Origin of the sequence: Streptomyces sp. H27-C3 (assembly GCF_030063415.1) — a bacterium.
Classification (GTDB): domain Bacteria; phylum Actinomycetota; class Actinomycetes; order Streptomycetales; family Streptomycetaceae; genus Streptomyces.
Genome location: NZ_JASITA010000002.1, coordinates 265,079 through 316,324 on the forward strand (window position 1 = coordinate 265,079; position 51,246 = coordinate 316,324).

At 69.3% G+C, this 51,246-nt stretch carries 73 protein-coding genes and 1 tRNA gene; 13 read left to right on the forward strand and 61 right to left on the reverse strand.

From position 1 onward, the window contains the following. Nucleotides 1–165 precede the first annotated feature (165 nt). A complete protein-coding gene (locus QMK30_RS02545; RefSeq protein WP_283515605.1) occupies nucleotides 166–927 on the reverse strand; it encodes a DODA-type extradiol aromatic ring-opening family dioxygenase in 762 nt (253 codons plus the stop codon). A gap of 120 nt (nucleotides 928–1,047) precedes the next feature. Here QMK30_RS02545 and QMK30_RS02550 point away from each other — a divergent pair, with 120 nt between their 5' ends. Further along, a complete protein-coding gene (locus tag QMK30_RS02550) occupies nucleotides 1,048–1,539 on the forward strand; it encodes a MarR family winged helix-turn-helix transcriptional regulator (RefSeq protein ID WP_283515439.1) in 492 nt (163 codons plus the stop codon). 76 nt (nucleotides 1,540–1,615) lie between these two features. Here the strand turns inward: QMK30_RS02550 and QMK30_RS02555 are convergent, their stop codons facing one another. Beyond that, nucleotides 1,616–3,148: an MFS transporter gene (locus QMK30_RS02555; protein ID WP_283515440.1), complete on the reverse strand. Its 1,533-nt coding sequence runs from the start codon at nucleotides 3,146–3,148 to the stop codon at nucleotides 1,616–1,618. Between the two features lie 66 nt (nucleotides 3,149–3,214). After that, nucleotides 3,215–3,862, reverse strand: coding sequence for a TetR/AcrR family transcriptional regulator (locus tag QMK30_RS02560; RefSeq protein ID WP_283515441.1), 648 nt, complete (start codon nucleotides 3,860–3,862; stop codon nucleotides 3,215–3,217). Between the two features lie 277 nt (nucleotides 3,863–4,139). On the opposite strand from QMK30_RS02560, the gene QMK30_RS02565 reads away from it, so the two are divergent. Next, nucleotides 4,140–5,447: a M6 family metalloprotease domain-containing protein gene (locus QMK30_RS02565; protein ID WP_283515442.1), complete on the forward strand. Its 1,308-nt coding sequence runs from the start codon at nucleotides 4,140–4,142 to the stop codon at nucleotides 5,445–5,447. A gap of 3 nt (nucleotides 5,448–5,450) precedes the next feature. Here the strand turns inward: QMK30_RS02565 and QMK30_RS02570 are convergent, their stop codons facing one another. After that, on the reverse strand, nucleotides 5,451–7,157 hold the full coding sequence (locus QMK30_RS02570) for a class I adenylate-forming enzyme family protein (protein ID WP_283515443.1): 1,707 nt from the start codon (nucleotides 7,155–7,157) through the stop codon (nucleotides 5,451–5,453). A gap of 79 nt (nucleotides 7,158–7,236) precedes the next feature. On the opposite strand from QMK30_RS02570, the gene QMK30_RS02575 reads away from it, so the two are divergent. The 4 genes from QMK30_RS02575 to QMK30_RS02590 all read left to right on the forward strand — a co-directional run bounded on the left by QMK30_RS02575 (nucleotide 7,237) and on the right by QMK30_RS02590 (nucleotide 9,355). Beyond that, nucleotides 7,237–7,638: a catalase family protein gene (locus QMK30_RS02575; protein WP_283515444.1), complete on the forward strand. Its 402-nt coding sequence runs from the start codon at nucleotides 7,237–7,239 to the stop codon at nucleotides 7,636–7,638. A 74-nt stretch (nucleotides 7,639–7,712) separates the two neighbouring features. Beyond that, nucleotides 7,713–8,294, forward strand: a complete 582-nt coding sequence (locus QMK30_RS02580; protein ID WP_283515445.1) for a hypothetical protein — start codon at nucleotides 7,713–7,715, stop codon at nucleotides 8,292–8,294. A 214-nt stretch (nucleotides 8,295–8,508) separates the two neighbouring features. Then, nucleotides 8,509–8,581, forward strand: a tRNA-Arg gene (locus tag QMK30_RS02585). Nucleotides 8,582–9,115: 534 nt separating this feature from the next. Next, nucleotides 9,116–9,355, forward strand: a complete 240-nt coding sequence (locus QMK30_RS02590) for a helix-turn-helix domain-containing protein (RefSeq protein WP_283515446.1) — start codon at nucleotides 9,116–9,118, stop codon at nucleotides 9,353–9,355. Between the two features lie 46 nt (nucleotides 9,356–9,401). Here QMK30_RS02590 and QMK30_RS02595 read toward each other — a convergent pair whose 3' ends face one another. From QMK30_RS02595 to QMK30_RS02750, 32 genes are all read right to left on the reverse strand, one after another. Beyond that, nucleotides 9,402–10,493 carry a methyltransferase domain-containing protein gene (locus QMK30_RS02595; protein WP_283515447.1) on the reverse strand — a complete coding sequence of 364 codons (1,092 nt, stop codon included), beginning with the start codon at nucleotides 10,491–10,493 and terminating at the stop codon, nucleotides 9,402–9,404. A 195-nt stretch (nucleotides 10,494–10,688) separates the two neighbouring features. After that, complete coding sequence (locus QMK30_RS02600) at nucleotides 10,689–10,886, reverse strand: hypothetical protein (RefSeq protein WP_283515448.1); 198 nt, start codon at nucleotides 10,884–10,886, stop codon at nucleotides 10,689–10,691. Continuing rightward, a complete protein-coding gene (locus QMK30_RS02605) occupies nucleotides 10,883–11,407 on the reverse strand; it encodes a hypothetical protein (RefSeq protein ID WP_283515449.1) in 525 nt (174 codons plus the stop codon). Before QMK30_RS02605 ends, QMK30_RS02600 begins: the two co-directional genes overlap by 4 nt. Nucleotides 11,408–11,514: 107 nt before the next feature. Continuing rightward, a complete protein-coding gene (locus QMK30_RS02610; RefSeq protein WP_283515450.1) occupies nucleotides 11,515–12,741 on the reverse strand; it encodes a helix-turn-helix domain-containing protein in 1,227 nt (408 codons plus the stop codon). An 84-nt stretch (nucleotides 12,742–12,825) separates the two neighbouring features. Then, entirely contained in the window at nucleotides 12,826–13,536 is a 711-nt protein-coding gene (locus QMK30_RS02615) for a collagen-like protein (protein WP_283515451.1), read from the reverse strand. Further along, nucleotides 13,533–13,844 carry a hypothetical protein gene (locus QMK30_RS02620; protein WP_283515452.1) on the reverse strand — a complete coding sequence of 104 codons (312 nt, stop codon included), beginning with the start codon at nucleotides 13,842–13,844 and terminating at the stop codon, nucleotides 13,533–13,535. Before QMK30_RS02620 ends, QMK30_RS02615 begins: the two co-directional genes overlap by 4 nt. Nucleotides 13,845–13,861: 17 nt before the next feature. Next, nucleotides 13,862–14,128, reverse strand: a complete 267-nt coding sequence (locus QMK30_RS02625) for a hypothetical protein (RefSeq protein WP_283515453.1) — start codon at nucleotides 14,126–14,128, stop codon at nucleotides 13,862–13,864. Between the two features lie 37 nt (nucleotides 14,129–14,165). After that, nucleotides 14,166–15,005, reverse strand: a complete 840-nt coding sequence (locus QMK30_RS02630) for a peptidoglycan recognition protein family protein (protein ID WP_283515454.1) — start codon at nucleotides 15,003–15,005, stop codon at nucleotides 14,166–14,168. A gap of 135 nt (nucleotides 15,006–15,140) precedes the next feature. Continuing rightward, entirely contained in the window at nucleotides 15,141–15,338 is a 198-nt protein-coding gene (locus QMK30_RS02635; RefSeq protein WP_283515455.1) for a hypothetical protein, read from the reverse strand. A 17-nt stretch (nucleotides 15,339–15,355) separates the two neighbouring features. Then, nucleotides 15,356–15,916, reverse strand: coding sequence for a hypothetical protein (locus QMK30_RS02640; RefSeq protein WP_283515456.1), 561 nt, complete (start codon nucleotides 15,914–15,916; stop codon nucleotides 15,356–15,358). A 10-nt stretch (nucleotides 15,917–15,926) separates the two neighbouring features. Further along, nucleotides 15,927–18,776 (reverse strand): hypothetical protein, encoded by a 2,850-nt coding sequence (locus QMK30_RS02645; protein WP_283515457.1) that lies wholly within the window; start codon nucleotides 18,774–18,776, stop codon nucleotides 15,927–15,929. A gap of 37 nt (nucleotides 18,777–18,813) precedes the next feature. Next, entirely contained in the window at nucleotides 18,814–19,326 is a 513-nt protein-coding gene (locus QMK30_RS02650; RefSeq protein ID WP_283515458.1) for a hypothetical protein, read from the reverse strand. An 8-nt stretch (nucleotides 19,327–19,334) separates the two neighbouring features. Further along, complete coding sequence (locus tag QMK30_RS02655) at nucleotides 19,335–23,786, reverse strand: phage tail protein (protein ID WP_283515459.1); 4,452 nt, start codon at nucleotides 23,784–23,786, stop codon at nucleotides 19,335–19,337. Nucleotides 23,787–23,903: 117 nt separating this feature from the next. After that, on the reverse strand, nucleotides 23,904–24,353 hold the full coding sequence (locus QMK30_RS02660) for a hypothetical protein (RefSeq protein WP_283515460.1): 450 nt from the start codon (nucleotides 24,351–24,353) through the stop codon (nucleotides 23,904–23,906). A 47-nt stretch (nucleotides 24,354–24,400) separates the two neighbouring features. Then, on the reverse strand, nucleotides 24,401–24,808 hold the full coding sequence (locus tag QMK30_RS02665; RefSeq protein WP_283515461.1) for a hypothetical protein: 408 nt from the start codon (nucleotides 24,806–24,808) through the stop codon (nucleotides 24,401–24,403). Nucleotides 24,809–24,813: 5 nt separating this feature from the next. Beyond that, a complete protein-coding gene (locus tag QMK30_RS02670) occupies nucleotides 24,814–25,251 on the reverse strand; it encodes a hypothetical protein (protein WP_283515462.1) in 438 nt (145 codons plus the stop codon). After that, on the reverse strand, nucleotides 25,251–26,000 hold the full coding sequence (locus QMK30_RS02675) for a hypothetical protein (RefSeq protein WP_283515463.1): 750 nt from the start codon (nucleotides 25,998–26,000) through the stop codon (nucleotides 25,251–25,253). Before QMK30_RS02675 ends, QMK30_RS02670 begins: the two co-directional genes overlap by 1 nt. Next, nucleotides 25,997–26,455 (reverse strand): hypothetical protein, encoded by a 459-nt coding sequence (locus QMK30_RS02680; protein WP_283515464.1) that lies wholly within the window; start codon nucleotides 26,453–26,455, stop codon nucleotides 25,997–25,999. Before QMK30_RS02680 ends, QMK30_RS02675 begins: the two co-directional genes overlap by 4 nt. A gap of 3 nt (nucleotides 26,456–26,458) precedes the next feature. Further along, nucleotides 26,459–26,845 carry a hypothetical protein gene (locus tag QMK30_RS02685; protein ID WP_283515465.1) on the reverse strand — a complete coding sequence of 129 codons (387 nt, stop codon included), beginning with the start codon at nucleotides 26,843–26,845 and terminating at the stop codon, nucleotides 26,459–26,461. Further along, nucleotides 26,845–27,912 carry a hypothetical protein gene (locus QMK30_RS02690; protein WP_283515466.1) on the reverse strand — a complete coding sequence of 356 codons (1,068 nt, stop codon included), beginning with the start codon at nucleotides 27,910–27,912 and terminating at the stop codon, nucleotides 26,845–26,847. The genes QMK30_RS02685 and QMK30_RS02690 overlap by 1 nt, the downstream gene beginning before the upstream one ends. Nucleotides 27,913–27,947: 35 nt before the next feature. After that, nucleotides 27,948–28,187 carry a hypothetical protein gene (locus tag QMK30_RS02695; RefSeq protein ID WP_283515467.1) on the reverse strand — a complete coding sequence of 80 codons (240 nt, stop codon included), beginning with the start codon at nucleotides 28,185–28,187 and terminating at the stop codon, nucleotides 27,948–27,950. Further along, nucleotides 28,187–28,597 carry a hypothetical protein gene (locus QMK30_RS02700; RefSeq protein WP_283515468.1) on the reverse strand — a complete coding sequence of 137 codons (411 nt, stop codon included), beginning with the start codon at nucleotides 28,595–28,597 and terminating at the stop codon, nucleotides 28,187–28,189. The genes QMK30_RS02695 and QMK30_RS02700 overlap by 1 nt, the downstream gene beginning before the upstream one ends. After that, nucleotides 28,594–29,043, reverse strand: coding sequence for a hypothetical protein (locus tag QMK30_RS02705; protein ID WP_283515469.1), 450 nt, complete (start codon nucleotides 29,041–29,043; stop codon nucleotides 28,594–28,596). Before QMK30_RS02705 ends, QMK30_RS02700 begins: the two co-directional genes overlap by 4 nt. A 100-nt stretch (nucleotides 29,044–29,143) precedes the next feature. Further along, nucleotides 29,144–29,599: a hypothetical protein gene (locus QMK30_RS02710; protein ID WP_283515470.1), complete on the reverse strand. Its 456-nt coding sequence runs from the start codon at nucleotides 29,597–29,599 to the stop codon at nucleotides 29,144–29,146. Between the two features lie 12 nt (nucleotides 29,600–29,611). Next, on the reverse strand, nucleotides 29,612–30,025 hold the full coding sequence (locus tag QMK30_RS02715) for a hypothetical protein (RefSeq protein WP_283515471.1): 414 nt from the start codon (nucleotides 30,023–30,025) through the stop codon (nucleotides 29,612–29,614). Nucleotides 30,026–30,103: 78 nt separating this feature from the next. After that, nucleotides 30,104–31,453, reverse strand: a complete 1,350-nt coding sequence (locus tag QMK30_RS02720) for a phage major capsid protein (protein WP_283515472.1) — start codon at nucleotides 31,451–31,453, stop codon at nucleotides 30,104–30,106. A gap of 13 nt (nucleotides 31,454–31,466) precedes the next feature. After that, on the reverse strand, nucleotides 31,467–32,471 hold the full coding sequence (locus QMK30_RS02725; protein WP_283515473.1) for a head maturation protease, ClpP-related: 1,005 nt from the start codon (nucleotides 32,469–32,471) through the stop codon (nucleotides 31,467–31,469). Further along, complete coding sequence (locus QMK30_RS02730) at nucleotides 32,468–34,114, reverse strand: phage portal protein (RefSeq protein WP_283515474.1); 1,647 nt, start codon at nucleotides 34,112–34,114, stop codon at nucleotides 32,468–32,470. Before QMK30_RS02730 ends, QMK30_RS02725 begins: the two co-directional genes overlap by 4 nt. Nucleotides 34,115–34,383: 269 nt before the next feature. Beyond that, nucleotides 34,384–35,712: a phage terminase large subunit gene (locus tag QMK30_RS02735; RefSeq protein WP_283515475.1), complete on the reverse strand. Its 1,329-nt coding sequence runs from the start codon at nucleotides 35,710–35,712 to the stop codon at nucleotides 34,384–34,386. A 19-nt stretch (nucleotides 35,713–35,731) separates the two neighbouring features. Beyond that, nucleotides 35,732–36,265: a hypothetical protein gene (locus QMK30_RS02740; RefSeq protein WP_283515476.1), complete on the reverse strand. Its 534-nt coding sequence runs from the start codon at nucleotides 36,263–36,265 to the stop codon at nucleotides 35,732–35,734. An 82-nt stretch (nucleotides 36,266–36,347) separates the two neighbouring features. Beyond that, the gene (locus QMK30_RS02745) at nucleotides 36,348–36,551 is read right to left on the reverse strand and encodes a hypothetical protein (RefSeq protein WP_283515477.1); all 204 of its coding nucleotides are present in this window, start codon (nucleotides 36,549–36,551) and stop codon (nucleotides 36,348–36,350) included. Between the two features lie 10 nt (nucleotides 36,552–36,561). Then, nucleotides 36,562–36,981 carry a WYL domain-containing protein gene (locus QMK30_RS02750; RefSeq protein WP_283515478.1) on the reverse strand — a complete coding sequence of 140 codons (420 nt, stop codon included), beginning with the start codon at nucleotides 36,979–36,981 and terminating at the stop codon, nucleotides 36,562–36,564. Between the two features lie 129 nt (nucleotides 36,982–37,110). Between QMK30_RS02750 and QMK30_RS02755 the strand changes: the two genes are divergently transcribed. From QMK30_RS02755 to QMK30_RS02765, 3 genes are read left to right on the forward strand one after another with little or no spacing between them, the layout of a single operon-like run. Further along, on the forward strand, nucleotides 37,111–37,329 hold the full coding sequence (locus tag QMK30_RS02755; RefSeq protein ID WP_283515479.1) for a hypothetical protein: 219 nt from the start codon (nucleotides 37,111–37,113) through the stop codon (nucleotides 37,327–37,329). Beyond that, nucleotides 37,326–37,742, forward strand: a complete 417-nt coding sequence (locus QMK30_RS02760) for a hypothetical protein (RefSeq protein ID WP_283515480.1) — start codon at nucleotides 37,326–37,328, stop codon at nucleotides 37,740–37,742. Before QMK30_RS02755 ends, QMK30_RS02760 begins: the two co-directional genes overlap by 4 nt. After that, nucleotides 37,739–38,170: a DUF6221 family protein gene (locus QMK30_RS02765; RefSeq protein ID WP_283515481.1), complete on the forward strand. Its 432-nt coding sequence runs from the start codon at nucleotides 37,739–37,741 to the stop codon at nucleotides 38,168–38,170. The genes QMK30_RS02760 and QMK30_RS02765 overlap by 4 nt, the downstream gene beginning before the upstream one ends. 2 nt (nucleotides 38,171–38,172) lie before the next feature. On the opposite strand, the gene QMK30_RS02770 is transcribed toward QMK30_RS02765, so the two are convergent. From QMK30_RS02770 to QMK30_RS02830, 13 genes are all read right to left on the reverse strand, one after another. After that, the gene (locus QMK30_RS02770; protein WP_283515482.1) at nucleotides 38,173–38,586 is read right to left on the reverse strand and encodes a hypothetical protein; all 414 of its coding nucleotides are present in this window, start codon (nucleotides 38,584–38,586) and stop codon (nucleotides 38,173–38,175) included. 120 nt (nucleotides 38,587–38,706) lie between these two features. Next, nucleotides 38,707–38,889, reverse strand: coding sequence for a hypothetical protein (locus QMK30_RS02775; RefSeq protein ID WP_283515483.1), 183 nt, complete (start codon nucleotides 38,887–38,889; stop codon nucleotides 38,707–38,709). 8 nt (nucleotides 38,890–38,897) lie between these two features. After that, nucleotides 38,898–39,041, reverse strand: coding sequence for a hypothetical protein (locus QMK30_RS02780; protein ID WP_283515484.1), 144 nt, complete (start codon nucleotides 39,039–39,041; stop codon nucleotides 38,898–38,900). 92 nt (nucleotides 39,042–39,133) lie between these two features. Further along, on the reverse strand, nucleotides 39,134–39,313 hold the full coding sequence (locus QMK30_RS02785) for a hypothetical protein (RefSeq protein ID WP_283515485.1): 180 nt from the start codon (nucleotides 39,311–39,313) through the stop codon (nucleotides 39,134–39,136). A 4-nt stretch (nucleotides 39,314–39,317) separates the two neighbouring features. Beyond that, nucleotides 39,318–39,461 (reverse strand): hypothetical protein, encoded by a 144-nt coding sequence (locus tag QMK30_RS02790; RefSeq protein WP_283515486.1) that lies wholly within the window; start codon nucleotides 39,459–39,461, stop codon nucleotides 39,318–39,320. A 79-nt stretch (nucleotides 39,462–39,540) separates the two neighbouring features. Further along, on the reverse strand, nucleotides 39,541–40,113 hold the full coding sequence (locus QMK30_RS02795; protein WP_283515487.1) for a hypothetical protein: 573 nt from the start codon (nucleotides 40,111–40,113) through the stop codon (nucleotides 39,541–39,543). Further along, nucleotides 40,110–40,622 carry a hypothetical protein gene (locus QMK30_RS02800; RefSeq protein ID WP_283515488.1) on the reverse strand — a complete coding sequence of 171 codons (513 nt, stop codon included), beginning with the start codon at nucleotides 40,620–40,622 and terminating at the stop codon, nucleotides 40,110–40,112. The genes QMK30_RS02795 and QMK30_RS02800 overlap by 4 nt, the downstream gene beginning before the upstream one ends. Further along, complete coding sequence (locus QMK30_RS02805) at nucleotides 40,619–41,188, reverse strand: hypothetical protein (protein WP_283515489.1); 570 nt, start codon at nucleotides 41,186–41,188, stop codon at nucleotides 40,619–40,621. Before QMK30_RS02805 ends, QMK30_RS02800 begins: the two co-directional genes overlap by 4 nt. A 9-nt stretch (nucleotides 41,189–41,197) precedes the next feature. Then, on the reverse strand, nucleotides 41,198–41,362 hold the full coding sequence (locus tag QMK30_RS02810; RefSeq protein WP_283515490.1) for a hypothetical protein: 165 nt from the start codon (nucleotides 41,360–41,362) through the stop codon (nucleotides 41,198–41,200). Continuing rightward, a complete protein-coding gene (locus tag QMK30_RS02815; RefSeq protein ID WP_283515491.1) occupies nucleotides 41,359–42,348 on the reverse strand; it encodes a protein transporter Sec31 in 990 nt (329 codons plus the stop codon). The genes QMK30_RS02810 and QMK30_RS02815 overlap by 4 nt, the downstream gene beginning before the upstream one ends. Nucleotides 42,349–42,500: 152 nt before the next feature. Then, a complete protein-coding gene (locus QMK30_RS02820) occupies nucleotides 42,501–42,653 on the reverse strand; it encodes a hypothetical protein (protein ID WP_283515492.1) in 153 nt (50 codons plus the stop codon). Continuing rightward, nucleotides 42,650–42,970 (reverse strand): hypothetical protein, encoded by a 321-nt coding sequence (locus QMK30_RS02825; protein WP_283515493.1) that lies wholly within the window; start codon nucleotides 42,968–42,970, stop codon nucleotides 42,650–42,652. The genes QMK30_RS02820 and QMK30_RS02825 overlap by 4 nt, the downstream gene beginning before the upstream one ends. Then, nucleotides 42,970–43,284, reverse strand: a complete 315-nt coding sequence (locus tag QMK30_RS02830; protein WP_283515494.1) for a hypothetical protein — start codon at nucleotides 43,282–43,284, stop codon at nucleotides 42,970–42,972. The genes QMK30_RS02825 and QMK30_RS02830 overlap by 1 nt, the downstream gene beginning before the upstream one ends. Nucleotides 43,285–43,448: 164 nt before the next feature. Here QMK30_RS02830 and QMK30_RS02835 point away from each other — a divergent pair, with 164 nt between their 5' ends. From QMK30_RS02835 to QMK30_RS02850, 4 genes are all read left to right on the forward strand, one after another. After that, nucleotides 43,449–43,739, forward strand: a complete 291-nt coding sequence (locus tag QMK30_RS02835; protein ID WP_283515495.1) for a helix-turn-helix domain-containing protein — start codon at nucleotides 43,449–43,451, stop codon at nucleotides 43,737–43,739. Nucleotides 43,740–43,811: 72 nt separating this feature from the next. Then, nucleotides 43,812–44,387, forward strand: coding sequence for a hypothetical protein (locus QMK30_RS02840; protein WP_283515496.1), 576 nt, complete (start codon nucleotides 43,812–43,814; stop codon nucleotides 44,385–44,387). Nucleotides 44,388–44,478: 91 nt separating this feature from the next. Continuing rightward, nucleotides 44,479–44,640: a hypothetical protein gene (locus tag QMK30_RS02845; protein WP_283515497.1), complete on the forward strand. Its 162-nt coding sequence runs from the start codon at nucleotides 44,479–44,481 to the stop codon at nucleotides 44,638–44,640. A gap of 10 nt (nucleotides 44,641–44,650) precedes the next feature. Further along, nucleotides 44,651–44,944, forward strand: coding sequence for a hypothetical protein (locus tag QMK30_RS02850; protein ID WP_283515498.1), 294 nt, complete (start codon nucleotides 44,651–44,653; stop codon nucleotides 44,942–44,944). A gap of 288 nt (nucleotides 44,945–45,232) precedes the next feature. Here QMK30_RS02850 and QMK30_RS02855 read toward each other — a convergent pair whose 3' ends face one another. The 12 genes from QMK30_RS02855 to QMK30_RS02910 all read right to left on the reverse strand — a co-directional run. After that, entirely contained in the window at nucleotides 45,233–45,559 is a 327-nt protein-coding gene (locus QMK30_RS02855) for a hypothetical protein (RefSeq protein ID WP_283515499.1), read from the reverse strand. Nucleotides 45,560–45,562: 3 nt separating this feature from the next. Further along, on the reverse strand, nucleotides 45,563–46,258 hold the full coding sequence (locus QMK30_RS02860; protein ID WP_283515500.1) for a DUF6221 family protein: 696 nt from the start codon (nucleotides 46,256–46,258) through the stop codon (nucleotides 45,563–45,565). Next, on the reverse strand, nucleotides 46,251–46,472 hold the full coding sequence (locus QMK30_RS02865; protein WP_283515501.1) for a hypothetical protein: 222 nt from the start codon (nucleotides 46,470–46,472) through the stop codon (nucleotides 46,251–46,253). The genes QMK30_RS02860 and QMK30_RS02865 overlap by 8 nt, the downstream gene beginning before the upstream one ends. Continuing rightward, nucleotides 46,469–47,971 carry a hypothetical protein gene (locus QMK30_RS02870; protein WP_283515502.1) on the reverse strand — a complete coding sequence of 501 codons (1,503 nt, stop codon included), beginning with the start codon at nucleotides 47,969–47,971 and terminating at the stop codon, nucleotides 46,469–46,471. The genes QMK30_RS02865 and QMK30_RS02870 overlap by 4 nt, the downstream gene beginning before the upstream one ends. Nucleotides 47,972–48,030: 59 nt before the next feature. Then, nucleotides 48,031–48,264 carry a hypothetical protein gene (locus QMK30_RS02875; protein WP_283515503.1) on the reverse strand — a complete coding sequence of 78 codons (234 nt, stop codon included), beginning with the start codon at nucleotides 48,262–48,264 and terminating at the stop codon, nucleotides 48,031–48,033. Then, nucleotides 48,264–48,551, reverse strand: a complete 288-nt coding sequence (locus QMK30_RS02880) for a hypothetical protein (RefSeq protein ID WP_283515504.1) — start codon at nucleotides 48,549–48,551, stop codon at nucleotides 48,264–48,266. The genes QMK30_RS02875 and QMK30_RS02880 overlap by 1 nt, the downstream gene beginning before the upstream one ends. Continuing rightward, entirely contained in the window at nucleotides 48,551–48,979 is a 429-nt protein-coding gene (locus QMK30_RS02885; protein ID WP_283515505.1) for a hypothetical protein, read from the reverse strand. The genes QMK30_RS02880 and QMK30_RS02885 overlap by 1 nt, the downstream gene beginning before the upstream one ends. Further along, nucleotides 48,976–49,209, reverse strand: coding sequence for a hypothetical protein (locus QMK30_RS02890; RefSeq protein WP_283515506.1), 234 nt, complete (start codon nucleotides 49,207–49,209; stop codon nucleotides 48,976–48,978). The genes QMK30_RS02885 and QMK30_RS02890 overlap by 4 nt, the downstream gene beginning before the upstream one ends. Then, a complete protein-coding gene (locus tag QMK30_RS02895; RefSeq protein ID WP_283515507.1) occupies nucleotides 49,206–49,379 on the reverse strand; it encodes a hypothetical protein in 174 nt (57 codons plus the stop codon). The genes QMK30_RS02890 and QMK30_RS02895 overlap by 4 nt, the downstream gene beginning before the upstream one ends. After that, nucleotides 49,376–49,762: a hypothetical protein gene (locus QMK30_RS02900; RefSeq protein ID WP_283515508.1), complete on the reverse strand. Its 387-nt coding sequence runs from the start codon at nucleotides 49,760–49,762 to the stop codon at nucleotides 49,376–49,378. Before QMK30_RS02900 ends, QMK30_RS02895 begins: the two co-directional genes overlap by 4 nt. Continuing rightward, nucleotides 49,759–50,055 carry a hypothetical protein gene (locus tag QMK30_RS02905; RefSeq protein ID WP_283515509.1) on the reverse strand — a complete coding sequence of 99 codons (297 nt, stop codon included), beginning with the start codon at nucleotides 50,053–50,055 and terminating at the stop codon, nucleotides 49,759–49,761. Before QMK30_RS02905 ends, QMK30_RS02900 begins: the two co-directional genes overlap by 4 nt. Next, on the reverse strand, nucleotides 50,052–51,246 hold a 1,195-nt coding region (locus QMK30_RS02910), incomplete at its 5' end, for a hypothetical protein (RefSeq protein WP_283515510.1). The genes QMK30_RS02905 and QMK30_RS02910, both read right to left, overlap by 4 nt.

Here is a 51,246-nt window from a genome sequence, read left to right on the forward strand (position 1 = left end):
CACCCCCCCCCGCCCCCCGACCCCCCACGCCCGCAGGGCGTCCGGGATCCGGGGCTTGCCCCGGTTTCGGGAAGGGGCGGGCAGGGGAAGGCGCCGCAGGCAACCCCCACCCCACCCCGCCCACGCACCGCACCGCACCCACCACCCGCACCGCAACCCCACCCCTCACCCCACCTGCACCGACCGCTTCGACAGGCCCATCCAGAAGCCGTCGATCACCTCGCGTTGCGTTCCCAGCTCCCCCTCCCCCGCACCCAGCGTCACGAACAGCGGCGCGAAGTGCTCCGTGCGTGGGTGGGCGAGGCGGCCGGACGGGGCCTTGTGCTCGAAGTCGAGGAGCGCGTCCACGTCCGCCGCCGCCAGCGCCTCCCGCCCCCATGCGTCGAACTCCGCCGACCAGCCGGGCACCCCGGGACCCGTGTGCCGCAGCGCCGCCAGGTTGTGGGTGAAGAAGCCGCTGCCGACGATCAGCACACCCTCGTCCCGGAGCGGCGCGAGCTTGCGCCCGATGTCCATCAGCTTCCGCGGGTCCAGCGTGGGCATGGAGATCTGGAGGACGGGGATGTCGGCCGCCGGGAACATCTCCACCAGCGGTACGTACGCCCCGTGGTCGAGCCCCCGGTCCGCGATGTCCTGCACCGGCGTCCCCGCGCCGCGCAGCAGCTTGCGCACGGACTCGGCGAGCTGCGGGGCGCCGGGGGCGGCGTACCCCGTCCGGTAGTAGTGCTCGGGGAAGCCCCAGAAGTCGTACACCAGCGGCACCGCCTCGGTCGCGCCGAGCGCGAGCGGGGCCTCCTCCCAGTGGGCGGAGACCATCAGGATCGCCCGGGGCCTCGGCAGCGTGGCGGACCAGGCGGCCAGCTCCGCCGGCCAGACCGGGTCGTCGGCCAGCGGCGGGGCTCCGTGGCTCAGATAGAGGGTGGGCATGCGCTCCACGGCCTCATCCTTTCCTAGGCACTTATGTACTTTAAAGTTCAAGCTCCAGTCGATGCCCAGCGTAACCCCAGCTAGTTTAAGCTTCAAGGAGAGGGTCATAGAGTGGCCCTCATGACGACGGCACCCCGCTGGCTCAGCGAAGAGGAACAGCGCACATGGCGCGCGTACCGCCAGGCCACCACGCTCCTGGAGGACCATCTCGACCGCCGGTTGCAGCGCGACGCCGGGATGCCGCACGTCTACTACGGCCTGCTCGTCCAGCTCGGCGAGGCACCCGGACGGCAGCTGCGGATGACCGAGCTGGCCCGGATCGCGAAGATCACCCGGTCCCGGCTCTCGCACGCCGTCGCCCGACTGGAGCGCAACGGCTGGGTGCGCCGCGAGGACTGCCCGTCCGACCGGCGCGGGCAGAACGCCGTACTCACCGACGAGGGTTACGCCGAGCTGGAGCGGACCGCGCCGAGCCACGTCCGTACCGTCCGCCAGGCGATGTTCGACCGGCTGACGCCCGAGCAGGTGGACCAGCTCGGCGAGATCATGCGCGTGGTCGCGGAGGGTCTGCAGCCCTCGGACGCGAGCGCGGACCTGCCCTGGCTCCGCTGAAGAAGCGGAACCAGGGCAGGCCCGGTGGGTCATACCTTCGGCGTCAGCGCGCGATACGCCGGTGCGCGATGTGGTGTCAGTGCGCGATGACGGGGATCTTCAGCTCGTCCTCGACACTCTCGCCGTCGCTCGAAGCGACCACGGTCGTGTTCGGACGGCCCGTGGTGATCAGCGTGAACGCGATCGCCGCGGCGACCACCAGGATGCCGACCGCCCACCAGATGGCGCTCGCGTAGCCGTGCACCATGGCCTGCGCCTGGAGCAGCTGCGCGTTGGTGGCGCCGGCCGCGTTGTCCACGAGGTACGCCGTGGTGGCGCTGGCTGCGATCGTGTTCAGCAGCGCCGTACCGATCGCGCCGCCCACCTGCTGCGAGGTGTTGACCATGGCCGAGGCCACGCCCGCGTCCCGCGGCTCAATGCCGTGCGTCGCCATGGACATGGCCGGCATGAACGCCGTACCCATGCCGAGGCCGAGCAGCAGCTGACCCGGCAGGATCAGTCCGGCGTACGAGGAGCCGATCTCCAGCTGCGTCAGCAGCAGCATGCCGACCGCCGCGACCAGGAAGCCGGGACCCATCAGCCAGCGCGGTGCGACCCGAGTCATCAGCCGGGCGCCGATCTGGGTCGAGCCAGTGATCATGCCCGCCATCATCGGCAGGAAGGCGAAGCCGGTCTTGACCGGCGAGAAGCCCTTCACGATCTGGAGGTAGTACGTCAAGAAGAGGAACAGGCCGAACATCGAGATGATGGCGAGACCCAGCGAGAGGTACACCCCGCCACGGTTGCGCTCCAGCAGGACGCGCAGCGGCAGCAGCGGCGACTTGACCTTCGACTCGACGAACACGAACGAGGCCAGCAGCACGGCGGAGGCCACGAAAAGGCCGATCGTCATGCCCGACGCCCAGCCGTCCGACTCGGCGCGCGTGAAGCCGTACACCAGCGAGACCAGACCCAGCGTGGAGAGCACCACACCCGGGATGTCGAGCGGCGAGCGGTTGCGGCCACCGGCCGGCTCACGGATCACGAAGTACGCGCCGATCGCGGCCACGACGGCGAAGGGGATGTTGACGAAGAAGGTCCAGCGCCAGTTCAGGTACTCGGTGAGGAAGCCGCCCAGGATCAGGCCGACCGCGCCACCGCCACCGGCGATCGCACCGTAGATGCCGAACGCCTTGGCGCGCTCACGCACGTCGGTGAACGTCACGGCGAGCAGCGACAGGGCGGCCGGCGCGAGTAGCGCGCCGAAGGCACCCTGCAGGGCGCGCGAGCCCAGCATCATGGCCTCGTTGACCGCGGCGCCACCGAGCGCGGAGGCCGCGGCGAAGCCGATGAGTCCGACGACAAAGGTGCGCTTGCGCCCCCACAGGTCGGCTATGCGGCCACCGAAGAGGAGCAGACCGCCGAAGGCCAGGGCGTAGGCGGTAATGACCCACTGCCGGTTGGCGTCCGAGATTCCCAGGTCCTGCTGGGCCGACGGCAGGGCGATGTTCACGATGGTCGCGTCGAGCACCACCATCAGCTGCGCGAGGGCGATGAAGACCAGGGCTTTCCAGCGCCGGGGATCGGGCAACCGGGTGTCGACTGCTCTTGATTCGGACGTTTTTGGCATGGAGGTACCCACCTAAGGGTGCGAAGAGGCGAAAAAGGTACGTAACTTCAAGTGCAGGGGCGGGAGTTACGACTCCCGGCGCAGGTCCCCCAAGGTCGCGGGAGAGCCAGGGAGGACTGAGCGCGCCGGCGCCTCCAGGCCGTCCAGGAACAGTTGCAGATGCCGGTGCACGAACTGGTCGAAGTTCAGGCAACCGCTGCCCGGCAGCGGTCGGGTGAGCTGGGAGAGGGCGACCATCAGGTCACCGACGGCAACGTCGCCGCGCAGCCGCCCCGCCTCCCGCGCGCGCCCCATGAGGTTGTTCACGACCTCCTCAAGGCGCTCGCGCTGGGCGAGCAGGTCCGAATGGTCCTTGTCGAAGCCGTCGCTGAGCATCGGGCAGAGCGCCCCGATCCGCTCGTCGGCCGCCGCGTGCACGAAGCGGCGCAGGGCGTCGAACGGGTCGGCCACCTCGGCGGCTGCCGTCAGCGCCTGGTCCACCGTGCGGGACATGACCGACAGGACGACCTGGTGGATCAGGTCCGTACGGTCCGGGAAGTGCCGGTAGAGCGTCGCGTTGCCGATGCCCGCGCGGCGGGCGATCTCGTCGAGCGGCACCTCGGGGCCGAACTCGACGAACATCTCGCGCGCCGCCGCGATGATCCGCTCCCGGTTGCGCAGCGCGTCGGCCCGCGGGCGCGGGACTCGTCGCCGCGCGGTCTCGGTGGTGGTCACCACGGCACTCCCTCTCGTACGTAAGCCCTGCGCCGACACTGCGTCGGCCCTGCACTTGCCCCTGCCTAAGCGGGGAGGACTTCCCCACTTAGGCGGACACAGATGCAAACGGGGAGAAGGTCCCCGGTTATTTCCCCAACTCGGTGTGACCTGGATCACTACCCCTTCCCACGATCGGCCCACCCAGCGAGCGCCCGCGCGAGCGCCGACACAGGGTGAGCGGACGAGAGCAGTCAGGCATCCCCGACTGCCGCGGACCGCGAATGCGAGGCGCTCTATGCGGGAGACCCGCCCACGGATACGCACCTCCCGCCGCGTGGTCGGCGTCACCGCCTTCACCTGCCTCTCCCTGGCGGGCGTCACCTCGGCGGGCTCTCCGCTCGCCGACCCGACCCGGGCCTCGGCGGGCCCGGTCGCCACCGCGCAGCGCACGGCGGCCCAGGCCAAGGCCGACGCGTCGGCGATCAGCCCGTGCCGGCTTGCGGGCGCGATGGGCGTGCAGATGTCCGAGGGCATGCCGACCCCGCCCGGCTACTCGCGCTCCACGGGTGACGTCCGCGCACTCACCCTCATGATCGACTTCCCGGACGCACCCGGGGAGGGCCGTGCGCTCGACCGGTTCGGCGAGTTCTTCCCGCTGACCTCGCAGTGGTTCAGCACAAGCTCCTACGGCCGACTGCGCTATCAGCCCGCGACACCCTTCACCGAGTGGCTGCGGATGCCGAAGCCGTTCGCCGCGTACGGGATCGACCGCGGCTCACCGTACGAACCGGGCTACCGGAGTCTCGTCGAGGACATCGCCACCGCCGCCGACTCCCGGGTGGACTTCACGGCGTACGACCTGGTCAACATTCTCGTCACGCCCAACGCGGGTCCTTCGGCCCTGGACACCGTGCTGTCCGTGACCTTCTCAGGGAACGACGACGCCCCGCGCGCCGACGGCGTACCGCTCTCCAACACGTCGTTCGTCTACAGCCGCCAGGACGACGGCTCGGGATCGTACGGCGATACCGGCTACCGGGTCCTGCCGCACGAGAACGGCCATGTCTTCGGGCTGCCGGACCTCTACACCATGGACGGCGGCGGCTCGGTCGGGCACTGGGACATCATGTCCGAGGACTGGGGCGCCAACAACGACCTGCTGGGCTGGCACAAGTGGAAGCTGGGCTGGCTGGACAACGCGCAGATCGGCTGCGCGGCCCAGCCCGGCATCAGTGAGCACGACCTGGCCCCGCTCGCGGCGCCCGGCAGCGGCATCAAGCTGGCGTTCGTGCCGCTCACGGAGAAGACCGGTTACGCCGTGGAGGTACGCACCCGGGCGGGCAACGACGAGGCCGTGTGCAAGCCGGGTGTGCTGATCTACCGGGTCGACGCGGACGTCGACACCGGCCATGGACCCGTGACAGTCGCCGACAGCGAGCGCGACAGCGGCGGCTGCACGCGGCGGCCCAATGTGCACGCGGAGCTGTCGGACGCGCCATTCGGGGTCGGTGAGACGTTCAAGGACCGGCAGTACGGGCTGCGGATCTCGGTGACCGGCGAGGACGCGGGCGGCAACTACCGGGTCCGCGTCACCCGCCCCTGAACACTAGGGCGTGCCTCCGGCGACCTGCTCCCGCACGCTCCCGCGCAGCTCCCGCTTCAGGATCTTCCCGGTCGCGTTGCGGGGCAACGCCCCGTCCCGTACGAGGACATGGGCGGGCACCTTGAAGGAGGCGAGGCTCGCGCGGACGTGGGCGCGCAGCTCGTCGGGGCCGGCCTTGGCGCCGGGCCGCAGCTGGACCACGGCGGCGACCTCCTCGCCGAGAACCGGGTGCGGTACGCCGAGCACGGCCGCGTCCAGCACGTCGGGGTGGTCGTGCAGGACGGCCTCCACCTCGACGCAGTACACGTTCTCGCCGCCGCGGATGACCATGTCCTTGATGCGGTCGACGACGCTGACGTACCCGTCGTGGGCGGTCGCGAGGTCCCCGGTCCTGAACCAGCCGCCCTCCGTGAACGCCTCCGCGGTGGCCGCCGCGTCCTTCCAGTACCCGCGGACGAGCGACTGTCCGCGCAACCACAGCTCGCCGACCTCGCCCTCGTCGAGCCCCTCGCCGCCCGGTCCCACGATCCGTACCTCGGTGGCCGGGGTGGGCCGCCCGACACTGCCCGGGTGGGCACGGTAGGACGCCCCGAAGTTCGCCAGGACGCCGCCGCTGGTCTCGGTCAGCCCGTAGCCGTTGCGCGGCTCGATGCGCTCGCCGTGGTGCGCGGTCAGCCGCGCCACGAGGTCGGGCGGGGCGGCGGCGCCGCCGGTGTTGAGCATGCCGAGCGAGCCGAGCCCGTCCCCGGCGGCCACCGCGGCGTCCAGCAGCTGCAACGCGGTGGAGGGCACACCGGCGTAGTGCGTCACCCCGTGCTGCCGGATCAGCCCGAGCGCATTGTCCGCGTCCCACTTGCGCATCAGCACGAGCGTGCCGCCGGCCGCCATCGCGGCATACACCCCGGTGAAGGCGGCGACATGGAAGAACGGGAACGTCATGAGCGACACGGGCGTGGGCCCCTGCCCGGGGATCTGTCCGCGCCCGAGCGCGGACAGCGAGGCGTGGTACAGCGGGTTCATGGCGGCGCCGGCCTGCGCGAGGTGGGTGGCGACGGCACCCTTGGGCCTCCCGGTCGTCCCGGACGTATAGATGATGGTGGCGTCGTCCTCGGGCTGTACCTCGACGTCCGGCGGCGCGTCCCGGGGATCGGCCTCGGGCAGATCGGCGTACAGCTCGGTCCGCTCCCCCACGACCGGCTCGGTGGCGTCCTCATGGTGGAAGACGACGCACCGTGCCGAGGGATGGGCGCCCATCCACCCCCGCACGCGCGCGAGGCGCTCCCCGTCGACGAGCAGCACGCCCGGCGCGCAATCGTCGAGGGCGTACGTGAACTCCGCCTCGGTCCACCACCCGTTCAGCGGCACGGCGACGAGCCCGGCCAGCTGGGCCGCCCAGAACGCGATCTGCCACTCGGGGTGATTGCGCATCGCGACCACGGCCCGGTCGCCGGGCTTCAGCCCGAACACGTCGACGAACCGCCGGGCGAGCGCGGAGGCGGCGGCGAAGAACTCCCCGTACGTATAGGTCCTGGCGTCCGCCACGAGAAACGCCCGGTCGCCGAAGGCCCAGGTCACCTCGACGAACTCGCGCAGCGTCCGTGGACCTCCCGCGTAGAGCGGGCTCCCGTCCTCCGCGTGTACGACGGCGAACGGCGCCCCGGGGGCGGTCAGCGCGGCTTCGGCGGCGCGCGACGGATCATTGTGCGGCACGGAGGGCCAGCCCTTCCTAAGCGCTTGCTCAGACCCTTGGACGCTATGCCCGCACCTGGACGCCGTCAAGATCGGCGGCGTGCTCATCGACCCCGAGCTGGGGCCCGGCGCGATGCGGACCCTCGTCGCCGACTTCTTCCGGCACAACAGCGCCACGTACGAACTGCGCGCGCGGCTCCGCACGGACCTGGCCGCCATGCCCGTCGAGGACGCCTCGGTGCCCCGGCCCGAGGATCTCTCGCCGCACCAGCCGGTGGCCACGCTCACCTTCCCCGCACAGGAGATGCTCAGCGAGGCCCGCCGGATCTACGCCGATGACGTCCTGTCCTTCAACCCCTGGCACGCGCTGGCCGCGCACCGCCCGCTGGGCTCGGCGAACCGCTCGCGGCGCAAGGCGTACGAGGCTTCGTCGGCGTACCGGCACACGAAGAACATCGCGCCCAAGGTCGAGCCGCGCACTCTTTCCGACTTGCCGGACTGATTTCCGGGCAACGTTCACGGCTCGCCCTTCGTCTTCAAGACCAAGATCAAGACGACCGGGGAGAGCGGCACGCGATGGACGACGTATCCACGAACGACGCACCGGCGCAGGGTGTGCCGATGGATGACCCACATGCGGTGATCACGTGCGAGGACGAGGAGTTCGGTCCGGTGACGATCACCACGCCGGCGGCGGTCCCGGACGAGGCCCTGGTCGAGGGCCCCGGCCTGCCGCTCGCGGTCCTCACCCGCGCGGGTGAGGCGCGGGACCACCGACAGGCCCCCATCGGGACCCGGGACGCCGACCGGCTGACGCTGACGATCGGCGACGACCCGGCCACGCTCGCGCTGGGGGCGGGACGGCTGAAGCGGTCCTCGTTCCGGGCCGTCGTGGACCTCGCCGGCCTGGCCTACACCTTCGAGCCGACCGGCAGGCACCGCAGCGTGCTGCGGCGCGACGGCCGGCAGGTGGCCCTGTTCATCTGGACCGGCAACAGCGAGTCGGCCGCGATCTGGCGCCCGGCCGACGGCGTGAGCCCACGCCCCGAGGACGCGGCGGTCGGCTACCTCCTCGCCACGGCCTTCGGCACCGGCGCCGCGAGCACCCGCTCACTGCTGCTCGACGCGGTGATGGACGCGATCGACGCCATCCCCTGACCCCACGACCACCACGACCACGACGGCCACGACGGGCCGGTCGACAGTGGCCGGTCGACAGCGGTGGGACGACAAGCGGTCGGACGACAAGCGTCGGACGGCAGCGGCAGGTCGACAGCGGCAACCGAGGCACCTCCGGAACCTGTTCCACAACCCGCCACCCAACCCGGTAGGCTTACCCCCGGCCGTGACACCAGCGGTCGATCACTTCCCCGCCTCCGTAGCTCAGGGGATAGAGCACCGCTCTCCTAAAGCGGGTGTCGCAGGTTCGAATCCTGCCGGGGGCACACGTTAGTTAGCAGGTCAGCGCCACGAAGGGCCCTCTCGTTTATTCGAACGAGGGGGCCCTTTCTTGATCAAGTGCCACATAAATGCCACTTCCCCAGATGATCAAGGTGTCTGCGTCACCCGTTCGAGGGGTTGTCCAGCAGCATGGGATGCGTAGAGTGCTGTCCCATGGGAGGGGCAGGCCGTCTCCCCACGCGCGCCTGACACGCGCCTCCCGCATCCTGTGGTCCTCGGCGGGGAGGCTGAGACCGCAGGGAAGGCCCCCACCGCTTATGCCGGTGGGGGCCTTCTGCGTCACAACGTAGACCGCCCCGCACCCAATCGGGTACGGGGCGGGACGCCTTGACCAAGTCGTGGCGTCTAACGGCGCAATCAGGCGGACACGCGTACGCCTGGCGCCGCTTCCTTGCCGCGGTTGCCCTGCGCGGCGCTCTGGGTTGGCGAAGTGTGTGGCCTCTCCAGCCAAGACGATCATTCAGGAATGTACGGTTCCGTGTACAGACAATTGATCTTGGCGGCAGCAGCGTAGGCAAGTGCTCTCCGAACCGCCGTCGCCCGCCTGGGTACTCACCCGCCGCCGCGCCGTCGGAGACCACATCCGCGAGGCACGGCTGTACGCGAAGCTCACTCAGGAGCAGCTCGGCGGAGCCTCCGGTGTAGACCGGCAGGCAATCAATCGCATCGAGCAGGGCCACGCATCGCCGCGGCTCGACTCCCTCATCCGCATCGCCGCAGCGCTCAACATTTCGCTCGCGGACCTGGTGCGGACCTAAGGGGCAGCCGCGCTCGACGTCGAGCGCGGCCCCGACCGGCAGCGCGCTACGCCGAGACGATCACCCGTCCTGGGTGAGTCAGCCACACCTCCTGACTGCGGGGTGTCACCGTCAGGCCGAACGCATCGGACGTCGGGCTGCCGAGAGCGGCGTACTCCTGATAGGTCGTTTCGATGTCGGACCACAGGTCGCGGTCGCCGTACTGCCACGCCTGCTCGCCCGGCTCACAGAACGCGCCCGACCCGGCGCCATCCATGAGCCACACCTCGACCGTGGCGCCCACCTCGCGGTGAATCATCGAGACGCCGGGCATCCGGGCGCCGGCGTAGATGGCGAACCCGAGGGTGAGCAGCTGCCGGGGATCGAGTGCGGTATCGGTCGCCCTTGCTCTGCCTTCAACCGGCGGCCCGTCCGGTGTGCGGTGCGACCGCATCGCCATGTACGACGCACCGCCCCGAAACGGCCCGGATGCGCTGCCGTCGTCCTGAACAGTGAGCTGGACTAGGGCGCCGCTCCAGAAGTCGCGGGCCAACGGAGCAACGATGATGCCGCCGGGTCGGACCTGCTCGACGAGGCCGTGCGAGATGGTCCGCAGCGCGCAGGTTGCGATGAGGCGGTCGAACGGAGCCGCTTCCGGCCAACCTTGTTCGCCGTCTCCGCGTCGCAGCTGTGGCATATAGCCGGCGGCGTGCAGGTTCCCGGCCGCCAGCTCGGCGAGCGCCTGGTCGAGCTCAATGCTGTAGACATTCTCCTCGCCGAGTCGCGCGGACAGCAGGGCCGCGACGTACCCGGAGGCGGTACCGATCTCCAGGACCCGGGCGCCTCGCTCGACCTCCAGGAGACCGAGCATCTTGGCGACCATGGACGGCATCGAGTTGGACGACGTGGCGACACCCGGGCCCTCCTCGGCGCCGTCGTCGACCTGGATCACTACGGGCTCGTCGCTGTGGACCAGGGCCAGCCAGTTGGCGTGCGAGGTGACCGGCTCGCATCGGTCGGGGCCCTGGCGCCAGATGCGCTCAGGGACGAACCAGTCGCGACGCACGGTGTCGAAAATCCGGCGCCATTCCTCGTCCAAGAAGCCGCGGGCATCCAGATGCTGCACGAGCGATGCGTACCCCTGAATCTCAGTGACCATGTTGCCCTCCCGCGTACTTACCGCCGCTGCCGTCGGGGTTCGGAGGAGTCGGAGGCGGAGTCCATGGCTTGTCCGACGGCGGTCCTGCGTGCTTACCGTTGTCGCTCATCGTTTCTCCCAGTTCGTTGTCGCGGATGGTGCATGGACCCGCCTCGGCCGTCGTCCTGTGCAGGGCGTGGCGGCCGGGGCGGGGGCTTAGTAGGGGTGCTGGCCCAGGGCGCGAGGCTCGGGCGGCAGTGGTGCACGCCGGGCGGGGGTCTCGGGCGCTGTGTCCTCGGGGGTGATGGGCGGTCCGTGCCAGAGCAGGGTCACGCCGTGCTCGGCGCAGTAGGCGCCCTCGTCGTCCTCGATCGGGAAGTCGTGGCTGTACGGGCCCTTCACGCAGCGGGTCATCGGCGCGCCTCGCGCTCGGCCTGCCGCAGGCGGTCGCCGGTCGCGCACCCGTCGAGGCATCGCGGTGCTGTGTCGGTCGGGTCGCGGCGGCTCCCGTGGCAGTCGCAGTCGCAGCGCAGCTTGAGCAGGGCTGCCAGCGCCGCCGGGTCGACGAGGGTGCCGCTACCGTCGGGCGGCTGGACCCAGTGAGGGCCGGGCGGGTACATGACGGCCGGCGCCGGGACGGTGAGATAGCTGGTGTCTCCCAGGCGCTCGGTTCCCGGCGTCGACCAGCCCGCGGCGGAACCTGGTGGGATGAGGAAGTAGCGGACGCGGCCGCCAGGGTCGCGGATCACTGGGCCGTCGATGCCGGTCGCCATCGCCTCGCGCGCCGGGTGCTCAGGGACCTTGATCGCGTCGAAGGTCCGGCCGAGGGGAAGGAGCACGATGCTGGTCTGCGAGATCCAGAGGCGCGCGCGGGTGGGGTCGGGGTCTGCGGAGGCGAGCCACGCGCTGGCGGCGGCAGGTGTTTCGGTGGACACGACACGATCCCCTCGCTGTGGTCAGTGAGGGGATCGTGTCGCAGAAATGGGGGTCGGTTACCCACAGTTTGTGGGGATGATTTTCTGTCACGACCCTTGACAGTTCGTCAGATGCCTGACCACCGGGCCAGCCCAGCAATCGAATCGGTCTGCCCCCGGTCCAGGCGTACCAGCGAGGCCGCAGTCGCCCGGAGCGTAGGGTGCCACCTGCTGTGATTCGGGGAGATCTGCCGAGCGCGGAGCAAGTCCGTGTGCGCGCCGTGCCGGTCTCCCTCGGCCAACCTGGCCGCTGCCACGTCGATGTGATGGTGTGACGCGCGCTCAGCGACGATGCCCGTGGGCAGCTCCCACTCGTCCCGGTCCTGCTCTGCGCCCCACTCGCGCAGCCTGGCGAGTGCCTGCTCGGTGTCGCCCTGGTCAATGAGCGCGGCGACCTCGTGGATCCTGACGTTGGTCGGGCCGAAGCTCATCTCGTAGTGGGTGGTGTCGCTCCGGAGGGAGCCAGCGGCGGCGCGCGCCTCGTCCAGCCTCGCCTCAGCCTGCTCCGGCCGTCCGTCGCGAGCCTCCAGAATCGCCAACTTCAGCAGCACCGCTCCCTGTACGGCGATCTGCTCAGGCGACATCGACGCCTCCGGGGCCAGCCGCTCCACCTCGTCGACGAGCGCCTCCAGGACACGGCGAGCCGATCCGTACGCACCCATCCGCACCATCGCCCCCGCTTTCAGGTAGGCCCCGGTCACTTGCATGAGGGGATCACCGGAGTGGTCCGCCGCCCACCGCACGCGCTCGATCGCGGTGAGGCTGAGGTCGTGGTAACCCAGTTTGTGCGCGAGGGAGTTGGTCGCGCGGTAGCCGCGTGCCAGCCACCAGTACGCGCGCTGCTGCTCAGGGCCGCGGGCGGTGAGGGCCACGTGGGTCAGTTCGGCAAGGACGCCGGGCAGCAGCGGGCCCATGGGGACGTACTGGCCGTCCTGTCGCATCTCGGAGATGTGGTCCATCTCGGCGGCAAGGACAGGCAGCGGCCGGGGCGCGGTCAGCAAGTCGTCCGGGTTGTCGTAGGTGAGGAGTATCCGCCGCAGCTCGGGGATGACGGCCTGTACCTGTGCCTCGATCTCGGCCCCGTTCCAATACGGCTGGCCGGTCAGCCGGTCAGGCCCCACGTGGAGGGCGCGGGCGAGCTGCGCAAGGATGCCGGGCGGAGGGTTGCGGTCGCCGTGCTCGTATTTTTCGAGGGTGGAAACGCTGATCTTTACCTGTGCAGCCAGCTGCCGCACGGTCATCTGGCGGACCTTGCGCGCCTCGCGGATGCGCCGGCCGATGTGCTCAGTGCTCATGGTGCCCCCAGCGTCGGGTGTGCTGGCCGCCAGCGTAAGACGAACCCCGGACGCAGGAAAGCGGGTGGGAGGGGGAGCGCTGCGTTACGGGTACTGGCGGCGGGACGGGTCCAAGCCCAGGGCCTGGGGGCCGGGGTCCTCGGGCGGGGCCGGTGCACCGTCCTTGCGGCATACGAGAGCATCAGGATCGTCGGGTGGGGGCTGGAGGCTGTACCCGTCGGGGCAGGTCTGCCCGTCGCGCCCGTCGGCGCCGTCCGCCCCCGCTGCGCCGTCCGTGCCGTCGACTCCGTTGCGCCCGTCGGAGCCGGGAGGCCCCGCCGGGCCCGCCGGACCTTGAGGACCGGTCGCGCCGGTGACCGCCGCCCCCGACTGCCCAGGGATCCCAGCTTGCCCAGGTGCACCAGTGGGGCCGGGGACAGGGGCAGGTGTACCGCCGGGCTCGCCCTTCGCTCCCCGCTCGCCGGGACGCCCCGGTGGTCCGGGGATCGGCACGGGCACCTCGGCGCGGCCTGGAAGGTTATCGACCGCGCGCGATGGATCCGGCACGGCTGGTGTGCCGCCCTTGGCTTGGATCTGTGCCCGCAGTACCCGCACGTCTCCGACAAGGGTGTTCACCACGTCGCCACGCCGGTCAGCCTCGGCGGCGACCTGCGCGGTCCGCTGCGACTCGGCATCAATCCTCAGCCAGACCAGCACGACGGCGCCGGAGAGGACCGCGAGGATCGCAGCGACGGCGAGGGAGCGCCAGCGGCGGGACAGGATGCCCTCCGGGCGGTGGTGCCGGGTGCGGGTCACAGGGTGGGTCCTCCTAGCTCGGCGATCCGTCGGTCACGTGCTGCGATCTCCGCTTGCAGGGCGGTGATCTGCGCTTGCAGTGCTGCTTTGTCGGCGCGCTCCCCGGCCAAGTCGGCGTAGGCGGCCGTCAGTTTGGCTTGCAGACGGTCGCGTTCTTCTTGCAGCTGGTCGACGAGCCCGCCGTACCCGGTGAGGACCACACCCTGATGGGTGGCGCGGGCCGAGCTCCGTTGCCCAATCCATGCGGCTGTGGCCGCTGCGAGCCCGACGACGATGGTGCCGACGGCGGCGAGCGTCGCAGCGTCCACGCGGTGTACCTCCTTGATCAGACTCCGACTACGGTGCTGGCGCTGTTCTTGTCGCCGAACGCGCGGGCCAGCATCCCCTTCAGCAGGGACCCGCTCGCGGCGATACCCGCGACACCGACGGTCTCCCAAAAGGTGGCGGAGAACATCGAGGCGGGGCCGGCCGCGAGGGCGACGCCAGCGGCAGCGGTGAGGCCGGTCCAGATCACACGCTCGGCGAGATCCTTCGCGTAGGTCGTGGCGGTCTTCACGACAGTGTCGGCGGCGGGGAGGGTGAAGTCGCTCATGGTGAACTCCTCGGTCAGCGGATCAGGCAGATGCGGGTCAGTTGGCGAGACGGGCGGCGAGCTTGACTGCGACGCGCTCCGCGATCTGCTCAGCCAGGGCAGGGTGGGCGGCGATCTTCTCGGCGAGCGCGAGCAACTGTGCGTTGGTCAGGTCGAGGGGCTTGATCGCGTCGACCTTCTTGCCGAGGGCGGTCACGTCGCGGGCGGTGGTGCGCAGGTAGTCGTAGGCGTCGCGCGGCTCGTTGGTGCCCTTGTACCGCCAGGCCGCGCCCTGCTGGTTGTCGTACAGGGCCTTGAGCTGCTTGGCCTGTTCGGGGGTCATGTCGTCCTCCTGAGGTGGAATGGTCTGGCCGTTGGCGCGGGCGACGATCCCGGGGAACACCACCGCGTTGAACTGCTTCACTCGCGCGTCACCGGGGCAGGCCGTGCCGGACACAGCCCAAGCGGAGTGCAGCCGGTGATAGCCGAACCCGGGGTCGGACGTGGTGCGGCAGATGCGCAGCGGAATGCCGTGCGTGCGGTGCAGCCACACGCCGAGGGCGATAAGCCTCTCCAACTGCTGCGCGGTCCACGGGTCTGAGCCCTGCAGGTTGGACGCGGTCTCGATGGACACCGCGCCCGTACCGTCCGGGCGCCGGTTGGCCGCGGCGTTCGCGTCGGCGCGCGTCTCGGTCCCGACGAACTGGCCGAGGTCGCCCGCGTAACCGAGGCCGAAGTGCGATTCCAGGTTGGTGCTGTCGCGCCAGTACTCGTACACGCGGCGCGCGGTCCACGGAGCGATGATCGAGTGGACGATGAACTGCGTGGGCCTGATGGCCGCCTGCTGGTCTGACTCCGGTTGCAGCTCCCACTTCGTGGCGCCCGGGTACCAGGCCATCAGACGCCCCCGGCTCTCAGGGCGGCCAAGAGCCGGTCGGCGGTCAGGGGTGCGGCCATGATGCGCGTTCCTTTCAGATGAGATGTGCGTAGCGAGGGGCGATACCGACGGCCTGGTGTAGCCATCCCGGCCTCCTCAGACCGTCGTGACGACTTGCTCGTAGCGCTGCGCCCCGACACTCGCCACCCCAGGCCTGCCGGCCAGCAACTCCCGGACCGCGTTGACGACCTCGATCTCTGGGACGACAGCGATCTCCTGATCGATGGATGTGATCGACACCGACACGATGGGGCCTCCACCCGAGTTCCTGCCGGTGACCTGGTAATGAGCCATCCTGTGTTCCTCTCTCGTCAGGCAATGCGCACAAAGCGCAGCCAGCTATCGGTGTAGAGCGTCGTGGCGCCCGCGTCAGAGACGAGCTGAGCCCAGTCCAGCGAGTACGTGCCTGCGGTAGAGCCGACGCGGATCGTGCCGTGGATCACTGCGGTGAGGGGGGCGAGTCCCGTGCCTAGGCAGCCGAACGAGCGGGCTGCGGTGATGTCCGTGCTCTCCGTGCGGACCAGATAGCCGCGCGACGACTGGGTATCCGCGATCAGCGCCGGGGTGGTGTTCGCAGACACCACCTGGCCGTTACCGGCGCCCATTGCGGCCCACTCGCCGAGCGTCCCCGACGGCGCCGTCCAGTCGATGTTGAGGTCGGCGGCGGCCGGGCCGTCGAATTTGATCCAGCCGTCCATGATGTAGACCGCGTTCGCCACGAGATCGAACGTCAAGTGCGGGTCCGCGACTGCCGTTGTCGTCGCCGTCCGGGAAGTGTCCGAGGTTTTGCGCGCGGTCATGGGCAGCATGTCCCGCAGGGTGCTGGCACGAAGGCGCTGGCCGGCCAACAGATTTGGGTAGTACTCGACCACGACTGGCCTCCTACAGGCTGAGGATGGTGGGCTGGGCGAGGCGGACGTCGGTGCCCGCCGTCTGGGCTTTGTTCACGCCATTGACTGAACGTGTGACCGTGAATACCTGCGGGTCGAGGATGTGGAAGTCGTCGTGGCGCAGCTGTGGGCTCACGTTCGTGTTCCCGGCGAACGCCGAGCCGGTGATACCGACCGCACCCGACGCGATCGTGTTCGCACTGATGGTCTCCGTGAGCTGCCAGTCCTTCGGCTCCGTCTCGGCCACCGGCCAGGCCTTCAACTGGATTTGCTGGCCAACGAGTTTGGCGCGAACGTAGAACGCATCCCCCGCGGCGTACGTGTAGTCCAGGGTCACCGTCGACCCGATCTGTGTCGTGTCGCGGGTGACGCTCAGGAACATCGAGCCGCTCGTTCCGAAGTGCAGTCGGGCCCGGTAGTAGTTCGACGTGTCCGTGTAGCGGAGCAGGATCGCAGGCAGGAAGCTGGCCCCGGTCGCTACCTGGTCCGGGCTCACCGTCATCCGGGCTTCGGCGTCGCCGAGCCCGGACACGAGGGTCTGGAACCGGAGTGTCGTCGGCGAGGAGGCCCAGGTGATCACGCCCTGTGCGCCGTTCACGTTCCGCTCCGTGGCCGTGCCGCCGGCCTGCGTCCACGTGTTGCCGCCTGAGCTGGTGCCCCAGTCGTTCGACACCGCGCGGGTGAAGTCGTCTGCCCCGGTGGAGGCAATGGCCGTGACCGCCCAGGTTTCGCCGCCCGCCCGCACGTCGAAGGGGAAATCACTGCTGTCGGTGGTCCAGAGCCCGCCGTCTCCGGTCGGGGTGACGTAGAGGCTGGTCGCACTGGAGGTGGCGCCAACGTAGATGGCGCTGCCATCGGTGTCGATCCGCCCCAGAACGGGATCGTCGAGGACACCGACGCGCCATGAAGACTCAGGGGCACAGACGTAGGTGATGCGGTGCTCAAAGTGGTCGATCGTTTCCGACGACAGGCCGAGCACCAACTGACTGATGTCGTCCGGCGGAATCCACGCTGGCAGATCGGTGAGCAGCAGCCTGTCACCCGGCCTCATCGACAGGGCCTGCGCTTTCAAGGCCGGGTTGAAGCTGAACTGCTGCCTGGCCAGGTTGACGCTGATCTGTGGGAATCGGGCCTCATCCACGGTCGCGAGATGGAGCCGCCAGTTCGCCTGGTCCGCGAGCGTCGAGGAATCCTCAAGGTTCAAGGTCACGTCTTCGCCGTACACGCCGATACCAACCGGAGGATCCGCTGTCGACATCGAGCCTTCGTCAAGCTCGGCCGTGGCGCTCGTACCACTGGGCAGAGACGCGGTCACCTTGTTGCGTACCAGCTGGTCGTCGTCGACTGGCACCGGCACCGACGACAGTTCGTTGTTCGGGTAGGACATGGTCAGCGCCGGCGCCTGGTTGAGCAGCGAGGCCCTGGTGCGGTACCCGAGGCCAAGCACGCTGAGGTTCTCGAAGAGCATGCCGCCGTCGGCGAGCTCGGCTTGCCGCATCACGTCGATCGGCTTGAGCCGGTCCTGCCCGCCCATGAGCGGGGTGTCGTCCAGGTCCCCAATGGCGTCGAACGGGATGCCGGCCTCGGCACACAGCCGCTCGATCCTCCTCCCCGCGGCCTCCCCGGACGGGGACAAGCGCAGGCCGAGGTCTGTAGCCGCCGTGATCACGGACTGCACGGTGACGTGCCCGACTGCGACACCGGGCAGGCCCAGGGTGCCGATCGGACCGACGACACTGCGGGACGCGGGGCCGAACCGCACGCGTGTCACGCGCTGCACCGACGAAAGCGCCGCAGTGTCGGTGACGCTGTCCGTCGACATCGTGAACAGGTCGGTGATCCGGATCGCCCGACCCATCGACGTCCCGTCCTCCTCAAGCTCCACACTGATCCGCATGCGCCGCCCGCGGACGTCCAGCGTGTGCGTCAGCTCGGCGCCAAGGACTGATCCGTCGGCGTCGTGCGCGCGGAGCACCAGCGTGTTGCCGGTCGTCGCGTAGTACAGCTCCCAGAAGGCGACTGCCCCCGCAGTGGCTTCAATGTGGTCGATCGCGCAGATGACTTTGCCGTCGGACAGGCCTTCAGCAGGGATGTGGCACAGCAACCTGATCTGACTGGCCGTGGCGTCGTCGTACCGTGCGACGCCACCCGAGAGGGCTGACGACGCGGACAGTACGGGCAGCGGGTCGGAGGCGCCGAACCCGGCGTAGGTGGCGAGTGCTGGGATGCCGGTGAACGTCATTGCCGAACCGTTGATCAGCGCGGACGCGATGGTGGTGGAGCCGTCCACGTCCTCGCACGGCCAATACGCCTGCAAAGAGGAGATCTCAGGGTCGGTGATCCCGTCGTGGATCACCGATTGCGCGGGCACGGCGCCCTGGTTGAGGCGGCGCAAGATGCCGGCCCCTTCGACCTCGACCCACACATCGGTGCCGGTGGTGTCCCAGTGCTGCGGCCACGAGCTGATTTCACCCCAGAAGCGGTAGCCCTTGTAGTCGCCGTTCGCGACAGAGACGCGCAGTTGCTGGTTGCGGCCCAGCTGCCCGTAGTAGGGGGAGGTCGGGTTGCGGGGGCTGTAGCGCCCGTCGCGGTTGTTGAGTTGGAAAGAGCAGGACGCGTGTTCGGTGGTGGCCGCGCCCTCGTCGCGGCGCCCGCGGGTGATGGCGATGTTCTGGCCGCCGTCGCGGGTGAGGACGAAGGGCGTGATGTCCACCCAGGTGCCGCCGATGAGCAGTTCGACCATCACTGGGCCGGTCGGGGCCGCTTCTCCAGAGGCACCGAGGGGCCCTGCGACGGCGCCCATGCGGCGCTGCCAGCCCATCAAACGTGCTGCTACGCCCATGTTTTCTCACCTCCTCTGTGGTTGATCAGAGCGTTGGTCACTCGTCGAAAACGACCCAGCACAGCAGGTTCGTCGCGGCCGAGAACGTGGCACGGACCCGGAGGAACTTGCTGACGGCGACGATCGGCCGCTCGTCCGGCATCCACTGGTAGCTGTAGCTCGTCGGCCACGCCCCGTTGGAGACACCAGAGACCTTCACGGTGTCGAAGGACCGCGACGCAGTGGTCGTGCCCTCCACAGACGCGGTGTAGCCCGTCGCCGATGTCCCCAGCGTCAGCAGCGAAGCAGGAGCGTTCGGGTCCAGCGGCTGCACGCCGGCCGCCACGTGCGCCGTGACGGTCGCGGCGACGTCAGACTGCATCAGCTCGATAACGCCCTCGCCCGTAGTAGCCGGGGCCGCATCGAGGGTGTAGCCCCAGCTGATGAGCTGGACCTGGCGCGTGCTGGGAGTGGCCAGCTGGAGCATCGTCTTGATGGCTGTGCCGGTCGTGACCTCGACGGGTGCGGCCGTGGTGGCCATCGCCCAGTTGCCGATCCTGTACCTGTGCATCTCTCTCCCTACGTTCCAGCCCGGCCAAGGACGACCTGGGCATTTCCGCCGCGGACCCGGATGGCCTTGCGCAGCATCTTGAGAAGGAATTCGTCGACGTCGCTCCCGCTGGAGCGCAGCTCGATAACCACCAGCTCAGGGGGGCCGCCACCCGCACCCTGCGGCGGCCGCACACCAGGGCGCTTCGGTGGCTCGGTGAGCATCGACTCCCACGCCATGCGCTTCGACTGCCCGGTCGGGTACACCCGGGAGCCGACCGGCAGGCGCACGATCTCGGGGCCTTCCTCACCGGTGAGGGTCAGGCCACCACGGACGCCGCCCGAGGCCGCAGCACCGACGATGCCGCCGGACGCCTTCTTGGAGAACGCCCGCTCGATGGCCTTCTCCATAGCCTTCGTCAGCTTGTCCATGCTCTTGGTGAGCTTCTCCTGCACGCTCTTCAGCGCGCCGACGACTTTCTCCTGCGCCTTGATCTGCGCCCCGTACACGGCGTCGGCTGTTGTCTTGCCTGCCGCTGTGGCTGCCTTCGCGATCTCGGCCTGGAGCTGGTTCATGCTCTGGATCTCGCTGTTCGAAGCGCCGAGGAGCCCCGTGGCGGTCTCCAGTCCGCCGCCGTCGATGCCAGCCTCGGCAACTTGGCTGAGGAGCCCCTTGTCCAGGCCCTTCGCCTTCAGTTCCTCCAGCGCCTGCGTGAACGCGGTCGCTTTGTCCCTGGAGCTGATGAGGCCGCCCATGATGCTGGCGGTGGTGACACGACCCTCGCCTGAGGCGCCCTTGGTGATGTTCGCACTGCCGAGAATGCTGCTCTTGACCGAGGATGCGAGACCCGCCGCCGCGCTCTTCAGATCACTGAGCTTGCTCCTGGCCTTGTCGAGCTGGTCAGTGACCTTGCTGAGGGACCTCTCCTGCTTCAGCAGGGCCCGGCCGGTCGAGTCGAGTTGCCGCAGGAGCGACCGTTCCCGCCCGCCGTGCGTGGCCTTCATGATCACGCCACGCCACTGGTTCAACGAGTTGACCAACGAGCCGATGGAATCCGGGTTCGACAGCGCGGACCCGAACTCGGAGCGCTGGTAGCCCGCCGTCTTCCCGAAGTGGGAGACGGTCAGCTCGCCGCGGGCGCGGCCTCGCGCGTCTCGTTCGCCCTTCGCCTGCGCAGCCGCGCGCGCCTTCGCAGCCTTTTGCCCCTTCGTGAGGCCGCCCTTGGCGAAGCCGGGCACCTTCAGCCGTCCGGCGTTGATCGCGTCCATGAACCCGACGCCGTATCGGGCGACGGCCGCCGACCGCATCACGTACTCCGTGTTGCTGATGCGGCCCATCGCGCCCGAGGGAAACGCGGCCACGATGGAATCGCTGGTGCCCGTGCCGGGCCCATTCACGTACCCACCGTTGGGGAACGCCTGGACGTCGCCGCCGCTCGCGTAGCTGGGCACACGCCCGCCGCTGGCCTTCATCCAGAACGGCTTCTGCTGCGCTTGCACCGTCTGCACGTGGTTCGTGCGGATGGTGATGGTCCTGTCGCTCAGCGAGTTCACCGCGCCCTGCACGCTACGGATGCCGGACACCGCGGCGCCGGTCTTCGCGGTGACTCTGACGCTGCCGTTCGGGAGGCGCTTTACCTTGTAGCCGAAGCCCGTCAGGATCCCCTCGGCCGCCTTGCTGAGCGTTTTGAGGGTGACGGATTTGCTACCCGGGCTCCTCTTCACCGCACCGTTGAAGGCTTTCAGGTCCCGCTCGGCGTCCTCCTTCTGCATTTTGATCCGGGCGGTTTTGCTCGGCGTCTTGAGGATCTGCGCAGCGAGCCTTCTCGCAGCCGCCTCGTTACCTGTGACTCCCTCGGTGAGAGAAAGGAGCTTCTTGCGGCCCCTGTCGTAGATTCCGTTGACCGTTTCCCACGACGCACCGTTCGCGCGAGCGGACTCAGCCGCTTTCATCGTCGACGAGGCGATGTCGTCCAGGGCCTGGTTGTTGCCACGCCCCTTCGCCGTGTTCTCGTCGAGCGTCTGGCCGTTCTTCTTGAATGCGGCGTCGGCAGCATCGATCGCCGCCTCCATGCCCCGGACACCGCCGCGCGCCATCAGGTACGCGTTGCTGAGTGCGTTGATGGACTGAGCCAGCCCATCCGCGCTGGACTGCTGCGCGGTCAACCTCTCCTGTACGCCGAGCGCCTGCTGACCGAACAGGCCCATGCCCTCAGCCGCCAAGCGCTGCTCTTCCGCCAGGTTCGCGAGGCCCGCCTTGTACCCGTCGAAGGTCTTATCGATTTCAGCATCTGATTTGCCGTCGCCACGCAGCGCCTCACGGACAAGGGCGAAATCCTTCGCTGCCTGCTCCGTGTTCCCCGAGGCCACCAGGCCGGCCAGCGACTCATCCATCGCGTCGAAGTCCGCCGTCAGGGCCTTACGGGAGTCCTCGCCCTTGGTGAGGTCCTGCCACAAATCGTTGGCGCTGCGCCGCAGATCATCGAGCGGGCCGATACCCGAACTCCCGAAGCTCTTGACGTACTCTTCCTGGTCCTTCGCGGCGCTGCCAAGTTGCTTGTACTTCTTCACCAGCCCATCGACGTCGCCGAACGTCGCCTTGAGCTCGCCGGTGAACTTTCCCGTCGTCGCGAGGTTCTTGAGGCTGGTCGTCAGCCGGTCGACGTTCGGCGGGGCGCCGCGCGCATTCTCGGCGATCTTGCTGATGCCGATTGCAGCGACAGCGAGGACGCCCAGGCCTACGGCGGCCTTCTGCACGCCGCTCATGCTGGCCGCCGTGGCGCGCATCGTGGTCGATACGCCAGCCGCGCGCATGACCGCGAAGTACGCGGCGAGGCGACCGACGGCGCTGCCTCCAGCGGCGGCCCCGACCAATCCGATACCGACGGATACGAGCTTCAGTGCGGCGTACATCTGGATGAACGTGCTCAGCGCACCGGTGGGGATCGCGTTGACCAGCTGCGCGAGCGCGTTGACAGCCGTCAGAATGCCGACGCCGAGGTCGCTGGCGGCTGCCACCAGGTGGATCATCGACTTGGCGAGGTTGCCGAGCGTCTCGCCGACCGCGGGGCCCACGTCGCGGGCGTAGGCCATGAACTCGGAGAAATTTCCGCCTACCTTCCCCGTGTCCATGGACTGGGAAAACTTCACGAGCCCCGTCGTAGCGCGGGCCAGCGCACCCGACGCGAACTCGCTGAATGACGCCATGAACCGGGAGAACCCGTCCGACTGGATACCGCCAGCCATCACGGTCATGAGCCGGTCCAGCTCACCGGAGGCACCGCGCACCAATGGTGACATTTTAGGGAACAAGGCACCAAAGGCGGCGAATGCTTTCGTCGCGACAGGCATCGTCGAGTCGGCGAGACTGTCAGACCATCGGGTGTACTGCGTCTTCATCAGCGTCAGCCCGACCGCCGCCTCCTGCGTGGCCCTGGGCATGTCCTTCAGCGCCAGCTGGATCTGATGCGCTGCCTTCGCTGCTTCCGCCGAGCCCGTGCCGTGTTCCTTGACCGCGTCCCTGTACTTCTTCTCAGCCTGGGCGGCCTCCATCACCGTGGCGATCTGCCCGCCGATCGCCACACCGAATGCCATGACCGCTACCCCGGCCGCGCCGAGCCCTGCGGCCATTGGCACTGCGACAGCGGCGATGGGGATGAGCGCCGGCGACAGGGCGATGGCAGCCGCGCGAAGGCCCCGCATGCTGTTGCCGGAAGCGGACGTGACGTTCGGGAGGGAGCCGAGACCGGTACGCAGCCCGCCGAGGCTGCCCGTGAGACGGCCGACGCTGCCGTCGAGCTCGTCCATGTCGCCGCGCACCGTACGGGTCCGGGTGGACAGAGCGTTAAGACGGCCGTCGGCGGTCTGCGCCCGCGTATTGAAGGTGCGCAGCGCTGTGGCTACCGCAGTCACACGGTCGCGGAACTCGCCCATCGCAGCCGAAGCGGCTGCGGCCCGCCCACGCAAGGTTCGCAGAGCGCGGGAAGCGTCCTCGGCCTGCTGCTCCAAGGAGTTGAGCGCGGCGGCGGACGCGGCCGCCCGGGTCGTGAGCGAGGTGAGCGCGGCCCCAGCCCCGTTGGCGTCTCCGCGCAGATCACGCATTGCGGTGGCCGCCGCGGTGATCTGTCCGGCGTTTCCGTCGAACTGTGCGGTAAGCCGGACGGGGCTCTCGCGCTTCAAGTCGCGTAGGGCGGCCTTGATGGATGCGACGTTGGTGGAGGTCTGGTCGTCGATGCTCGCGGTGACACGAATGTCGCCTGCGGCGGTGCGGAGCCCTCGCAGAGTGCTGGTGGCGCTCTGAGCGCGGGTGTCGAGGAGGCGCAGGGACTGGCTGGCTGCGGCGGACCGGCTCGTGAGGGTGTTCAGGCCCTGCCCGGCCTGTTGTGCGTTGCTCTTCAGTCCCTGGAGAGAGGTGTTGGCGGCGGCAAGCCCGGCGCCGGTCTGGTTGGAGACGCGGACTGAGATTTGGATGTCGTTACCCACCGCCGTCACCTCCCTCTGATGTGCCGAGTTGTTCGATCTCCAGCAGTTGCAGCAGCTCTACGTCCTCCGCGAGCACCTCGCTGGGTAGCTTGTGGAAGCGGTCGCAGAGCTGAAGGATCAGGCGGGCACGGCTGTAGGCGGCTGGGGGGCCGACAGGGGTTCCATCGGAATCGACACCACCGGGGACTGCTCGCCATCGGGCGAGCTCTGCGGCAAAGGGCCGTACACCTTGCCCCCGATGCGTGCGAGCCACTCGCTAGTGAGTGCCAGGGCGAGATCCTCGTCGAGCCGGAAGAACTCTTCGCTGGTCGCCGGTGTCGGGCTCCCGTCCTCCTCCTCGATGTTCCAGCTGATCAGCGACTCACCGAACCGCTTGATCTGCTGCACCATGCGGTTGTCGCCGCCCTCCTCGGTCTCGGCCTCCTCGACGAGGCCGGTGAGGAGGAGGTACTCGTCGAGGGTGGTGCGACGGGCGATTACCTCGGGTGGCTCCGATTCGGCCCCGTAGACCTCGTGGTCCTTGAGAGACACGGTGATGCCCTGGCTGGTCTTCTTGCGGTATGCCATGGGGTCATTCCTTCTGGTGCGGACAGATGTGTGGCATGGCTTGGGGCCTAGCTCCAGGTCGGAACGACGCCGTCCGAAAGCACGCCAGGCACGGCGAAGGTGAGTTCACCGCTGTCCGAGCGGGACAGCGGATAGTCGGTGAAGAGGCACTCGTTGTTGAGGCTCTGGCCGCTGACCGTGAGCGAGACGGTGCGCGCCACCGAGGTGGACGGGACCGTCTTGAACACGGCGTGGCTCTGGTTCGCCGCGTCGTTGAACACGCCGTTCAAGGTCACCGAGAAGTCAGCGAGGAGCAGGATTCGCTCCATCGCGGACTTATCAACGCCGGTGACGTCCTGCACCGCGCGCGGCGTGGAGAACTGCAAGTTCGTGATGTCGTTCTTGATCGCCTGGGGGGTGCCGGTGCTGTCATCGACAGAGCACGTGGTCCACCCGATTCCGCTTTCCTTGGCCATGGCCGTTATCCCTTCGTCTGCTGGTCGACGAGTCGGAGCTGGTGCTCGCCGAAGTCCTCAACCCAGTCCGCCGGGCTGCTGTGCTGGCGGACTCGGCCCGTGGGGTTACCGCGGGCACAGTCCCCGTCCCTCACCGCGTACAGCTCCGGCCGCGTCCGGTGCTCCGCGAAACACCTCTGCCCCGACTCGAACCGGAACGCGGTCAGGCCGGTGGCCGTCTTCTGTTCGCGGAACGTCCGCCGCGACTCGCCCCGGATGTACCGGGCCTGCTGCTGGCCGAGGTCGGTGGTCTCGTCGATGACCGACTCCCACCCGTTCTGGTGGGCCGGGCAACCGACCTGCTCGCACGCGGCGACGACTGTGGTGTCCCGTGGCTGGGTGATGCTGAAGGTCTGGTAGGACTCTGCGGGGAGCAGCATCCGGTCCAGGCGGGTCATGGTCATCAGAAGGCCGTTTCGGTGTCGTTGCGGTTCACCACGACGGCGAACTGCGCGTTGGTGAAAGTCCCGGTCGACGTGACCCGCAGGTAGCGCTCGACAGTGAGGTTGCGGGCGGTCTGGATCCGCTGTGACGTGATGCCGGCCGCTGCGGTGAAACCGCCGCCGACGACGTCAGCCCACGCGTCCCCGACTCCGTTGTCTGAGCTCTCCTGCAACTTCACGGTGACGCTGGTGCCGGTGAACGCGAAGACGTGCAGGTACGCCTGGATGCCGAAGAGGGTGGGCCCGGTCCCGAAGTCCACACCGGTGCCGCTCGCAGCGGTGACGTCGGTGCGCTTGCCGGGGGTGACCAACTGCCCCCACTCCAGGCCGTAGCCGTTGGCCAGCGCGGAGACAGCGAAGGTGAAGCTGCCGTCGTCCCCCCGTGTGCCGGCGTAGTCGATTTGTTTGCCGACCAGGCCCGTCGCCGCGCTCCCCAGGGCGGTGCCCCGGCAGTACGTGACGATCTGATCAGCCGTAGGCAGACCGGAGAATCGGGCGTGCGCCCCGGTCAGCAGCGTCGGGTTGAAGAACGACGTGAACTCGGTGCGCCCGTCGCGGATCCCGCCCTTGCGTTCCATCGCCGATTTGTCGATGGCGGTGAACGGCAGCACCGCAGGGCCGCCGCCGACGTTGCCGAGGGCGTTGATGTCGCCGGAGACGTCATATCCCGCGACGTACAAGGCATCGCCGAGACCGGATTGCTTGCTCACAGGGTCTCCTCCCAGAGGTCGTTGACGATCACCGGGAGGCTGACCGTCATCACGCGGTACGGGGCGCCGTCCTGGCTCAGGTATCCGGCGCGTACGTCGAGCGGACTGCCGTGGGCGCCGAAGATGTCGACCTGCCGGACGAGACCGCCGAGGGTGAAGTCACCGACGTAGGCCGTGCACAGCGCATCGACCGCCTTGACCATGTCGGGGTCGATCGCGTCGAGCGGCAGGGACTGCCCCGTCTTGTACAGCCGCACGTTCAGCACCAGGAGCACCGACACCGAGCTGAGCCCGGAGGAGCGGAGAGGTGTGACGCGGTCGACCCACACGGCAGCCGTGAGGCCGCCCGTGGCCGGCGGGTTGAGGGGCTCGTGGCCGTTGACCTGCTCGAAGTACCCGGACGCGGACGCGTGGGATGTGGCCGCGTCGAGGATGCTGTCGATGTCGAGGGCCATGGGTCATCCCCTCATCTCGGGTATGTGGCGCTGGACGGCGCGGTCAGCGATGGCCGGGCCGCGCAGCTGCGCGAGCTGCTTGCTCTGGCGCCAGTGCCTGTAGCCGGGGAACCCGGGGCGGGCCCGGTTGCGGGTTCCGACGCCTTCCAGCCACGGGCCGTAGACGACGCCCTGGTCGTGGACGAGGGACGTGTCCGCTGCGACCCGCGTGGTGATGACGCGGCTCTCGTAGTAGCCCGTGGGGTGCCGGAAGCTGCCGCCCATGAGGGTGAGGGCGTGCTCCTCGGCGAACTCGGCGATGTCCTCGCGCGCGTCATCGGCGGCGCTCTGCATGGCGCGTGCGGCCCGGCCGTCGAACAGGGGCCCCGTCATCGTGATCTCGATGCTCATCAGATCGCCCTCGTCCGGGCTTTGCGGCCGTGCGCGGCGTACACCTGCTGGCGTAGCCCTGCGAGGGCCGTCCCGTCCATGGCCTTCTCGCTGGTGCCGCCATCCCCTGTCTTGCGGGTCTTCGCGTATCCGGCCTGCTCGTTGGTGAGCCGGCCGATGGCTTCCGCGATCGTCAGGTCCCGGACCAGGCCGGGCGGGTCCCAGCGGTAGACGAGGGCATCGGAAGCGTGTGTCGCGGGCGTGGTGCCCAGGGCGCCGCGGGTGACGGTCAGGGTGCGGGGCGCGTAGATGTCGGCGCCGGCCGAGTGAGCGGCGAGGACGGAGCCATCCCACGCGCGCTTGACGGTGAGCTGGTTGCCCGCGATGTCGACGATGAGCATCCGCTCGGAGTCGATGAGCAGAGTCTCGTCGACGGCGTACGCGGTGCCGTCCGTGACGGTGAGGCTGACGCTGTTGTTCTGCACGGTGAGTCCGGCGCCGCCGAGGTTCTGCCCGGTGTCCCCCATCGACCGGCCGGTGACGAGGAGCCGCTCTATGCCGAGGCGCAGCACGGAGCCGACACCGACGAGCGCGGACGCTGCCCCGGTGACGGACACGGCGGTCGCGGTGAGGGTGCTGACTGGGGCGGTGAGGGTCCCTGCGGTGGTCTCGTCGTTGCTATAGCCGAACAGGCCGGTGATGACGGTGGCCTGCTGGTGGGTGTCGCCGGAGGAGAACGCCGCGCTGCTGTCGAGGTCGATTTCGATGTGCGTGTACGGGGGTGCGCTGCCTTGGTCGGACCGGCGCAGGAAGTAGTCGTCGGGGCCGATGGTGACGCCGCCGCTGACGAGGGAGGTGACGGAGATCAGGGTGTTGGAGTCGAGCCACAGGCGCCACGGGCGGGCGAACTGGGAGCCCGGGTAGTCGAAACGGCGGGTGTCGGTCTGTGGGGCGAAAGCAAGGTGACACAGGCTGTCCACGCCTCTGCTTGCGGACGTCAGGGCGCGGTCGATCTGCCCGGCGTTGCGGGCGGTCCCCTTGCTGTCGGGGGCGCGCATCACGTCCTCGCGGGTCGCGTAGACGACCATCTGTGCCACCTCCTCTCGGAACTCATGCGGTCAGGTCAGGTACGGGGCGGCCAGGTCCACCGGTACAGCCCACCGGGGGCCTCGGCCTCGGGCAGCTCAGCGACGTAGACGACGGACGGCCGCCACTCGCTGACCCACCCATCAGGCAGCACATGGACGTTGACCGTGGTCTCGTCCCACACCCGGGTGATGAGCGCCGGCGCGACGCTGGCACCGTTGTTCTTCGCCGGGTCCATCGGCACCAGGACGATGCGGCCCACGCCCGGCTGCTGCATCACGGCCTCCCGTACAGGGAGAGCGACACCCCGGTGAAGGACGGGCCACCGGTGCCACCGATAGCCCAGCGGATACGGGCCCGGTCGGTCAGCTGATAGCCGGTCGAGATGTTGCCGTACGTGTAGCCGGTCGACCCGATCGCCGACCCGGAGATCCCCAGCGCGTTGGACGTGAGGACCCAGTTTCCGAAGGCGTCCTCAACGTCGATAAGGGCGGTGAGGGTGGGGTTCGTGCCGGTGGGGGCATCGGCCACGTTGACGACCAGCAGGCCGTTGGAGATCCGGGAGATGTCGATCGCCCCGGTCCTGCCGGTGGTGCCGTTCGTGATCGCGGCGGTGACGTGGTCGGTGTTGCTGTTCAAAATCAGGCCGGTGGCCTTGAACAGCTGGGTCGACCGGTGGACGCTCACTCCGCGCCGCCCCCGTCCGAGGCGCTGTCACCCTCCGACGTACCGGTCCCCTGGTCGCCATCCGTCGAACGGGCAGAAGGGCTCCCCGTCCGGGCCTTCCCGGAGCGGCTCCCCGTCGTGCGGACAGGCAACGGGGGCTTGGGCTTGCTCGTCTCGGGCGATGTCTGCGGCTTGTCGGATGATGTCTCGGAGCTGCTCCCAGCCGATGACTGATCACTCCCCTCGGCCGTCGGGTGGACCGTGTCACCGTCGGGCAGGTCGACCACCTCGGGGCCGTGTTCGCCCACGTAGCGGTTCGTCGGCTCACGGTTGGCGGGGGGCTCCGGCGCCTCGTTCTCGCTGCTCTGCGCGGGCCACGGATCCGCTCCGTCGCCGTCCGTCCAGGTGCCGCCGACGACGCTTGCCCCGGCGATGGTGGGCCCGCCGTGGCGGGTGATCTTCGGCATTGCGCCTTCCTCCGTGTGATCGGTAGCCCCGCACTGCGGGCAGCGCGGAGCGCCCACCGAGTAGGTGGTGGAGCACTCCGTGCAGACCCAGGCCGCCATATCAGGCCGCCGTCACAGATGCGCCGTCGTCCAGCGGCACATAGGTCAGCACCCACGTGATCGCACCGTCCGAGCCAGCACTGACCTGTTCCACGCTGCCCGCGGTCAGGACGAGCGGCTGCTTGATCGTCGGCACCGCACCAGGGCCGGTGAGGATGCTGTCGCCGGTCAGGCCCTGGAAGCCCAGGAGGTTGCCCGCCGGGGTGTCCGTGGTGCCGATGTCCGTCGCGGCGCACAGATCCTTCGTGACGCCGGTGGTCGGGTTGTGCTGGAGCTTGTAGCTGTTCGCGACGGTGATCGCGGTGGTGACCTCGCCGACGATCGACGTGATCAGCACCTTGCCGCCGGCGACGGTGAACAGGCCCGTCGTGGCCGCGGCGAGAGTGCCGGTGGCCTTCTCGACGCGCGAGCCGAGGACGAGCGAGCGGACCTGAGTTCCCTTGACTTGAGTGCTCATGTGTCAGCCCCCTCAGACCACGTTGCGGGGCAGGTTGGCGGGCTTCCGCTGCTGCGCGAGGTCGTGGGTGATCGCGATGCAGATTCCGCCGGAGACGGTGACCTCGACGCAGTTGAAGCCGTCGGACAGCTGGGTGGCACCGACGGTGAAGACCATGCAGTCGTTGACCGCGTCGGTGCTGAGGTCGAGGGTGTCGTCCTGCTCCGCCATCGCCGTCCAAGTGCCGCCGACACCAGGGGCCTTGTGCGGGTAGACGTTGCAGTCCAGTGCCTGCTCGGAGGCCCCGTCGACGGACTCCTTGATGGTGGCGATCTGCGTTCCAGCGTCGAGGAACGTCACGAACGAGACGGCAGTCGCGTTGGTGAGCGGGATGTGGACGCCGCTTGCTGCCGCGACCACGTTGTAGACCCTTCCGAGTCCCTTCACAGTGCCCTCCTTGAGGGGGTTGATTGCCTCTGCGGGTAGCCCTGGCAGGGGGTTGAGTGCCTGCCAGGGATGGGCTGGTCAGGCTCGGGTTGCGACCTTCACGAACGGGCTCAGGGTGTTGGAGCCCTTCCGGGGGGTGATCGCCGACTTGATCCACGGCTGGCCGTCGACGCGCTCGATGACGCGCATCGCGGTCTTGTCGTTGCCGAACTTGAACTCGGTGCTGGTGGCCGACTGCATGGCCTGCCGGTCACCGATGAGGTAGTAGCCGAAGTCGACGAAGTTGATGTCGCCCGCGGTGCCCACGCTGGAGCACTTCTCCGTCCACACGACCGGGCGGCCGAGGATGGTGACCGGGGGGGCGCCGGCGCCGTCGCCGTTGCCGATCCAGACGGCGGAGCCGCCGGTCCCGACGGACAGGGCCATGGTGGCGAGCTCGGGGAACGTGTCGATGTGCGCCACCCACACGGCGCGGCCGATGCTGGCCGGGAGCATGCGGGAGTACGCCTTGACGATGTTCTCCCACAGGATCGTTCCGGCGGTCTGGCCGGACTCCTTGGCCACGCTGACGGCGGCGGGGGCGTTCATGAAGCCGAGAGGCTGGCCGACACCGTTGCCCTCGATGAAAGCGACGTCCTCGAACCAGGCCAGGGCCTCGGGGTAGGACTCGTTCATGAACTGTTCGAGGCTGAGCATCGAGTCGGTGAACAGCTCGTTGGGGATCTCGCTGTACAGGGTGAGCTTCTTCGCGGTCAGCTCGATGCGCCCGAACGTCGGCGAGCTGTCGGTGAGGGTGCCGCCCTCTTCCGTCCAGTAGCCGACGATGCCGCCGTACACCGACGAGGCGTTCGACGCGGAGTCGATCATCGGGTAGGGGACGGTGAGGGTTTCCATCGGCACGACGCGAGCGCGCGAGCGGACGACGGACATCTCCAGGGAGACGCGCAGCAGTTCGGCGCGGAGCGCCTCGGGGATGAGGAACCCGCCGTCGCTGGGGACGGAGGACCCGAACGCGTTCTGAAATTTCTTGATGTCGGAGCGGGCCGCCAGCGACTCCTGCGTGTTGTCGCCCGCCCACGTCGCACCGAGGAAGTCAGTCCAGTTCGCGAACTGCTTGTCCAGCCCGGCGCCGGGCGCCTTCGCGTTGTAGTGCTTCGACCGGGCTACCGGCCGGGCGGACGGGTCCAGGTTCAGACGGTTGATCCCGTCGATCTGGTCCTTGCGGAGCGCGTTCGCGAACTCCTGCTGTGCCAGCTCGCGGACCTGCTGCTCGATGCCGGGGTCCTGCGCCGACTGGCCCTTGGCGTAGTCGACGATGAAGCTCGTGAGGGCCTCCGGCGTCTTGACGATCTCCGTGGCCGTGGCGGTGTCGCCGAGCATCTCTTCCAGCTCGGTGGCATTGCGCGGGACGGTCAGAGTGGGTGCCACTGTGGTGCCTCCTTCAGGCGTCCGTCGCCGCGCTGGACGACGTGGGGGTCTTGGTCAGGTGGGCGGTCAGCGCGGCCCATGGGCTGGGCGCGGACCGCATGAGGTGGGCGACGGCTGCCGCCCACTCGTCCGGGGCTGCCTCGGCGGGCTGGTGCTCCGCGACAACGGGGGTGGGCTCTGCCGGAACCGTGCCTTCGGCAGGCGCAGGGACGGGCTCGGCGACCTGTGCACGCAGAGCCGCCGCTACCTCGTCGCCGACCAGGGACCGAATGTCCTCCGTCAGAGCGGCTGCGGCCTGCTGGGGCCCGGCGTAGCCATACGCGGCCAGGTCGTACGGGCGGTGCATGTCCGGCTCGGGGTCGTCCTCGGCGGGTGCGGCGGCCGGTGTCCCTGTCTTGGGCGCCTGCGTGGCCTCGTCCGCGAGTCCGGCATCGACGGCGTCCTTGGGGAGGTACCAGGTCTCCGCGCGCATCCGCTCGCGCCAGTCCTCGCGGGTGCCGCCCGCGCGCGCCGAGTAGGCGTCGGCGATGTTGTCGGAGATGAGGTCGAGGAGCTCGGCCATCTCCTCCATGTCGGAGGCGTTGCCCATGCAGAGCCCGGACGCGTCGTGGATCATCATCATCGTGTTCGGGGCCATCTCGATCCGGTCGCCGGCCATAGCGATCAAAGAGGCGATGGAGGCGGCGATCCCGTCGACCTGGATGGTGACGTTCGCGGGGTGGGAGCGCAGCGCGTTGGCGATGGCGATGCCCTCGAAGACGCTCCCGCCGGGGCTGTTGATGCGGACGCGGAGGTTCGGAGCGGTGATGCCCCGCAGGTCGGCGATGAACTGATCCGCGGTCGCCCCGTACCAGCCGCCGATGTCGTCGTAGAGCATCACCTCGGCCTCGTCCGGGTCAGCCTGGTTGGTGATGCGGTACCAGGGCTGCGGGTCGATGCCGTGCTGCGCGCGGAGCTTGTCGGCCTGTGCGCGCTGGCGGGCGACGATGCGGGGGAGGGTGCTGGGAAGGGTGATCATTCGTCGTCCCTCGTCTTCTTCCGCTTGACGACCTTGCAGCGGCACTTGTTGCCGAACTCGGCGCCGACACAGTCCTTGTAGCCGGTCCCGCCGGGGTAGTCCTCGTAGGCGTCGGCCCGGTTGCGGTAGACCGTGCCGTCGTTATCCGCACACGGCTGGCACTCCTCGCCGTCCATCACGCAGACGGCTTCCCACCGCATCGCGGCCTCGATGTCGTCGCCGACCGAGCCGCCGGTGAGACCAGCGACCGCGGCCTCCCACGAATCCACAGGCTCGGCCGGCGCGGGCTCCACCGGAGCAGGCGCATTCGGCGGGTCATCACCGGGAGGCACAGGCGCGGCAGGGGCCGTCGGCATCTCGAAGCCGAGCATCGGCAAAATGATGTCGGCGAGCGCCGCAGGTGCGGCTTTCACCAGGTCGATGAGGAGCTCCCGGTCCGCGTCCGCACCGGGCTGGCCGAACGCCATCGCGGGCAAGTCGAGGGCCTCCAGGGCCTCGGGGCCGTACACCCCGGCATTGACGAACTCGGCGAGCGCGGCCGCTTTCGCTTGCAGCTCCTTCGCTGCGAGTTCGCGGTCCTCGGGCACCGGGTTGTCGTAGTCGAACTCCAGGCCCTGACCAGCCGCCCCGAACAGCGGCAGCAGCTGGTAGTTGAGGGCGTCCTTGACCGCTTCGAGGTCGGGGACGACGAGCCAGCGAGCGAACATCAGCTCCCCGGCCTCGGCGTTCGCCCTGTTCACGGAGTCGGACGAGCCGAGCATCGGCTTCGGGAATCCGAACGCTTCGCGGATGATCTCGCGGCCGACGTCACGGAGCTCGACGAACTGCATGTCGCGCTGCGTGAACTTGCGGTCCTTCCACGTGCCGTGCTCAAGGATCGCCACCCGGTGCGCGTTGGCGACGCCCTTGTGCTGCTCATTCCACCGGTCGCGGAGCTCGTTGAACTCGTCGTCGCCGAGCCCGTTGGGGACCTCGATGATCCCGCCGGGCTCCGCCGAGTTCAGGAAGAAGTTGCGGTTCCACTCGGCGCTGTACCGCATGGCGTCGAGGTCGGTGAGGAGCGCCTGGACCGGCCCGATGCCGCGGTACGGGTCCGTCGGGTGCGGAGTCCGGATGAAGATCACGTCTTCTTTGCGGAGCGCCACCTGCTGCCCGTCCGGGCCCGTGTACATGTACCCGGACAGGAATCGGTCCGGGTCAGGGACGGGCTCCATGCGGTCAGGGCGGACCGGCCACATCTCCAACGGAATCTTGAACCGCTCATCGCCCGCGATGACCCACCACTGCTCGCCCGTCAGTTGCTTGTGCTGCGCCCCGGCCTCGACGAACACGGACTGCGTGTAGAACTCGTTCGGCTTGTTCCACAGGTCCAGTGCGGCGTGGGCGGTGACCTCGACTCGGTCCTCGGGCTTGCCGCTCTTGGCCTTGCGGTACAGGTGCCAGCCGACGCCGGCCTCGGCCTTCGCGGTGCGGTTGACGATGGCAAAGAGCGTGGACACGGAGCCCATGGAGTTGAGCTGTGCGGTGGCGCCGCGCTGGGATCCGAAGAGGCCCCGGCCGTATGAGGCGGTGCGGCTGGCGAAGGGGACGGGGGTGGCGGTGGCGGCGCGTTCGCGGAGTGCGCCGAGGAGGGTTCTGGCCACCCGGCCCCTCCCCTCCGCGCGCTAGTCGCCGTAGATGCGCCAGTTCAGGACGAACGCGGCGATTCCGGCAGTGATCCATCCGGCGGGCGCGTAGATCATGTTGGCACCTACTGACAAGAGAATAGCGCCTGTCGCGTCGAACGTAACCGGCATAGCTCTATTCAAGTGCCTGGCAGCGCTGATGCGGAGCGTCTTTACGGCTCTCACGGCTCCCTCTTCCTGGTCGACACACTTTGTCAGATACCTACAATCGCAGGCCGCGCAAGGCCCTAAAGCCAGCGGACGCGTGTCCGGCCCTTCAGGTCCCGGGCCGCAGCCATGTACCGCATGCAGTCCATCCCGTGGTCGTTCTCCTTCACCGGGGCCTCTTTCAGGCCGCCAGCCGCGCCGGGCTTGATCGCCCACACGTAGCCGGTGATCTCCTCAGCGGTGCACGTCGGCAACGACGCTGTCTCCAGGGATGCGTCGCGCTCGACGAGCGCGTCGCGCACGATGAACAACCGCGGTTTGCCGTCGGGCTGGACCTTCAGGCGGGACTGCACGGCCTGGATGCCGTCGCTGACGGTCTTCGTTGCAGGCTGTGTGCTCATGCCCAAGTGCCGTTCCAGCGTCGCGCGGTCCTCGGCGTCGTGGTCGGCGAAGATGGCGCGTGGCCGCGGTCCCCGGTCCTGCCCGGACGGGTACGTCAGCAGGTGCTCTTTGATGTGCTTCGCATGGTCCTCCACTAGACGCTTCGTGGAGTACAGCTCGTTGACCAGGTAGAGGCGGCCGTCGGGGTCTTCCCTCCAGTCCTGCCAGACGAAGGGATTCCTGTAGCCGAAGTCCACCGTCGCCCACCTGGTCCACGAGTTGGGGACCGTGAAGGTATCGATCAGGTGGACACTCTCATCCCATTCCGCGTAGACGAGTCCCTCCGCGGCGACCCACTTGCCCCAGCGCATCCGCTCGTACCGGGCGCCGGTGAGGCTGTCGAGCCGGGCAAGGTACGCCTGTCCGTACTCGGTCCACTCTCCGCCCTGGTACAGGCGGGGGTTGTCCTCGTGGCGGCTGTAGAGCATGACGCAGCGGCCGGCGTCGGCCCGCCGCTTGAGGTGGTGCGTGGGCGGGCCGGGGTTGGTGGCCATGATGAGCTGCTGGTACGAGAGGCGCCCGTTGCGGAGGCGGGTGACGAGGGTGTCCAAATCCTCGGGCGTCGCCTCGATCGCTTCGTCAACGAAGCAGAGGTCGTACTCGGTGGAGAGCAGACGCGATGCGCGGTCGAGGCCGCCGACGACGATGACACTGCCGTTGGAGTAGCGGAAGCTCGCAGGCTCCTGCGCCGACCCACCGTAGAAGGACACGGCCCCGGCCGCGATTGCTTCGGCGGCGACCTTCTCCCGGAACGTGACGAGGGTGGAGGCGGTGAGCGAGGAGTGGGTCTTGCGGACGATCAGCGCCCGAACCTTGGGCGTACTCATGCACGCCAGGTGGACCTTCATGAGGGCGCCGACACTCTTGCCCGTTCCCGCTGCGCCACTGAGCAGGATCTCAGGATCCTTGCACCGGAAAGCTTCGAGGGCGGCGCCTCTCGGCTCGTACCGGACGACGGTCTCACTCATGCTGCGTCTCGTGGTTCGGTCACTTGAGGTCCTCGGCCGCAATGCCCACGACTTCGTAGCGGATGCCGCCGGTGATGTTGACCTTCTTCTCGGCGTCGAGGCCGTGGAGCTTGCGGTAGCTCTCTCTGAGCGCCCTCAGCTCCCGAATCGCCGCGAGCTTTGGCCCGTCGTCGAGGAGCGGCTCGCCGTCGGCGCCGGTGACGATCCGGCCGTGGGAGACGGTGACGTGGTCGCGCTCCAGGACTTCGAGGGCGGAGACGTACAGCTCGTCCAATTGCGCGGCCTCGGAGGCGACGAGGTCGGCGCCGGCCTGCTGGAGGACAGCCTTACGGCAGCGATCGACGGCGCGCCATGCCTCGCCTTTGTTGCTGTAGCCGACGGCGTCCGCGATCTGCTTGTACGTCATGGCGGGGTGCTCGGCTTTCAACCGGGCTGCTTCGGCGGCGCGTTCTTCGTGATCGAGGGTGGTGACGAACTTGCCCTTGGCGTTGCGGACCTGGCCGATGGGCTCGCGGGGCTCGGCCGGTACGGGTGGAACGTTACCGGTGTTCATAGTGAATGATGGTAATGGTGGCGCAGCGGTAAGGGCCCGCTCCTGGTGGTAGCCAGGGGCGGGCCCTCAGTCGTGCGGTGGGTTAGTCGTTGTCCGGGCCTCGCAGTGAGGACTCCCGGACCAGACGGAGTGTGCCGCCCCAGATTTCGTCGTGTAGGGAGTACCGGGGCTGCCCGTGGACGAACTCCAGGCCGGAGACGCGCTTGAGGCCGTGGCGCCGCCGGAGGGAGCCGACGTAGTCGACGAGGTCACCGCGCTGGAAGCGGGGGGTGGGGGTGTCGGGCATGGCGGGCTCCTTATGCGGCGAGGGTGTCGGCGAGCAGCTGGACGCGGCCGGTGAGGTCGAGGTCGACGGGGTAGAGGACGGTGACCGTGGCGAGGCCGGTGGTGGTGCGGGTCTTGGGCTCGTCGCTGGTGGGCCGGTCGATGACGTAGGCGGTGCGGTGGACCGTGTAGGAGACGAGGCGGTCGATCCGGAAGTCGCGGCGCTCCCCGGTCTCGCGGTCCATGGCCTTGGCGAGGATGTCGCCGGCGTTGCTGACGTAGAAGTCGTAGATCTCGACGGTGCGGACGGTCTCGGTGAGGTGGCCGGTCTTGCGGCCGTTCTCGTCCTTCTCTTCCTTGAGGTAGGTGATGGTGGTGGGCTGCTGCTTGTCGAGGGCGTTGATGAGGCGGGTGAGCGTCTGGTGGGTGGTCTCGTTCTTGGTGTGCCTCATCAGGTCCCCTTCGTTCGTGGTGTCTATTTTCTAGACGCTTGAAGCATGACAGGGACCAGGCGCATCTGTCTAGTCTTTAGACGACTTGGTGTCTACGAATAAGACGCCAAGCGTGAGACGATGGGCCGCATGACCGACTGGGAGAAGCAACTCGGCCGCCGCGCCACAGCCGTCGACCGTGCCAAGCAGGCCCTCGACGAGGGCATCGCCGCCGCACGCCTCGACGGGCACTCGTTCCGCGAGATCGGCCGGTGGGCCGGCGTTAACCACGAGCGGGCACGCACCATCGCGACGCGCATCAACGGAGACTCCCGGACTGCGGCAGAACGACAGGAGCAGACCGCATGACCGAACGCCGGGAAGAGACCTGCCCCGACTGCCAGGCCACCGAAGCGAACAAGGACGCCCGCATCACCATCATCGGCAAGGACCCCATCACAGGGGCCATGTACGCCACCGTCACCTGGCACACCAAGGACTGCCCAACGCACACGGTCAACCAGATCCTCATGGCAGACGGCGTGCGCCGCGCGAAGGAGCGGGACGAGTGGATGAAGACGGCGTTCCCCGCCGCGCAGGAACGGTTGAAGGCAGCGGCCGCAGCGCTCCCGGATGACACCGCCGCAGCCCCGTTCGTGGCCGCGCTCTCCGAGCTCGTCGCGGAGCAGGCTGGCGACCTGGGCAGGTTCGTGCCGCCGGATCGGTGGGCTGAGATCCTGGACAGGCACTTCCCGCCGCAGGGTGAGGAGCCCACCGCATGAGCGACGACCTGGTGCAGTTCCTACGCGACCGGTACGACGAGGACGAGCGCGTGGCGCGGGCCGCGACTCCTGGCCCATGGGTGTGGACGCCTGAACAGGACGTCTGGGGTCAGTGCGGTCCCACGCTGATCCGTGTGGGCACCGACGCGCCGGGCAGCGAGCTGATGGAAGTGCTGGCCGGCCAGGGGCATGACGCCTGGGGTCTGCACGTCAGTGAGGGCGACCAGGCGCACATCGCCCGCCACGACCCGGCCCGCGTCCTCGCCGAGATCGAGGCGAAGCGCGAGGTGGTGCGCCTCACTGTCCGAGCCCGCGACTACGCACCGACCTTCACGAGTGGTTTCGGCGCCGCGATGGAGCAGGCGCTCCGGCTGTTCGCGGTCGTCTACGCCGATCACCCCGGCTACCTGGCCGACTGGCGGCCCTGACCTCAGAACTCGCCGCTGTCCCGAAGTTCGTCCGTGACCTGGACCCGGAGCTTCGGGCAGTGAGTCTTTACTCCCATCACCAGCAGCTCGTTCGCCTCAACCTTCTTCGTCCCCCAGCCCTCGCCGATCGGGTACAGGTTCGCTTCGCTCATGCCGAAGAGGTACTCGACGCTGTGGCCGGCCTCCAGCTCCGTGCACCACTGCGGCGGGTACTCCAGCAGCTCCTCGTCCGTCGGCCCCTCGGTGGCCCAGCTGTCGAAGGTCGCGGCGTGCACGGCTTCGAGGAACTGGTCGTCCTTGCTCACGGTGGGGGTGGGGGGTGCCTTCGTGGCGGCCTTGTCGTTGGTGCTGCTCCCGCACCCGGTGAGGCTGGCGGCGAGCAGGACGGTGATGATCGCGGCAGCGGTGCGGCGCATGGTTCCCCCTGAGCAGTGGTGTGGGGGGAGGGTACAGCGATGCCCCCGGCCCGGGTGGGCGTTCGGGGGCATCGTCCGAGTACCAGCGCGCAGCCATGAGCGCGGGTAGATCTCGGCAGGCTACTGCAGGGGTGTGACAGTGCGGGTGGCTGCGCGGCGGAGTTCCTCGTCGAACCGCGCGGCCCACGCCAGGGCCGGGACGACGGCGCGCAGCTGGCTGAGCAGACCAGCGAACGCCTCAGTGATGCGGGCTTCCGTGGCTGCCTGCTGCTCGGGCGTATATGTGACCTTGAGAGGGATCATGCCGCCCATCATCCCTTCTTCGGCGTGCCGGGGACGGGCTTCGGTCCAGCCGGTACGTGCCCGCCGTCGCGCCCTGAGTAGGCGTGGCTGTGCGGGTTGTCGGGGGTGGCGGACTTCGGGTCGCGGGTGCTCATGTCCTTGCGCAGTGCCATGATGCTGGTCCTGTCTCGCGTGTTCGGGATGGGTGACCCGGGGCGGTCCGTGAGGCCTGGCAGCTGTCGGCCGCCCCGGGGGTTCAGTGGGGTCAGGTGCGCCGGTGTGCGTTGACCTCGGTGGGATGAACGCCGGCGTCCAGCGCGGCGCGGAGGCTGGCGCGCATGATCGCGACGTCGACCGCTGCCGGTTGCTGACCGGTCTCCAGCTGCTCGATGACGTCGTCGACGGATCCAGCGGCCTGCGCAATGACGTGCTGTCGCTCATTCATGAGGTCAGTGCTCCTCGGCGTCGGCAGTAGCTGCGTGGCGGGCGTCGTCCGCAGCGTCCTGCGCGAACTCGGCGGCCTGGTCGTACTCGTGCATCTCGCTCGCGCTCATCACGTCCGCGTTGGTCATGTCGTCGTAGCCGTCGCTCATTTCGGCGTCCTCTCGATGGGGTAGATCCGCCGGTAGATCCGCCGGTAGATCGGGGTAGATGGAGTGGTAGACCCGCAGGTCAGGCAGCGGTAGACGGGGCGGGAGACGCCACCGGGCCGCCGTGCGGGGAAGGGGGCGTGAGATCGTCGCGGCGGACCCCCCGGGTCGGCACCCCGCCCACCTTCACTTTCGGCTGCACGGGGATGCCGAGGGCCTCCAGACGGACGCGCAGATCGGACACTGTCCAGCCCCTCCCGTGGCCCCTCTTTTGGAGGTGCTTGAGGACGGTGGAGAGGTGCACTGCGGGTCGGTCGCCGAGGCACTCGAAGAGCAGCGCGAGGACGGCGTCACGGCTGTCCGTCGCGGCGGTCTTGCCGGCCTCGACGGGGGGCTGCTCCTCGTCCTCGACAGGGGGTGCGTGGCGTACGGCGGCGACGCACCAGGCGGGGACGAGCAGCCACAGCACCCCGGGCGCGGCCCGGATGATGCGGGCGGCGAAGTACAGCCCGCCGAGCAGCAGCAGCCCCCGCACAATGCGGTGTGACCGGGTGGGCCCCTTGGCGACCCATGCGGCGGCCCGGTCGCCGATCCTGCGGGCGAGCTCGGCGGAACCGTGCCATACGCGGTGGGCGGCGCGCTGTCGGCGGGTCACAGCAGACCCGCGCCCTCGGCGGTGGTCCGCAGCTGCGCGCCCGCCTCGTTGAGGAGTTGGGGGAGGAACGCGAGCAGGCCGGCCACGCCTGCGGTCAGGCACATGGTCGAGCCGCAGAACGCGCCGCCCGCAATGCGCTTCTTGTCGGCCTTGCCTGCGGCCTTCCACGCGATGACGGTGCCGATGGTCACCAGGAAGACGATCACTGCTCCCTCGGGGGTGAGCGAGCCGAGGCTGCCGCGGGTCAAGGCGCCGCTACTCGCGGATCCGGTGACGGCACTCACGCTCTTGTCTCCGGCCCCGTTGGCGACCCCGGCGGAGCATCCGGCGAGCCATCCGAGCAGCCCGCCCGTGCAGATCGTTGATACGGCGCCGAGGGCGAATCCGTTGCCGAACGGGATGAGCGCCTTGCCTTCGTGTCCGCCTTTCCACCAGGGGCGCAGGTTGGCGTACATGACGGCGAGGGAGATCGCGAGGCCGGTGAGGGTCAAGGTCGTTGCGGTGTTCACAGGCGTACTCCGGTCAGTGCGGTGATGGGGTCGAACCAATCGAGCGCGCCGGTGCCGCCGACCATTGCGGTGATCAGCAGCACGCGGGCGAGCAGGTGACCGCGGTACTTGTCGGCAAGGAACGCGAGGCCGAGGGCCGTACCGCCGAGGACGTACGCCGCAGGCACACCGGCCTCGGCGCGGGCGGTGTCGAGGGTGACGGACCACGCGCTGATCAGGCTGTCGCCGCCGAAGAACGGGGCGACAGCGAGTCCGGCGGCGACGAGGGACTGCCACGGGCGGAGCCAGGCCCACAGCCACCCGAAGTCCCAGCGGGAGCGCTCGGGTTCGGGGGCGGGCGCCAGGTCGACGGTCACTCGGACCTGGATGGGGCCCGGGGGTGGTGGATCGGGCCACGGGGTTCGGGGTGGTGCGGCGACCGGCGGTGGGGGTGGTGGTGGGAAGGGTGCGGGGGTGTGAGGCGTCGGGGTGCGCCACGGCGGGATGTCGTCGGGGCCGGGTGGCCGGGCGGGCAGTGAGGCGCCGGCCGGGATGATCCGGGTCGGGGTGATGGGCTTGTCGGTCATGGCGGGTCCCTACGTCAGGAGGGCAACGGCGGTGACGATGTACGCCGCGGCCGTGAGGGCGAGGGCGGTTACCCGGACCGCGCGCAGCATCCACGGGCGTTCCAGGCGCGGCCATGTGGTGACGATGGCGAGGACGGTGAGCATGGCGAGGAGCACGAACGCGAAGGTGATCATGCGGTGCTCCGCGCTTTCTTCTCGCGGTTCGAGATGCGCCGGACAGTCGCCGGGTCCACGCCTGTCCCGTGTGTGTCCTGGACAGCGGACAAGATCCCGGGATGGTCCAGGACACCGCGAGACAGGGCGTCGGTGATCGTGTCCGTCATGGTGGGACTGACGGGGCTCACGGATCGCAGCGGCTGCTTTGACCTGCTGTCTCGGCTGTCCCGGGCCTTGTCTACCTCGGCGCGGGCGGTGTCCTCGTCGTGGTCGATGCCGAGGTTGGTGAGGTAGTCGAGCACCTCGTCGGCGGACAGTCCCGGGACTTGGGACAGGACTGTCTGGACAGCCCGGACAGTCCCGGGATCCTGTCCCGCCCTGTCCTGTCCTGCTGTCTCGGCATCGCTGTACGCCGCATGCTGCTCGGTCCGGCTGAGCTGACGTTGACGTGCGGCCAGCGCGAGCCGCGCGGTGATCTGCTCCTCGCGCTTGAGGAACCACTGCTGCGTGAGCTTCGACATCGGCCGCGACTGGTACTTGAGCGTCACGGTCCACATGCCCTTGGCGACGGCGGAGATCACGGCGCCCGCGATGCCGACAGGCAGAGAGTCCTCGACCTTGCCGTGCGCGCAGACGGCGCCCATCTCGATCAGGAGGGCCACGTTCCCGGCGCGGCGCGGCAGTACGGCGCGCGCAGGGTCGTAGCGGGCGTGCCACTCCAACGCCATGCAGGAGATCCAGGCGAGGCCGAACGCCACGGCGCCGAGGTAGGCGATGGGCGGGTACACGGCGCGGGCGAGGAAGTCGCCGATGGAGGCGGTGGACCACACGACGCTGATCGCGACCATGACGCCGGCCGCGGTGAGGACACCGCGGATGACGATGTGGTCCCAGTCGCGGGGTGCCACGGGGACGATCACGTCGTACTCGTCGTCGACCATCTCGGGAATGCCGTCGACGGTGTGCACGACCTGCCGTTTGCGGGTCTCGGTGCGGGTCTTCACGTGTGCTCCTGGTCGAGGGGGCCGGGCCTGCGCGGGGTCTGGGCGCGGGCCCGGCCGGTGTGGTGGTGGTCAGCCGACGATGTGAGCGGTGATGATCACGGCGAGCAGTACGATCGGCGCGATGATCCCGAAGACGAGGTAGAACGCCCGCATCACCGGGTGCTCGCGGCTTCGTTGCCGTGGGCGCGGGCCTCGGCCAACTGGGTGCGGGCCTCGCCCTCCTTGCCCTTCGCACCGCAGTAGTCGGCGTCGGCCTGGCGATGCAGCTCGGCCACCCGCTCGGCTGCGCTCTGGTCGGTGCTCACAGGCACACCGCCCCGAGGGCGAGGCGCAGGCGGTCGGCGTAGTCGGCGCGGGTCCCGTCGAGCGGCAGGTCGCGGAGCGCGGTGAGGGTGGCGACGATGTCGCGGCCGACGGCCGGGCTGCTGTTGTAGTCGCCGTGGTGGTCCCAGACGGCGAGCTGCGCCTCGATGAACCTGGTGTTCTCCCGCATGGCCGTGTGCCGGTTCATGGACTCCAGCCGGTCACAGACGCTGCGCAGGATCTCGCGGACCCGGGCCGTGTCGGGGCCCGTGAGCCGGGTGAGCACGAGCAGGGGCGCGGTGCGCGCGCTGGTCGCCATCACAGGCCCCGGGCGGCTGACCTGAGACGCATGGCGTACTCGCCGTTGGTCTCGCGCAGGTAGCCGCGGATCTCGGGCATCGCGGCAGTGGCCTGTGTGGCGGCTCCGCTTGCCACGGCGAACGGGAGACCGGCCAAGACGAGGTTGCCGGCGCTTCCGGCGGCTTCGCGGTACTGGTGCTCGGTGAGGACGAGGAAAGGGTTCTCGTCGAGGAGTGCGGCGGCCTCGGTGAGGAGCCGGGCGGCGTGCGTCGGCTCGGTGAGGATGCGTCGCAACGCTTCGTCGAGCTCGGTGTGATCGGTACGCTCGTGCATGGTCATCGCTCCTGGTGGTTCAGGTGGGATGGCTGGCCCCGGCGGGAGGTGCGAACTCCTGCCGGGGCACTTCTCATTGGCGAGCAGAACTGGGCTGCCCAGTGTCCAGCGTACGGGATATCCCGTACACTGGCAACGCAGCCCGCCCACGGAAGGGACCGGGCATGGAAGAGGAGGTGCAGCGCGTGTTCGACGCTCTCGCGGGTCTCGCGGACATCGAAGATCCAAAAGCGCGCGCGCTCGCTGTCGTCAAGGTGCTGAAGGGCTGGCCGCAACAGAGCAGCCAGCTTCGAGAACTGCGGCGACAGGCAATCCTCGAACTTCTGGCACCGGAGGAAGCATCGGTGCGGAAGGTCGCGAAGGAGCTCGGTGTCTCGCCGACGACGATTCAGGACGTCGCGGCGGGCTACTCGCGGTCTGGGAAGGACCGCGCCAAGAAGGCCGAGTCCGAATGAGAGACGGCCGAGCGGTGTGAAAGACCGCCCGGCCGCGAAGCAACCCGACCCAAGCAAGAGAGAGGCGCTCCCTTGAGCGTACAGAACGAAGCCACCGACCAGCGCCGAGCTGCCGTCTACCGACTGTGGGACACGGACGGGAACCTGCTCTACATCGGATCCGCCTACAGCCCCGGCATGCGGGCGAAGGCGCACCGGGCCAAGCCGTGGTGGCCTCTGGCTGTCCGTCGCACTGACGAGTGGCACCCGAGCCGCGAGGCCGCCTATGTCGCGGAAACCGTGGCGATCGAGCAGGCGCGTCCGCCGGGCAACAAGATCAGTGGGCCCGGAGCGGTAGCAGTTCCCGCGCAAGGGCCCAAGGCGACGCGTTCGGTGGAGGGGGACCCTCTCCTCATCTTCGCCGAGCTTGACGACCTCTTCCGCGAGTTGGAGGCCGAGCCGCCTGCCGTCCGCTTCCGCAAGCTGACCGAGATCATGGAGTCCCTTGAAGCGGCTTCTCGGTCGGCGCGAAGGCTCCTCATCCGGCAGATGCGCGGCAGCAGCATGACGTACCGCGGGATCGCGAAGGAGATGGGCATCAGTTTCGGCCGCGTCCGGCAGATCCTCGCCGAGGAGCCAGACCAGCCGTCGCCCGGCGCGGCCGAGTAGCTGCGCCCACGTCGAAGCCCCCGCCGTAGTCGTGGCGGGGGCTTCGTGCGTTCCGGCGCGCCACGGGGCAGGCGTGCGCCATCCTGGACGGATGAGCGATGAACCACGCCCTTGCCAGTCCTGCAACGGGGCCCGCGTCACCGAGCACACGGAGCACACCGTCGAGACCGACGAGAAGGGCCAGCAGAAGCCCGTCACCAGGACCTGGACCGGCCCCTGCTCGTCCTGCAACGGGTCCGGAATCTCAGCCTGAGGAGACTGCTATGCGCACGATCTACGTCTGTCTGGGCTGTGCCGGCCTGTACCTGCCGCCCGAGTCGATGACCTATCCGAGCCTCGGCATGGTGGCGAGTCGGGTGCACTGCGGGATGCCGGACTGCAAGGCGACCGCCGAGGAAGCCGTGAAGCTGGTCGGCGTGCCTGAGGAGACAGTGGCTCGGTGGATGCGGCGTGCGGCGGGCCTGGACGGGGTGGTGCGCGAGCCGCGGCCGGGGCGGCGTGCGCGTGGGCGTCGGCCTGGTGCTGCTCCTGCGTCGGCGCGCAGCAAGCTGCTGTAGGCCCTAGGTACGACAGCGCCCCCGCCTCGTTGAGGTCGGGGGCGCGCTGCTGTCCGGATGTGTCCGGGGGCGGGGCGCGTGCGCGGGGCAGCGAATCTCATGCCTGCTTGAACGTCAGGTCCCCAAGTTCAAGGTTCGGGCGCGAAGCTTGAACTTGCCTCGAGTCGACCCCGGACATAGCAGTACCCCGCCTGGATCAGGAGGCGGGGCGGTGCAGCAGCAGCAACACCCTGGGGTAGAAGGAGTTGTTGGGGTCAGCCTACGCGCGGGTGCTGACAATGAGACCGGTCAGGCCGGGCCTGGTTGTGCGTACACCGGCCAGTCGTCCGGCGGCTCTACGGCGAGCGGCACCGTGCGGTCCTCCGTCAACGCTTCGCCGTACCGGGTGGGATCGCCCTGCTTCAGCCCGTTGTCGCCGCGCACGAAGACGCGGCATCGGATCAAACGCCCGTCCGGTGTGTCCTCGATGGTGATCGGGTGGTCAGCGGACACGTCGTCCGGGGTAAGGCCGTTGGCGCCCGCCCATTCGTAGAGTGCGCCGGTGCGGCCTTGGGCTCGGTGGAGTTGCCAGAGGGTGGCGTTGGAGATGAGGCGTACGGGCGGCGGTGTGTTCATGGGTCAGGCCTTCCAGGTGGGGATGCTGAGTCCAGGGCCGGGCTGGTAGAGGGAGCAGCGTCGGAGGTGCGGGTCGAGGATGCCGAGGGCCAGCTCGACGGGGGTGGGTTCCCGGGTGGCGGGGCCGAGGAGGCCGAGCGGTGCGCCCGTACCTACGCATTCCCCGAAGGCTGCGAGGGCTGCGCTGGCGCTGGCACTGGCGAACGCCTGCTCCTCGAAGTGCCGCAGTAGTGCGGCGATCACCGACCCGCCCTCTGCCAGCGTCTTGAAGTGCGGGCGCTCGGGTGCCTGTGGCCGGTCGAGGCCGGCCAGTTGGTCGTCGGTGATCCCGTGTGCGTGGGCGAGGTCGAGGAGTTCCGGGCACTCGTTGAGGTTGTCGGTGACGGAAAGGGCTATGTCACCGGTGGTGCCGCATCCGAGGCAGGCAGGTTCCCAGGTGACGTCCGGGTCGAGGGTGTGGCGGTCGAGGATGCGGCGGTCGGCGGCGCAGCGGCGGAGCACGGCGGACGGGTCGTGCAGGGCGATGTGCTCGCCGTCGCCTTGGTGTGGGGCGAACGCTACGGTGCCGCTGTTGACCTGGTCGCGGACTTCGCGGGCGAGGTCGTCGTACGCCCATGTCGGCGACGCCTGTTGGTGGCCTCGCGCGGTGGTCTCGGTCCGGTCGACTTGCTGGGTGATCCAGGCGTGGAGGTCAGGCACCGGGCTGCTCCTCTCCGTCGAGGGCGCGGATCGTGGGGCACGGCCAGTCCGCGTACCGGTCGTTCGTCGAGCACCAGTCACAGGTGTTGTACTCCTGCTTGTGCAGGGCCCGCACCCGCTTAATCCGGGCGCTCGCGGACGCGATCATCTCGGCGAGCTGCACCTCGTCGAAGCTGACGAGGAGGGCCTGCGCGGCAGGGGTGGGGTCGGTCACGACTGCTGCTCCTTGGCGTTGTACGGCTCGTGGTTCGCGGCCTGCGGGTTGCCGTGCGCCTGGAGCCACCGGGCCTTGATGCCTTCGTACCGCTCCGCGCTAAGCGGCTCAGGGAGGCGCAGCGTCTTCGCCGACACGTGAGACTCGGCCAGGTGTCGTGCTGCGCCCTGGCGTGCGTGCTCCTCGCTGCCCATGTCGGTGGCGAGCCAGCCCTTGCAGTCTCCTTGGCCCCAGCAGCGCCATGCCCAGGCTTGGTGCCCGCGGTCGTGGCGGTACTCGGTGACGTTCATGAACGCGGGGAGGTCGACGGGCTCAGCCTGTGTCGGGTTCGGGCGCCAGTCCTCGGCCAGCTCCAACAGCAGCGTGCAGGCTGCCGCGTCGTACCCGGTGACCCGGTAGACCACCTGGTTCGCGATCTCGATCAGGTCAGGGGTGGGCATGCGCAGGTACGCCTTGTGCTCGGTGATCATGTTCAGCGCCATGGAGGAACGGTGCGGAGCCTGGACGACGGTGAGGGCGCGTCCGCGTTCGGTAGTGAGGACGATGTCGTCGGGCTCCAGGTCGGGCGCAGCAGCCGCGGCGGGCGCTGCTGCCCGAACAGGTTGCCGCTCCAGGGCGGTGCTGGCGGCGTCGGGTTCGGGGCATTCGAGGCGGGAGCAGGTGATGTAGCCGCCGTCACCGAGGAACAAGCTGGTCTTGCCGCACGCGGGGCACCGGCCTTGCACGTCGCGGTACGGAAACCGCCCCTCCTGGGGGGTGGCACGGTCGTAGCGGTGCTGCTCACCGGCCGGCCGTGTGGGTCGCTCCGCGTGGCCTTCCATGAAGCACCGGGATGCGGTGGCTTGGGCCCATTGGATCTGCTTGGCCACCTCCAGGCGCTTCGCGGGGGTGGTCCGGTTCCAGCGCCAGATCAACTGAGCCGGGGTGGCGATGGAGTGCTCGTCGAGGTGCTCCTCCTCGCCCTCGTGGAACGCGGCGAGCTTCCTGCGGAGCGCTGTGCTCTCGACGCGGTAGTCCGAGGTGACGGCTTCCTGCCACGCCAGTTCGGTGCGCAGCACGCTGACGAGGGCCTGGTGGCGTTCGTCAGAGCAGATGAGCGGGGTGGCCAGGGTCGCGCGGGCCTCGGTCTCCTCCGGCTCCGCCCCGTCCGCCAACGCCTCGCCGAGCAGTTCAGCGGCCCGTTTCAGTTGGTCGGTGCGCGTGGCCCACAGCGCGGTGAGACCACGTACGCGCGCCATGGCAGTCTCAGCCGTGTCGGCGCGCCGACGGTGGGTCGCCAGCGCTGTGCATGCCTGCTCGTGCGCCCAGGTGGTGGGGTACGGCTGCCGGTCGTGCGCGATGGCGAGGTCACGCTCGGTCTCGGCGGCCTTGAGGTTGGCAGCCATGGCCCGGATGCCTGCGTCGAGCTGGTCGGACTCGGCCGGGAGGATCGTGCCGCGGCGGAGGCGGTCGACGAGGTGGATCAGGCCAGCCTCGCTGAGGGCGCGGACGTCGGTCATGTGCTGCTCCTTGGAGGGTACGGGCGGCCCGGCCGGACGGTGCGGCCGGGCCGTGGTGGTCAGTGGTCGTCGCCGAGCGCGGGCGCCTCATACATCTCGTCGAGGCGGCGGCACTCCCTCCCCCGGCGGGCCTTGGCCCACACCAGGCTGGCGAGGATGAGGGCCCCGCCGCCGAGCATGGGCACCCACCAGGCGGGCGGCTGGCCGAGGATCAGGTAGCCGCAGCCGGTGGCGATGGCTGCTGCGAGGGCGCCGATGAGGACGCGGTGGAAGAGGTCGAGGCGGGTGGGCATCAGAGGCCTGCCCCGAGCCCGGTGGCCTTGCCGTAGGCCTCTGTGATGGCGGCGATGTCCTGGATGGTGACGTCGTGGCGGTCGAACCGCTCGTACTGCTTGTCGCCGAGGAGCAGCCGGAGCAGGCCGTCGACGTCGTTGTCGTCGAGGTCGCGCAGCTTGCGGGCGGTGGAGCGGGGCAGCTCGGTGGGCAGTTCGAAGGTGGTGTCGTCGAGCTCGAACGACCAGGCGCGGCCGAGCGCTTCGAGGCGCTGGGTGCGGGCGGCGTTGACGTTGAAGTCAGGCATCAGGCGTCCTTAGGTTCGGTGCGAGCGGGGGTCGTGGCGGGCCCTGGTGGGGGCGTGGGCGGCCTGAGCCAGCCGGGTGGGGCATCCGGGCACCGTGGGGCGTGTGCGGCCACGCAGCGGGGCGTGTGGGTGCGTCCGCCGGTCGCAGTCCAGAACTGGCAGCACGGCGTCAGCAGGAGCTCGACGATCGCCGACTCGTCGAGCCGCTCCTCGTCGAGGACTGCAGCACGACGTGCCCGCTCATGCCGGACCAGGTCGGCGCGGTGCGCGGTGGCTTCGTGGTGGCTGGCGGCGGCGAGGATGATCCCCATGCCCAGGGCGAGGGCGGCGGCCCATGGGTCGTCGCGGCGCCACATGATGGTCGCGGACAGGCCGGCCGTGGCGGTCCCGAGGGTGAGGACAGTCTGGTGGCGGCGGTAGCTGCTCACTGCTGGACCTCCGGGTCGTCCCAGACGATGCGGGTGGCGCCTCCGTGGCCGTGTACGGCTTCGGCGTCGGCGATCCGGTCCCAGAACACGATGGATGGGCGGTCGCCTGCCCAGCGGACGGAGGCGGTGCCGTCGGGCCAGAGAACGCCGTCAGCGACACGGCCAACACCGCTGACGCCGGTGATGTCGGTGTCGCGTTGGAGGTGGAAGCGGCGGGGCTGGTTCGTCATGTGCTGCTCCTTCGGCGTGCGCGGGTGTGCCGGGCGTGGGTGTCGCCGAGGACGAGGGTGATCCCGGCGGTGAGCATGGCGGGCTCGTACTGGCCGTGGAGGGTGAGCCATGCGGTGGTGGCGGTGGATGCGGTGGTGAGCGCGGCGAGGAGCAGGCGGCCGGTGGTCACGACTGGTCCTCCCTGGTGGGCGGCTGCTCGATGGTGGTGATCGTCGTGGTGCGCACCACGCGGTACGCCCACTTCCCAGGGCCTTCCTCGCAGCTGGCGTGGTCCTCCAGGGCTTCGCTGCGCCGCTCGTAGGGCGCGGAGTAGCGGGTCCACTGGCCGCTGGCGCGCAGGGACTCCACGGTCCACGTGGTGGCCGGCGGCCGGGCTTCGTCGAGCGCACGGGGCGGGAGGACGTCCCGACCGATGTACACGGCGACAGCGACGGTGAGGGCGCCGACAAGTTCGGGGGTGGTGTCGGGGCCACCGAGGCGGATGGGCGTGTCCCGGAGCGCCTTGGCGATCACCTGGGCAAGGGGGGCGAGTTCGGACAGGTCGGCGCTCATGACTGCTCTCCTCGGTGCTCGGTAGCCCAGTTCGGGTTGCGGCTGGGTGCGGGGCTGCGGGGCGGTGGCGGAGCCTTGCGGTGCTGCCAGGCGTGGACGCCTTTGACTGGGTGGGTGATGAGCCAGCCGATGTTCTCGGTGGACAGGACGGTCCACATGGCCCAGTAGCGGGGGCCGGTCGGGCGTTTCCCGTAGAGCTGCCAGTTGGCCCAGTCGGAGGCGCGGTGGGCGGGGCGCCAGCGGCCGAGTGCGTACCCGGCGGTGAGCGCAGCGAGGACGAGCGCGGTGATCACATCTGCTCCTCGTCGTCTGCGGGCTGCTGCTCCTCGTCGGCCATGCGGCGGAGCACGCCGGCCGCGTCCATGACCCCGCCGTTCCAGGCGTCGCGGTACGTGTCGTAGCCGTAGTCGCTGGCGTCTGTGTCGTAGTCCATGCGGCCGATGGCGTCGGCAGCTGCGCGGAGCTCGGCGGCCCGGTACGCGTTGAGGAGCCCGTCCGCCTCGTCGAGCGGGCGGGGCGGCGAGCAGATCGCCCGGCCGGTGAGGTAGTTGAAGATGCCTTGGCGAGGGCTGTACGGCGGCTTGGGCCGGGCCTCCTGCTCGGCAACGTCCAGCGCGACGTGGCGCACGTGTTGGGCGGCCCGGTCGAGGACGACACGCTCAGCGGCGTCGTCCGTCGGCAGAGCCCTGACGATCTGGGCCGCCTCGCGCAGCACGGCGACACGATCGGCGGGCGCGGGGAGGACGGCCCGGTCCTGTGCGTCGGCGAGCAACTGGCGTCCGCAGCGGGGCCCCTTCAGCCACTCCCGCACGTCGGCCGTGGTGATCGTGCGCCTCTCACGGTCGGCGATGTCGCAGCACTCGGTGACGAACGCGAGCGCGTCCTGTGCTTGGTACAGGTCGGTCCCGAGGTCGTCGGCGAGAGCGCGTGCCTCGTCCGCTGTCAGCTCGGGCTCGGGGTAGACCGCACCGGCCCGGTGGCGCAGGCCCATCACGATGTCCCGGACGGCGGTGAAGTACCGCGGGTCATCGGCAACGGGGGACGTCGTGAGGACGCTCTCGTAGAAGTTGGCGGCGTCGAGGAGCGCGGCGGCCCGGTCGGTGGCGGCCCGCTGCTCCTCGATGCCGGCGGGCGCGTACATCTCGGCGAACTCCTCGCTGCCCATCGGTTCGAACCCCTCGCCGCAGCGCACGACCCAGTTGCCGGGGCGGAGCAGCATCCACTCGGAGAACCCGCAGACCATCGCGGTGACGTCGGGGTCGGTGCGGCACTCGGGCGCGATCTCGTCGAAGGAGGATCCGGCGAAGCCGCGGAGCTGTGCGGCGTTCGTGCCGGTCCACTGGATGGCTTCGACTAGGAGCGGGCGTCGTCGGTAGTGGGTGGGCTGCTCGGTCATGGTCATCTCCTGGTGGGTGTGGTGTGGTGTGGTGTGGTGGGGTGGGGTGGGGGTGGGGCGCCCGCCGGTGGTATGCGGGCGGGCCGGA

What these genes read in the sequence shown, in the direction of transcription:
- QMK30_RS02545 (WP_283515605.1), bottom strand. Translation starts at nt 927, where the DNA reads ATGCCCACCCTCTATCTGAGCCACGGAGCCCCGCCGCTGGCCGACGAC.
- QMK30_RS02550 (WP_283515439.1), top strand. Translation starts at nt 1,048, where the DNA reads ATGACGACGGCACCCCGCTGGCTCAGCGAAGAGGAACAGCGCACATGG.
- QMK30_RS02555 (WP_283515440.1), bottom strand. Translation starts at nt 3,148, where the DNA reads ATGCCAAAAACGTCCGAATCAAGAGCAGTCGACACCCGGTTGCCCGAT.
- QMK30_RS02565 (WP_283515442.1), top strand. Translation starts at nt 4,140, where the DNA reads ATGCGGGAGACCCGCCCACGGATACGCACCTCCCGCCGCGTGGTCGGC.
- QMK30_RS02580 (WP_283515445.1), top strand. Translation starts at nt 7,713, where the DNA reads ATGGACGACGTATCCACGAACGACGCACCGGCGCAGGGTGTGCCGATG.
- QMK30_RS02595 (WP_283515447.1), bottom strand. Translation starts at nt 10,493, where the DNA reads ATGGTCACTGAGATTCAGGGGTACGCATCGCTCGTGCAGCATCTGGAT.
- QMK30_RS02600 (WP_283515448.1), bottom strand. Translation starts at nt 10,886, where the DNA reads ATGACCCGCTGCGTGAAGGGCCCGTACAGCCACGACTTCCCGATCGAG.
- QMK30_RS02610 (WP_283515450.1), bottom strand. Translation starts at nt 12,741, where the DNA reads ATGAGCACTGAGCACATCGGCCGGCGCATCCGCGAGGCGCGCAAGGTC.
- QMK30_RS02625 (WP_283515453.1), bottom strand. Translation starts at nt 14,128, where the DNA reads ATGAGCGACTTCACCCTCCCCGCCGCCGACACTGTCGTGAAGACCGCC.
- QMK30_RS02630 (WP_283515454.1), bottom strand. Translation starts at nt 15,005, where the DNA reads ATGGCCTGGTACCCGGGCGCCACGAAGTGGGAGCTGCAACCGGAGTCA.
- QMK30_RS02635 (WP_283515455.1), bottom strand. Translation starts at nt 15,338, where the DNA reads ATGGCTCATTACCAGGTCACCGGCAGGAACTCGGGTGGAGGCCCCATC.
- QMK30_RS02645 (WP_283515457.1), bottom strand. Translation starts at nt 18,776, where the DNA reads ATGGGCGTAGCAGCACGTTTGATGGGCTGGCAGCGCCGCATGGGCGCC.
- QMK30_RS02650 (WP_283515458.1), bottom strand. Translation starts at nt 19,326, where the DNA reads ATGCACAGGTACAGGATCGGCAACTGGGCGATGGCCACCACGGCCGCA.
- QMK30_RS02660 (WP_283515460.1), bottom strand. Translation starts at nt 24,353, where the DNA reads ATGGCATACCGCAAGAAGACCAGCCAGGGCATCACCGTGTCTCTCAAG.
- QMK30_RS02665 (WP_283515461.1), bottom strand. Translation starts at nt 24,808, where the DNA reads ATGGCCAAGGAAAGCGGAATCGGGTGGACCACGTGCTCTGTCGATGAC.
- QMK30_RS02670 (WP_283515462.1), bottom strand. Translation starts at nt 25,251, where the DNA reads ATGACCATGACCCGCCTGGACCGGATGCTGCTCCCCGCAGAGTCCTAC.
- QMK30_RS02680 (WP_283515464.1), bottom strand. Translation starts at nt 26,455, where the DNA reads ATGGCCCTCGACATCGACAGCATCCTCGACGCGGCCACATCCCACGCG.
- QMK30_RS02685 (WP_283515465.1), bottom strand. Translation starts at nt 26,845, where the DNA reads ATGAGCATCGAGATCACGATGACGGGGCCCCTGTTCGACGGCCGGGCC.
- QMK30_RS02690 (WP_283515466.1), bottom strand. Translation starts at nt 27,912, where the DNA reads ATGGTCGTCTACGCGACCCGCGAGGACGTGATGCGCGCCCCCGACAGC.
- QMK30_RS02695 (WP_283515467.1), bottom strand. Translation starts at nt 28,187, where the DNA reads ATGCAGCAGCCGGGCGTGGGCCGCATCGTCCTGGTGCCGATGGACCCG.
- QMK30_RS02705 (WP_283515469.1), bottom strand. Translation starts at nt 29,043, where the DNA reads ATGCCGAAGATCACCCGCCACGGCGGGCCCACCATCGCCGGGGCAAGC.
- QMK30_RS02710 (WP_283515470.1), bottom strand. Translation starts at nt 29,599, where the DNA reads ATGAGCACTCAAGTCAAGGGAACTCAGGTCCGCTCGCTCGTCCTCGGC.
- QMK30_RS02725 (WP_283515473.1), bottom strand. Translation starts at nt 32,471, where the DNA reads ATGATCACCCTTCCCAGCACCCTCCCCCGCATCGTCGCCCGCCAGCGC.
- QMK30_RS02735 (WP_283515475.1), bottom strand. Translation starts at nt 35,712, where the DNA reads ATGAGTGAGACCGTCGTCCGGTACGAGCCGAGAGGCGCCGCCCTCGAA.
- QMK30_RS02740 (WP_283515476.1), bottom strand. Translation starts at nt 36,265, where the DNA reads ATGAACACCGGTAACGTTCCACCCGTACCGGCCGAGCCCCGCGAGCCC.
- QMK30_RS02745 (WP_283515477.1), bottom strand. Translation starts at nt 36,551, where the DNA reads ATGCCCGACACCCCCACCCCCCGCTTCCAGCGCGGTGACCTCGTCGAC.
- QMK30_RS02750 (WP_283515478.1), bottom strand. Translation starts at nt 36,981, where the DNA reads ATGAGGCACACCAAGAACGAGACCACCCACCAGACGCTCACCCGCCTC.
- QMK30_RS02755 (WP_283515479.1), top strand. Translation starts at nt 37,111, where the DNA reads ATGACCGACTGGGAGAAGCAACTCGGCCGCCGCGCCACAGCCGTCGAC.
- QMK30_RS02760 (WP_283515480.1), top strand. Translation starts at nt 37,326, where the DNA reads ATGACCGAACGCCGGGAAGAGACCTGCCCCGACTGCCAGGCCACCGAA.
- QMK30_RS02765 (WP_283515481.1), top strand. Translation starts at nt 37,739, where the DNA reads ATGAGCGACGACCTGGTGCAGTTCCTACGCGACCGGTACGACGAGGAC.
- QMK30_RS02770 (WP_283515482.1), bottom strand. Translation starts at nt 38,586, where the DNA reads ATGCGCCGCACCGCTGCCGCGATCATCACCGTCCTGCTCGCCGCCAGC.
- QMK30_RS02775 (WP_283515483.1), bottom strand. Translation starts at nt 38,889, where the DNA reads ATGATCCCTCTCAAGGTCACATATACGCCCGAGCAGCAGGCAGCCACG.
- QMK30_RS02780 (WP_283515484.1), bottom strand. Translation starts at nt 39,041, where the DNA reads ATGGCACTGCGCAAGGACATGAGCACCCGCGACCCGAAGTCCGCCACC.
- QMK30_RS02785 (WP_283515485.1), bottom strand. Translation starts at nt 39,313, where the DNA reads ATGAATGAGCGACAGCACGTCATTGCGCAGGCCGCTGGATCCGTCGAC.
- QMK30_RS02790 (WP_283515486.1), bottom strand. Translation starts at nt 39,461, where the DNA reads ATGAGCGACGGCTACGACGACATGACCAACGCGGACGTGATGAGCGCG.
- QMK30_RS02805 (WP_283515489.1), bottom strand. Translation starts at nt 41,188, where the DNA reads ATGACCGACAAGCCCATCACCCCGACCCGGATCATCCCGGCCGGCGCC.
- QMK30_RS02810 (WP_283515490.1), bottom strand. Translation starts at nt 41,362, where the DNA reads ATGATCACCTTCGCGTTCGTGCTCCTCGCCATGCTCACCGTCCTCGCC.
- QMK30_RS02825 (WP_283515493.1), bottom strand. Translation starts at nt 42,970, where the DNA reads ATGGCGACCAGCGCGCGCACCGCGCCCCTGCTCGTGCTCACCCGGCTC.
- QMK30_RS02830 (WP_283515494.1), bottom strand. Translation starts at nt 43,284, where the DNA reads ATGCACGAGCGTACCGATCACACCGAGCTCGACGAAGCGTTGCGACGC.
- QMK30_RS02835 (WP_283515495.1), top strand. Translation starts at nt 43,449, where the DNA reads ATGGAAGAGGAGGTGCAGCGCGTGTTCGACGCTCTCGCGGGTCTCGCG.
- QMK30_RS02845 (WP_283515497.1), top strand. Translation starts at nt 44,479, where the DNA reads ATGAGCGATGAACCACGCCCTTGCCAGTCCTGCAACGGGGCCCGCGTC.
- QMK30_RS02850 (WP_283515498.1), top strand. Translation starts at nt 44,651, where the DNA reads ATGCGCACGATCTACGTCTGTCTGGGCTGTGCCGGCCTGTACCTGCCG.
- QMK30_RS02855 (WP_283515499.1), bottom strand. Translation starts at nt 45,559, where the DNA reads ATGAACACACCGCCGCCCGTACGCCTCATCTCCAACGCCACCCTCTGG.
- QMK30_RS02870 (WP_283515502.1), bottom strand. Translation starts at nt 47,971, where the DNA reads ATGACCGACGTCCGCGCCCTCAGCGAGGCTGGCCTGATCCACCTCGTC.
- QMK30_RS02875 (WP_283515503.1), bottom strand. Translation starts at nt 48,264, where the DNA reads ATGCCCACCCGCCTCGACCTCTTCCACCGCGTCCTCATCGGCGCCCTC.
- QMK30_RS02880 (WP_283515504.1), bottom strand. Translation starts at nt 48,551, where the DNA reads ATGCCTGACTTCAACGTCAACGCCGCCCGCACCCAGCGCCTCGAAGCG.
- QMK30_RS02890 (WP_283515506.1), bottom strand. Translation starts at nt 49,209, where the DNA reads ATGACGAACCAGCCCCGCCGCTTCCACCTCCAACGCGACACCGACATC.
- QMK30_RS02900 (WP_283515508.1), bottom strand. Translation starts at nt 49,762, where the DNA reads ATGAGCGCCGACCTGTCCGAACTCGCCCCCCTTGCCCAGGTGATCGCC.